Source organism: Anaeromusa acidaminophila DSM 3853 (assembly GCF_000374545.1).
GTDB classification, from domain to species: domain Bacteria; phylum Bacillota; class Negativicutes; order Anaeromusales; family Anaeromusaceae; genus Anaeromusa; species Anaeromusa acidaminophila.
The window spans coordinates 1-57671 of sequence record NZ_KB894602.1; the positions used below are offsets into that span (position 1 = coordinate 1).

A 57671-nucleotide genomic window follows, 5' to 3' on the forward strand; every position below is an offset into this window, starting at 1 on the left:
ATCTTCTTTCTGTGTGGAGTTTTGAGGGAGCATGCAAATGCAAACTCAGTAAGACAATCCGGTGACGATAGCTGTGGGGTTCCACCTGTTCCCATCCCGAACACAGCAGTTAAGCCCACATACGCCGAAAGTACTTGGCTGGAAGCGGCCTGGGAGGATAGGTAGTTGCCGGTTAAGAAAAAGCACTCGCGAAGGCGAGTGCTTTTTTCTTTTACCGGCAACTACCCCAAGCTTTCTAAGGCCGCGTAGCGGCGTGCGACGGAACAGGAAGTTCCTAGTGTCCTGAGCGCCATGGATGGCAAAGCGAAGGACGGGAGGGATAGGTAGGTTGCCGGAGCATCTAAGCGGACCAAATGAGATGGCTTCTAGCGTCCTTACCCGTCATCTGTGTCAAAACAAGAGCTCGCTCAGCTCCTGCGCAGCCAGCTGAAAGGGAAATACGGGAACTCGCTGTGCTCAGACATCCGTATTTCTAATCCTTCCAGCTGGCCTCGCAGGCCCTGCGGAGCGCTTCGCTCGCAAAAGTTTTGTCGCAGACGCCGGGTGCGGACGTTCGGCTATAGCATCCGGTCTCCTCTGAAAACAGCCATGGATGGCAAAGCGAAGGACGGGAGGGATAGGTATGTTGCCGGGGAGGTTAAGCTGACTAAATGAGATAGCTGGTAGCGTTCTTATTTGTTTTGATATTAGCGTTCTCGTTAGCCGCTTTAGCGCGGTGTGCTTGTCGAAACAAGAAGAGTCTCAACTCAAAAAACGATGGCTTACAGGGAAATACGGAAACTCACTGCGTTCAGACAACCGGATTTCTTATCCTGAAAGTCGTCTTTTTTTGTCCTGCGGACCATCTCGCCTCTAAAGGTTTCTCAAAGCATACCGCGTTGCCGGTTTTCAAGTCAGCTTGGCTTTCTTGTGAAAAACACAACGCGTCATAATCCTTAGTCGTATCCTCGCTTGACTTCGTTTCTCTTGTTCAATCCATCCTTGTCGATCCCTCATTCTACTCTCTTGCCCCGTGTTTAATGTATCGTACTTCGTTTTTTCTCACTGAGCATTACGCGCACTATGAACAAAATGAGCAAAAACTATGGCAGCCCCATCTGGCGTGTTTTAATAATATTGAAAAAACAATCAGGAGGGGTTTGCTTGAGCAAAACGGTATCATCTATTCTTACTGTGGGCATTGTTGTTGCCCTGTGGCTTATACCGACGCCGGATGGCTTGTCCTTGCAAGCATGGCATCTATTTGCCATCTTTATGGGCACGGTAACAGGCTTTATTTTGCAGCCCATTGCAGCGGGGTCCGTAGCGCTGATTGCTATGGTCTTGGCGGCGCTGACAGGAACGCTTAAATTCTCCCAGGTGTTGGGGGCCTTCAGCGGCGGTACGGTTTGGTTAATCGTGTCGGCTTTCATTTTAGCGCGGGCCTTCATTATTACCGGTTTGGGTAAGCGTATTGCGTATTTGGTAATGCGCTCCTTCGGCAACAGCAGTTTGAAGCTGGTGTACTCCTTGGCCATCAGTGATATTATCATTGGTCCGGCGATTCCGTCCAACTCGGCGCGCGCCGGCGGTCTGGTATTTCCGATTGTGGCCAGTTTGTGCGAAGCTTTTGAATCGCATCCTGGCGAAACAGCGCGGCGAATCGGCGCGTTTTTGGTAACCTCGGTCTTTCATATTGATTTGGTCGTTTCTGCAATGTTTATGACAGCCATGGTGGGCAACCCAGTGGCGGCGGCGATGGCGAAGAAGATTTTGGATGTAGATATTACTTGGATGGATTGGTTTGTGGCCGCCTCAGTGCCTGGCATAGTGGCGCTCGTTGCCATTCCGTATGTGCTGTTCAAGGTGTATCCGCCGGAAATCAAGAAAACTCCTGAAGCTCGTGACATGGCGGATAACGTGCTGAAAGAAATGGGACCGATGTCTCGGGCGGAAAAAATCATGCTGGTCGTCTTTGTGATGCTCATTGGCTTGTGGGCTACAGCGCAGTACACGAAGCTGGATGGCACGCTGATTGCGTTTATGGGCTTGTGCATTTTGTTGGCTACCAATGTATTGACTTGGAACCATGTTATCAAGGAAACTAGAGCATGGGATACCTTGGTTTGGGTAGGCAGCGTTATTGCCTTATCGGATTATCTGAACAAGCTAGGCTTTATTTCGTGGTTTGCTAAAATTCTAGAAAATCAGATGGTCGGCGTAGGGATGCTGACGGCGGTGGTGCTGTCTTTTGTGATTTACTTGTACAGTCATTATTTCTTTGCCAGCATGTCGGCGCATGTTACCGCCATGTATGGCGCGCTGATTACGCTGGGCGTGGCTGCTGGAGCGCCGCCGTTTATTTCGGCTTTTGTCGTGGCCTTGGCTTCTAATATCTGCGGCTGCCTGACTCATTTTGGCACAGGACCGGCTCCAGTATATTTTGGTGCGGGCTATGTAGATCAAAAGACATGGTGGCAGCTGGGCTTTTTAGTTTCGCTTATGCATATAGTTATTTGGCTGGGCGTTGGCGGCGCTTGGTGGAAAGTACTTGGTTACTGGTAAAAAAGCAGGCAAGCTTGCTTTTAAATTAGTAGAGAAGGGAAGGGTCCAAAATGGTTTTGCAAACAACAGCGCAGGCGGGGACGTTGGAATCTAGCGATGTGATGATTACGGTGTCGCCATTGCCTGCAGGCAGCGGCGTGGAAATGGAATTGACCAGCGTGGTTATGAAGCAATATGGCGAGCAAATTCGCTCCTTAATGCTGGAAATGCTTCAAGAAGCGCAGTTGACCGATGTGAAGCTGCTGGTGAATGACCGAGGAGCTCTGGAATGTACCTTACGGGCTCGGCTGACTACGGCGTTGCGGCGCAGCTGCGGCGAAGCGTAAGGCGGAGAGAAAAAGGAGGGACCACTTGATGGAACGTTTGCGTCGGGCCATGATGTTTGTGCCCGGAAATAATCCTGGGATGCTGCAAAATGCAGGTATTTACCAGGCGGATACGGTTATTTTGGATCTGGAGGACTCGGTGGCTATCAGCGAGAAGGATGCCGCGAGAGACTTAGTATATCAAGCCATTAAAACGATTTCGTATCCCTGCGAAGTTGGGGTGCGCATCAATCATATCAGCACTCCTTACGGTCGCAAGGATTTAGAACGGGTGCTGCCGGCGAAGCCGGAGCTGATTCGTCTGCCCAAGGCGGAATCGGCAGAGGAAATTCAAGAAATCGACGCAATTATTACCGCAGCGGAAGAAGCCAACGGCTTTGAACCGGGTTCGATTCGCATGATGGCTGCTATTGAAACAGCAAAGGGTTTGCGCCAGGCTTATGAAATTGCCACTGCTAGCCCGCGTATGGAAGCGTTGGCTATCGGCGGCGAGGATTTCCTGGCGGACTTAAAAACATCCCGCACCCGCCATGGCGGGGAATTGGCGGTGGCCAGAGGCCAGCTGGTGCTGGCGGCTCGGGCGGCAGGGGTTCAAGTTATCGATAGCGTCTTTTCGGATATTCGCGATGAAGAAGGCTTTATTGCGGAAACGACACGAATTAAAGAAATGGGCTTTGACGGCAAGTCGGTAGTCAATCCTCGGCAGATTAAGCTGATTTATCAAATCTTTGCGCCTGCGGAAAAAGAAATTGATTTGGCGGAGCGTATTTTGGAAGCCTATCAGGAAGCGCTGGCGAAGAACTCCGGCGTTATTTCGCTGAATGGCAAAATGATTGATACGCCGGTAGTGCTGCGGGCGGAGCGGACGTTGGCCTATGCCAAGGCGCTGGGCTTGTGGAAGGAGGAAGAAGCACATGATTAATGCAGCAGGTCGGTTTATTCCGGAAGAAATTCCTGGCTTGGGACGGGTGCGTCCGTATGAAGGGCCGTTTGCCTATCAGCCGCAGGGGCGTCTGCGGGGACCGAAAATTCCTGTAAACATGCCTAAATCGGAGAAGCTTCTTTCCTCCATTGATCAAGCCATTGAAGCGTGCGGCCTGCGGGACGGCATGACCATTTCCTTTCATCATCATTTCCGTAACGGCGACGCCGTACTGAACATGGTGGTGGAAGCTATCGCCCGCAAGGGAATCAAGGATCTGACGATTGCCGCCAGCTCGCTGACCAATGCGCACGAGGCGATTCTGCCCTATATCCGCGAAGGCGTTATTACGGCGGTAGAGACCAGCGGCACCCGAGGCCAGCTAGGAGAGCTATTTACTTCCGGCTTTTTAAAGAAACCGGTTATTGTTCGCTCTCATGGCGGACGGGCTCGCGCTATCGAATGCGGCGAACTGTCCATTGATGTAGCTTTCATCGGCGCGCCTGCCTGCGATCGCAACGGCAACATTAACGGCGTTGAAGGAAAATCGGCCTGCGGCTCCATGGGCTATGCTATGAGCGACGCGGCGTATGCCGATAAGGTAGTGGCTATCACTGACAATCTCGTGGACCAGCCGCTGTATCCCATCAGCATTCCGCAGACGCAAGTAGATTTTATTGTGGCCGTAGACAGCATTGGCGACCCCAAGGGCATTGCTTCCGGCGCACTGCGCATCAGCAGCGACCCGCGGGAGCTGTTGATTGCTGAATACGCTTCGCAGGTGATCGAGTACTCCGGTTATTTCAAAGAAGGCTATTCTCTCCAGTTGGGCAGCGGCGGCGCGTCCTTAGCGGCAGCCCGCTTTATGCGTGAAAAAATGCTGGCCCAAAATATTACAGGCAGCTTTGGCGTTGGCGGCATTACCGCTCCCTTTGCAGCCATGCTGGAAGAAGGCTTGTTCAAAACTCTTTACGACGTGCAGGACTTTGATATTCCTTCGATTGCTTCTTTGAAAAACAATCCAAATCATATTGAAATGTCGGCTTCGTATTACGCTAATCCCCATTGTAAGGGCCCTATCGTCAATAGCTTGGATGTGGTGATTCTCAGCGCTACCGAAGTGGATGTGAACTTTAATGTCAACGTCATCACCAACTCTAACGGCGTTATGATGGGCGCTTCCGGCGGGCACTGCGATACGGCCGCCGGCGCCAATCTTTCGATCGTGGTAGCGCCGCTGTTGCGCGGACGGCTGCCGATGGTACTGGACAAGGTGCAGACCATCGTTACCCCCGGAGAAACGGTGGACGTCATTGTGACCGAGCGCGGCGTAGCCATCAATCCGCGGCGTCAGGATTTGAAAGAAAATCTGAAGCAGGCTCATATTCCGGTTATGGAGATTGAAGAGCTGCAGAAGATGGCCTATGATTTGGCGGGCGTGCCGGCGCCGATTGCGGTGACTGACGAAATTGTCGGTGTCGTGGAATACCGCGATGGCAGCATTATCGACGTGATTCGCAAACCGCTCTAAAACGAAAGGGCAATTCCATAAAAGCCACCTCTTTTTACGGCAGGAATCCGCAAGGCTTTGTGGAATGTGCTGAAAAAGAGGTGGTTTTTTGTTGTATAAAAGAAAACGGCTGTCTTTGCAGCTGAAAATTATGGCCCTTTCCATTGCCGCGGTCTGCGTGGCGTTGATGGTGGGAGGCGGTTTGGTAGTCAACGGCATTTACCAACAGGTAGTGGCTGATATGTCGGAGCGGGCTTTTACCATTGGCCGGGGTGTGGCCAATGATCCGTTGGTGAACAGCCGCCCTTTGACACCGGAGGATTCGGCGCGCGTCCAGCCGTTTGCGGAGCAGGTCCGTCATTACAGCGGCGCGGCTTTTATCGTTGTGGCGAATATGGATAAAATTCGTATTGCTCACCCGCTGCCGGATTACATCGGTCTGCCTGTGAGCGATTTGTACCGGGATCCGGTTATGGAGGGTCACGAATTTCACAGCGTAGATCACGGTTTGCTGGAGACGACCTTGCGAGGGTATGTGCCTATTTTTGCCGCCGACGGCAGCGGCCAGATCGGCTTTGTTTCGGTGGGCTTTTATCTGGACGATATCTACGCTCAGGTTTTGGCGCAAGCCCAGAATGTTTTGTACGGGCTTTTGGCGGCTTGGATCTGCAGTGTGGTTGGCGCCTGGCTGCTGGCGAAAAATATCAAGAAGGCTATTTTCGGCTTGGAGCCGCATGAAATTGCTACGTTGCTGCGGGAAAAAGAAGCCATGCTGGACGCGTTGAAAGAAGGCTTGGTAGCAGTAGATAGCCAGGGGCGCATCCGCTTCTTTAATCAATGGGCGGCCTCCTATTTAGGGGATGATTTTGTCGGTAAGCCGCTGCAAGAGTACCTCCCCCAACTGCCTCTGGAGCAAGTGCTGCAGGACGGCAAGGCGCTGTATGATTTAGAGCAGCGGCTGCAGGGAATTATTATTTTGGCTAATATTGTGCCGGTAGTCTCCGAAGGAGAAAACCGCGGCCTGGTGATTACCTTCCGTGACCGAACGGAAATGACCCGCCTCGCGGAGGAAATGACAGGCATTCATCAGCTGATTGAACTGCTGCGGGCGCAGGCTCATGAATTCAAGAACAAAATGCATGCGGTAGCCGGCTTGATTCAGCTGGGAGAGACGGACGAAGCCGTCAATCTTTTGGTGGAACAAGACCAGCGCGGCCAGGAAACTATGCTGCAGCTGCAGAAGAATATTAAAAATCCTATCATTTTTGGCTTGCTTTTGGGAAAATACAGTCGCGCCCGAGAATTGGGCGTAACCCTGGAAGTAAAAACGTCCACCCTGATTCAGCGCTTGCCGGATCAGCTGACAAATGGCGATTTAGTCATTATTCTGGGGAATCTGCTGGAAAATGCTCTGGAGGCAGCCGTAAACTCTGCTGCCAAGAGAGTTGAAGTTTTCCTGGAGAATACAGCGGAGGCGTTAGTATTGGAAGTCTACAATACAGGAGACGGCATTGCAGAAGAGATTGCGAACGCCATGTATCAAAAAGGCTTTTCCAGTAAAGGGGGCCAGCGCGGCTACGGGCTGGCGCTGACGGCGGAAAAGGTGGCGGTGAATCGGGGGACGATTTCCCATGAAAACGTTCCGGGCGGCGTACTGTTTCGCGTAGCCTTGCCTCATAAAAGTTAGGAGGATGACTATGGAGCCCATTAGAGTGCTGATTGTAGAAGATGATCCTATGGTAGCCGATATCAATACTCGCTTTACCGAAGCGGTTAAAGGGTTTACCGTAGTCGGCGCGGCGCGAGACGGCCAGGAAGCATTGCGGCTGCTTGCAGAATGCAAGCCGGATTTGGTAATTCTCGACGTCTATATGCCGCACCTGGACGGGCTGAGCGTACTGGCTACGCTTAGACAGGAAGCGGCGGAAGTAGATGTAATTCTGATTACTGCCGCCAACGACAGTGAGAGCGTGCGCCTGGCTCGGCAAGGAGGCGCTATTGATTACATTATTAAACCTTTTAAGTTTGATCGCTACCAACGCACCTTGGAAAGTTATCGGGAGTATCGAGGCAAGGTGTTTCAAAAAGAAAGCTTTACCCAGGCAGAGTTAGACCAGGTGCGCGAGATAAAAAAAGAAACGCCCCCGCAGGGGCTGCCCAAGAACTTGCATCCGCAGACGCTGGGACTGGTGGTAAATTTGCTCAGTCAGGCCCAAGGGGCGTTATCGGCTGAAGAAGTAGCTACCGAGCTGGGATTGTCGCGAGCGACGGCGCGCCGCTATTTGGAGTATTTGACAGAAACGGAAAAAGTGAGTTTGGTTTTGGAATATGCCACAGTAGGAAGGCCCGTTCATCGCTTTCGCTTGCATGGCGTGCAGGGAGGATAGTCGAAAATTGGGCTTTGGTTTTTAAGGGGCGCTTCTGTTACAATAATAAGAACCGATTTATTGTACGCAGGAGGTTTGTTATGTCGTGGCAAGGACCGTTGCATTTATCGCTGGCTGCTTCCCTATGGGGAGGCGCGTATGTGGCAAGTAAATTTATTTTGGATGTTGTGCCGCCCTTTACGCTGCTTTTTTTGCGGTATCTTTTTGCAGGAATTTTGTTGTATCTTTGGTGCCGTATGGAAGGACTGTCGCTGGAATGCCGCCGGGATTGGAAAGATATGGCGCGCATTGGCTTTTACGGTTATTTTCTTTCCATTGCTGCGCAATTTGCCGGGACGATGCTGTCCTCGGCTCATTTGGGGGCGGTGATTACCTCGCTCTCGCCGGTATTTCAGTCAGCCTTTGCAGTCTGGCTGCTGCGTGAGCCGATGAGCCGCAAGCAAAAAGCGGCGACAGGCATTGCGCTCTTGGGCGTGCTGCTTATTGTCGGCATGCCGCAGGAGGGAGAAGCCGACAATTTGTGGGCTAACTTATTTTTGTTGGCGGCGGCGCTGCTTTGGGGTTACTATTCGGTTGTTTCCCGCGGCTTGTCTGGGCGACATCCGGCGTTGCGCATTACTTTCTGGGGCGTACTGATTGCTACGGTATGCGCAGTGCCTCCGGTGGCGTTCGAATGGTCTTCCTGGAATCAAGCGGAGTTGTTGAGGCTGCCGATTTTACTCAGTGTTTTGTATTTAGCGGTGTTTGCTACGACGGTAGCGTATTTTTGCTGGAACCGGGGGCTGGCGTTGGTCGATTCCCACAAGGCAGGGCTGTTTTTCTTGATGCAGCCGGTGGTGGGAAGTCTTTTAGGCGCCATGCTGCTGGGAGAGGTGTTGACTCCGGCGTTTTTTGGCGGCGGCGCTTTGATTTTAGCGGCGGTATATCTGGCGCTGGAACAGAAGGAAACAGCTAAAGGAGAAGAAGCATGAGTCATTTTTTTGCCTATTTGTCTCGGATGCGCCTGATTTGGCGCTGGGGTTTGATGCGCAATACGCAGAAGGAAAATATTCAGGAGCATAGTCTGCAGGTAGCTACGGTTGCTCACGCACTTGCTCTGATTCGTAACGCTTATCATGGCGGGCAGGTGGATGCGGAGAGGGTTATGGCGCTGGCCATGTTTCACGAAGTGGCGGAGGTATTTACAGGAGACTTACCGACGCCGATTAAATACTTTAACAATGAAATTAAAAGTCTCTATGACGACATTGAGACACAGGCTAAAAATAAGCTTTGTTCCATGCTGCCGGAACCGTTGCGGAAGGAATACGAAAAGCTCCTCTTCGTGCAGCCGCAGGAAGAAGAGCTTTGGCAATTGGTAAAAGCAGCAGATAAAATCTGCGCCTATTTAAAATGTGTGGAAGAAGACAAAGCTGGCAACGCGGAATTTCGTAAGGCGGAAAAAACTATCCGCGCCGAGCTGGCGGCGTCGCCATTACCAGAGGTAGAAACCTTTATGGAGCTCTTTGGGGAGAGCTTTGCTCTCAGCTTAGACGAGATGGGCTAAGTGAGGGAGCGGCTCCCTTAAGGAGTTCTACAAAAGTGTATAGATACGTGCCCTCCCTGTACTCCCTCTACTCCTGTTTAAAATTACGTAATCCTCAGTCATACCCTCTCGCGACTCCGATTCTCTTGTTCGTTCTTATAGGGTGATTTCAAAGCGCTGGTTGGCATGTTCAATGACTTTAGTCTTTATGCCAAGCTCGGCGGCTTTGGCCGCAAAAAGGCGGCTGGCTTCCACGTCTTTGCCGAAGTGCATAGGCAGCAGCCAAGTAGGCTTGATTTCTTTGGCGAAGGTTTCTGCGCCTAAAGCGTAGAATTCCTCCAAGCGGCGATCCACCGGGAAAAAAGCGATATCGATTTGCTGGCCGCGTAAAGCGGCCATTTTTTCGTGGAAAAGGTTTTTGGCATAAGCCTGTTCAGCCGCTGTTTCTCCCTTCCAGTGCCACCAATTGAGATCGCCAGCGTGGAAGATTCGCAGGCCGTCCGCTTCGATTAAGAAGGAAAGGCCGAGATCGGAAGAGCCGTAGGCGGTGATAATAAGTCCGTCCTGGCTAAGTTTTTCGCCTTCCTTGAGAACGTGGCAGCGATGGCCAGCGGGGATGCGTTTGGGAAATACATCGTCGCTGAGCACATAGGTAAGCGGCTGTTCGGAAGAGTCCCAGGTGAAAATAACCGGGTCAAAATGATCGCCATGGGAATGGGAAGCGAACACCCAGGCGGGCGGTTTGTTTTGGAAGGAGCGAGATGTTAAAAATTGCAGGTCCTCGCTGGGCTGGTAATAGTCAAAAACGAAAAAGCGCTTGGCTGTTTCTACGCTGTAACCGCTGTGAAAAAGATACGTTATATTTGCTTGCGTCATCGAGAGACAACTCCTTTGCAATGGTGATTTTCTAAAAATAATAATTCGTGCTGCGGGAGGAAAAACCCTTTCTTTCTTCTACGTTCTCTGTCGTTCTTCGTGACCCTCATTCGAACCCTCTGGTGACTCCCTCTGCTTCTGTTCAATATCCGTATTTTCATGAATTGTGTTCTTTCATTTTTTCTCTCACAAATAAAAAAAAGCCCCGGAGCCTGGCGAGACTCCGGGTTCAGAAAAAGAGGAGGAGTTATGGGCGGGAAACCATCGTCGGTTGGCTTCCCTGGGATCACAATGAAGAGAGAACCTATTAATAGAATATTTGAAAAATTAACACTTGTCAAGAGGGAAAAGGAAAATTTTGCAAAAAAGTTAATTTTAATCCAATTGAATGATGTCTCCGTCGTTAGGTACGAGGGCATTGGCTCCTGCAGCTTCAAGGGCTAGACGAAGCTGTTTGCGCGAAAGCAGGCAATGGTCGAAGGCCTCCATATGAACGACAATGATCCGGGCTTGCGGTGCATGGCGGCAGACGGTGAGAATGTCTGTTTCGGTCATGGTGATAGGACCGGCGTGAGTAAAGCGTGCGCCGCCGCCATAAAGAATAATGATGTCCGGCTGATGCGTTGACAGCGTTTCGGCCACTTCGGGGCACCAAACGGTATCGCCAGCCAGATAGATGCTGGGTCTGGCAGGGCCGGTAAGAACGAACCCGGCGACAGCGCCCATCTGGCGGCCAATATCTCCCAAGCCGTGCTGCCCGCTTGTCAGGGTGAAGGTTAACTGTTTCCAGCGGGCTTGGGGGGCTGCCGTATGGACGGATTTGAATCCCTGTTCTTGTAACGCTGCCGCAGCAAAGGGCGGGCTGAAAATAAGCAGTTCTTTAGGCAAAAGCTGTGCGGCGGCAGCGTCAAAATGATCGCGATGCAGATGGGTGACAAGGCAGGCATCGCTGCTTTTTACAATTTCGTCAGGCAAAAGAGGCAAAGGTACAAGCGGATTCGCGCGGGGGCTTGGCGAGTGGGGAACGGGATCTAAGGCTCCTGGCGCAGATAGCATGGGGTCGATCAAAAGCGTTCCTTCAGGTAACGATAACTGCATCGTGGCATGGCGAAATAATTGTAAATGCATGGGCTCAGCTCCTTCGTGCTTGTTTTCTTACTTCTAGTATAGTCTTTGCGCGCTTAGGAGAAAAAAGAAAATGGCGGTGCGGGCTTTCTTAGTGAAAGAAAAAAGCCTGCTTGCCCAAATTGGCGAAGCAGGCCAGGCAAAGAAGGCTTGAAAAGGATTTTTCGATTGCGAAGAGAATGGAGTGCATATAAATATAGAAGAAGCGAGGAACGGACTTTTAATCCGTTCAGCTAGTCTTGCAGGCCATGCGGACCGTTTCGCTCGCAAAAGTTTTGCCGCAGACGCTGGGTGCGGATGCTGGTTTTGCATGGCAACCGATGTCTACTTTCTAAAGGGAGGGGGCGTCGGAGAATTTAAGATGCGAAAAGAGAAAAGCCAGAGAAATGAGAAAGGAGCAGGTTATGGACGAAATCGATAAGCAGATTGTGGAAATTCTGTCTAAGCAGGGACGGCTGCAATGGAAAGAGCTGGGCGAAGCCGTACATTTGAGCGGGCCCGCGGCGGCCGAGCGTGTGCGCCGCTTGGAAAAGCAAGGCATTATCTGCGGCTATAAAGCCGTAGTAGATGAAAGCAAAACAGGGAGAGCGACGACGGCGCTCATTACCATTATTTTGAGCAGCGGCCGTCATGGCGAAATGCAAGCATTGCTGCGTAGCCACCCTGCAGTGCGTGAATCTTATCGGGTAAGCGGCGACGGCTGTTATTGGTGCCGGGCTGCTTTCTCCGGGCAGTCCGAGTTGGCTGCTTTTTTAGATGAATTATCCAAACTGGGGAATTATCGCTTAATGCTGGCCGTAGACGCGATCCGCTAAGGGCCGTTAACGGTTGGCGGCTTGGGGCGGGGCTATAGCGTCGTGCCGCTCCGCATAGCCTTGTCCCCATTGGCAAAGCTGCTCTAAGATGGGCAGTAGACTTTGGCCCTCGTCCGTCAAGGAATATTCTACTTTGGGAGGGACCTGAGCGTACACAAGCCGGTTTACTAGACCGTGCTCCTCCAGCTCGCGCAGCTGCTGGGTAAGCATCTTTTGAGTGACCTTGGGCAACTGGCGGCGCAGCTCGCTGAAACGGAGCGTCTGATGACATCCTAAATGCCAAAGAATCAGGGCTTTCCATTTGCCGCCGATTAGGCCTAAGGAAAGCTCCATGCTGCATTGATACTCGACATTGTTAAAACAAAACATAGCATAATCTCCTTTATCCAAACAATAGTATCCTTTTAGATACTATAATACAAAAATGTTTGTACTTGCGATTAATTATAGCCAATTTTATAATGAAAATCAAAGAGAAATGATTGCTAAGGAGGCGTCGAGATGACAATACAGACGGAAAGCACAGGGAAAGTGACCCAGACGCTAGAGGCGTTAAAGAAAAATCGTTTTGGAGTGCAGCATTTTTCCAACGCATCAGCTGGGGTGGCTAAATTGTTGGAAGAGATTCCTGTAGAGGCAACCGTGGGCTTCGGCGGATCCTGGACCTTGATGCAGCTGCAGGTGGCGGAGCAATTAGAAGCTAGGGGAAATGTCGTATTCAACCACAACAAACAAGGCTTGTCCAAGGAAGAAGTGCTGGAAATGCGGCAGAAGGAGCTTTCCTGTGATGTGTTTTTGACCAGCACGAATGCCTTGACGGTAGGTGGACAGCTTGTCAATGTAGACGGCGTCGGCAACCGTGTGAGCGCTATGGTCTTTGGGCCGAAGAAGGTTATTGTTTTTGCGGGGGTTAACAAGATTGTCGATGATTTAGAGGGGGCCATAGAGCGCATTCGCGCGATCGCGGCGCCGCGAAACAACCAGCGATTAAAGTTACCTAATCCTTGCGTGCAAAGCGGTCATTGTATGAACTGTCAGGGGCCGACGCGCATTTGCAATGTAACCACCATTATTGATAAGAAGCCGCCGCTGACGGATTTGCAGGTTTGGCTTGTGGAGGAAGAGCTGGGTTATTAAGGAGGGGCTTAGATGGGGAAGCTGGATTTTATTTATCAGCGTAAAAGCGTTCGTTCTTTTCAGGCAACGTCGATACCGGCAGAAGATTTGCGTCAAATTTTAGCAGCGGCGACGCAAGCGCCGTCAGGAAAGAATTTGCAGAATTGGCATTTTGTCGTCGTGCGCAACGGCCATAAGATCGCAGAGATAACTAAAATTGTTGAAGATAAAAACGCCCAAATGGCGGCCTTTTTAACAGAAGAAAAAGCACGTTCTTTTCGCGGTTTGTTACCCTATTATACGGTGTTTCGCGGTGCGCCGGTGTTGGTGCTGGCTTATGGCGGGCCCTACCCGGCAAGCGATTTGCAAGGCTGCGCGGAGCCACGGGTAGTGGAGGCGGCTAAAACCTCGCAACTGGCTCGGCCAGGCATTCAGAATGTGGCAGCGGCTATGGAAAACTTGTTGTTGGCTGCTGCAGCACTTGGCTATGGCGGCTGCTGGATGACAGGGCCGACGTTTGCGGCGAAGGAAATTAGTGCGTGTCTAGGTTTTGCCAAGGAAGACTATCAATTGCTGGCGGTGACTCCCTTGGGAGTGCCTGCAACCGCGCTCGGCAGTCCGCCGCGCAAAGAGTTGGAAGAAGTAGTGACCTTTATAGACTAAGAGAAGCTAGGCGTTAGCCTGGCTTCTCTTAGTCTATATTAGAAATTATAAGCTTTTACGAACGGCATGAGTGTCTTCGTAACCCTCATTCGGGCCCTCCGGTTCTCATCGTGACTCTTGTTCAATCTAATCCCGTCGTACTCTCCATTTACTCTTGTTCAATCTAATCCCGTCGTACTCTCCATTTACTCCTGTTTAATCAGTTTTCAGGGAAGAGCACTAAAAGAATCATTTTAAAATCCTCTACAGCTTCTACGGCATGGGGAACATTGGCCGGCATGAGAATGCTGCTGCCAGCTGGCACGTCCTGCGTTGTTTCGCCAACCGTAATGCGGGCGCTGCCGCTGAGGACGGTAATCAGAGCGTCGCCGTGGGAAGCGTGGGTACTGATGGCCTCGCCGGCGGCAAAAGCGAACAGTGTCACATTGCCATGAGGATTTTGTGCCAGCGTCCGGCTGACAATTTCACCGTCGCGGTTGGCGACCAATGAAGGCAGCTCGACGGCTTGGGCAACAGGCAGATTTTTAAATACAGCAGTATTCATGAGACATTCCTCCTTATACAAAGCCGCTGCTTGAATCAAAGGCTTTGCTAACCTGATTCCAGTATAAAGCAGAAGGAAGCGAATTGCCTGTGATGGTGCTCACAAAATAAAATAGAATTTTCTCTTGCGTACCCTCTCGTGACTCTGATTCTCTTGTTCGTCTTTTTAGTGGTTAGCAGTCCTTGAAGATGTTGCAAGCTTGGCCAATGTCGATGTTGCCGCCGCTGATTAAAAGGCCGATGCGTTTGCCGGAAAGCGGCAGCATCCCGGCTAAAAGCGGCGCTAGAGCTAAGGAACCGGCGGGCTCCACCACGATTTTCAGACGCGACCACAAATAGAACATGGCTCGCAGAACGTCTCTTTCGGAAACCGTCATGATGTCATCTACATGCCGCTGGATGAGGGAAACCGTTAGCTCGGAAGAGGGCGGGAGCGGTGCGGCCGCCTCTACAGCTTCTTGAACGCCGATAACCTGACAGTGGGGATGCGCTTGCTTGATGTAAGCGGCGCTGCCGGCTAGAAGACCGCCGTGGCGGCAGGGAACCAATAAATAATCCAGGCTGTAGGCGTCGTCGATCAATTCTTTGGCGGCGGTGGCATGACCAGCCAGCATTGTTTTATGCTCCCAAGGAGAAACATATTGCCATTGTTCTTCCTTCGCCATGAGGCAAGCTTCCTTTTCTCGGCTGAAAAAATCATCGGCGCCGAAATGGAGAATTGCACCGTAGGCTAGCAGGGTCTGGCGAGTTTGTGGAGAAAGGGTATCTGAAAGCAATACATGTACCGGCGTGTCCAACAAACGGCCTGTGAGGGCCAACGCTAAAGCCTGGTTGTCAGGGCCGGCGGTGAGGACGCCGCGTTTTCTGGCGTCGGCGGTCAGGGTACTGACAAACTGATACGCGCCGCGGAACTTGAAAGAACCGGTGCGCTGAAAATTTTCGCATTTTAGAAACAGCAAATTACCGCCGCTTTCTTCATCCAAAGAACGCGACGTTAAAACCGGCGTGCGGTGCACAATGCCGGCCAAACGGTGGATGGCGTCAAAAATAGCTTGTTGCATAGCTTGTCTCCTTTCAGGAAACAGGATGCTGAAACATAATAATGTATTAAGTAAAATTCGACGAAACAGATGCAAACCCCTGCTGGCTGACCAAGGATGCATGAATATAGGAGATAAGGAATAATTTCCGGTTGACTTCTGCGAGGAATTTGGAGAAAATGGACAATGGAGCGTCTATAAGTTGAGGCTCTCTGCCCTGCGGCGTTGGCCGGAGGGTTGGGAAGGAGTGTTTGTTGTTGAAGACCCCCTTAGATACGATTGAGGCGAAAGTCCGGGCCGGGGAGCGGCTGACCAAGGAAGACGGGCTGACGCTTTTTGCTTCGCCGGATATTGCGCGTATTGGTTATTTGGCGGACTTGGTTCGCCAGCGCATAAGCGGCAACAATGTCTACTTTAATGTGAACCGCCATGTGAATCTGACTAATATTTGCGTTTCGCGTTGCCGGTTCTGCGCCTTTGGACGGGATGAAGGAGATAAGAAGGCGTACGCAATGAACCAGGAGGAAGTATTGCGGATTGCGAAGCTGGCCGCGCAGGACCCGGACTTGCGGGAACTGCATATTGTCAGCGGTTTGCACCCGGATTGGCCCTTTGAATACTATCTGGATGTTTTACGCATGTTGAAACGGGAATTGCCGCAATTGCATTTGAAGGCATTTACCGCTGTGGAAATTCATTATTTTTCTAAGTTATCCGGTTTGTCGGTGGCGGAAGTGCTCAAAGCCTTGCAGGAAGCTGGCTTGCAGTCTATTCCCGGCGGCGGCGCGGAAATTCTTTCCGACCGGGTGCGGCAGGAGCTGTGTCCCAACAAAGCAACCGCTTCCGAATGGCTGGAAGTGCAGCGTACAGCGCATAAGATGGGCATTCGCAGCAATGCGAGCATGCTTTACGGGCATATTGAAACACTGGAAGAACGAGTTGATCATCTGTTGTCGCTGCGGGCTTTGCAGGACGAAACAGGCGGCTTCCAGACCTTTATTTGTTTTCCGTTCCATCCCGGCAATACGGAACTAGAGTCGACGCATCAGCGGACCTCTTTGTGGGATGAGTTAAAAACAATGGCTATTTCACGCTTAATGCTGGATAATTTCTCCAATATCAAGGCTTACTGGGTGATGCTGACGCTGCCGATTGCACAGTTGGCACTCGGTTTTGGCGCTAATGATATTGACGGGACGGTCAGTGAAGAAAAAATTATGCATGCCGCTGGCGCTAAATCGGCTACCTTTTTGACGCAGGAAACGATTATTGAAACCATTCGTCAAATTGGCCGAGTTCCGGTGGAACGAGATTCTATGTATAAAATAATCCGTACCTTGTAGGTCGGGAACTAAGAAAAAACCGGAGACGGAAAGCGGACAAGGAGGGTTCAGAGATGCGTAAGCGGAGAATCCAAGGACTTTGTATACTGCTGATCTTAGTGGGAGTTTATGTATTCGTGCGGATGCCGGTGTTGGCGCTGGGCTTTACGGATTGGTCATTTCTTGCTTTTTGGGGCGGCGTAGCCTTGCTGGCGTGGCCCTTATCCGCATTGACGGAGCGGTTTCCTCATTTAATTACCCGCAATGCCTGGGAAGAGTTGCTGCGGCGTCTTTTGCCTTGGGCTTTTAAGCAGCGTCCGAGGGTGGTGGAGATCACCAATCATCGCCGTTTGGCTATGCTGATGATGCGTTATAAGGCCATGACTTTTATCGGGGCGGCCTTGTTGATTCTTGCGTTTTGCAATTTCTTTGTGTTTCCCATTTTGCTGAGCACGCCGGTTCTTTTCAGTCAACAGTATCGCAACTTGCTGGGACCGGTTACGGAAAGTTCCTTTTCATCGGATGTGGCGCCTATCAATCTAGGACAAATCCGCATTGTCGACGAGGAAATCGCCGCTAGGCTGGCAGATAAGAAGATCGGAGAAATTCCAGCCTTGGGCAGCGAGGTGCAGTTAGGGCAGATGTCTCTGCAGAAGGTGCGAGATCAGCTGTTTTATGTGGCGCCTTTAGAGTATCGCGGCTTTTTTCAATGGTGGAGCAACCGCCAAAAAGGCAGCCAAGGATATGTGATGGTTTCGGCGACTAATCCGCAGGATGTGCATTTGGTACAGCAGGTGAATGGTGAAGATATACGTCTGAAATACCAGACGAAAGGATTTTTTCTCGAAGACTTGCATCGGCATTTGTATCTTTCGGGACTTGTTGATGTGGGTATTGGCGATCTTAGTTTCGAAGTGGATGACGATTTGCATCCCTACTGGGTGGCAACGTTATATCGGAATAAAATTGGCTATGGCGGCAGCGATGTAGTTGGCGTGGCGGTGGTTGACGCCCAAAGCGGCGAGATTCAGCGTTATGGGCCGGAAGAAGTGCCGCGCTGGGTGGATCGGGTGCAGCCGGAGGATTTTCTTTTCCATCAAATTCGTGACTGGGGCGCCTATGTCAATGGCTTCTGGAATACGCTGCTGGCGAAAACCGGCACGCTGCGTCCCGCCGGAGACGGCTTGCATTTGATTTACGGCGATGACGACAATGTGTATTGGTATACAGGCATTTCTTCTTCCGGTAAGGATGAAAGTACCGTAGGCTTTGTGCTGGTTAACTCCCGAACGAAGGAAGTGCGGTGGTACAAGGTAGCGGGCGCCAATGAACTGAGCGCTAAGAAATCGGCGGAAGGTCAGGTACAGGAAAAAGCGTACCGCGCCGGCAGTCCGGTATTGTATAATATCGGCGGCGTGCCGACGTATATCATGCCTATGAAGGATAAGGAAGGCTTGTTGAAAGCCGTAGCCTTTGTCTCCGTGGAAAATTATAATATTGTCGGTGTTGGAGCTGACATGGAAAGCGCATACCGTTTGTATCGGCAGAACTTGGCGCAGACCGGCTTGGCGGATATTGGCTCCAGCGAGATGAAACAGAGTATTCTGCGCGGTCCGGTATCTCGCATCTCGCAGGTAGTACAGCATGGCGAATCGTACTATTTCCTGATGCTCGAAGGACAGAGCCCGGTGTTTATGGGGGCGGCGTCGCTTTCGCCCAAGCTGCCCTTAGTGCGTCCCGGCGATGTGGTGGATATTTCATTCACCGCTGGACATGGCGCAGCTCCGGCGGTGATGCATCAGTTTAAGACCGACTCCTATTAGGAAATCTTGGAACCATGAAGCAAAGACGTAGCAGGAGGTGCTGCGTCTTTCTTTTACGGAGCTGCTGCATTGCTCACATCTTGCGCCAAAGCAGACCTTTTTCCGCCAAACTTTGTCAGAAAGCCTCGGCATAGCTCCACTTAGCCAGGGCCCTGCCAATTTATTCGTATCACACGTCAGAGGCAATTCTTTTTTCACCTGGCTGTGTCAGAAAACCTTGAAAGAGCGCCGCTATTCCTGCGGCATTCTTCCTTGCCAGGAGAAAAAATCTCTTGTCCTGGCGGTGCACTCATTAAATCAGCAGGACCCTATAAACTTAAATCAGCGGGGCTTTTCGTACCCTCCATTTACTCCCTCTACTCCTGTTAAAATCCTCTGTCCCGCATCCTGTTTTTTGGGGCAGGAAACCAAGAGAGCATGCCGAATATAATGAAGAATATTTGTTTTTGGAAAAAATTATGAGGTGAAATGATCTATATGCTACGACGTTTACGTGGATGGAGCGTTCTCTGTTTGTTGATGGCTGCCGTGTCGCTAGTGAGCGGCTGCGGTTTCTTTGATTTTGGCAGCAGTGATTTGCAGAAAAACAGCGCCGCTTCGACGCAGCTGTATGATGCGGCGGGGAACTTGCTGGCGACGCTGCATGCCGAAGAAAATCGGGTGCCGGTGCCGTTGAAGGAAATTCCGGACAATTTAAAGAAAGCCTTTATTGCGACGGAAGATTCCCGATTTTATGATCATCCAGGCATTGATGTACGCGGTATTGCTAGAGCTGTCTGGGTAAACGTTACCTCCGGCGGCGTAGCGGAGGGCGCTAGCACGATTACGCAGCAGTTGGCCCGTAATGCCCTTTTGACGCATGAGCGTACGTTCACGCGCAAGGTGCGGGAGATTTTTCTAGCCTTTGAGTTGGAAGCAAAGTACTCTAAAAACGAAATTCTGGAAATGTATCTGAACCAGATTTATTTCGGCGAAGGCGCTTATGGCGTCCAGGCGGCGGCGCAGGTTTACTTTGGCAAGGATGTGCGCGAGCTGTCTTTGGCCGAATGCGCCATGCTGGCTGGCTTGCCGCAGCGTCCTAGCGAGCTGTCGCCGCTGCGCAATCCCAAAGGGGCCAAAGAGCGCCAGCAGGTTGTGCTGGATCAGATGGTTAAATATAACTACTTGGATTCCCTGAGCGCTGCCAAGGCTGCCAAGGTTGAATTGCATTATGGCGGCAGCGGGGCTCGTAAGAAGGAAACAACCGCCTCGTATTTCGTGGATTATGTGACACAGCGCCTCATTGAAAAATACGGAGCTCGCATGGTATATTCCGGCGGCTTAAAGGTATACACTACCTTGGATTCCGATATGCAGCAGGCGGCGGAGCAGGCTCTTTGGAGCCAACTGCCGAAAAGCCATACTTCGGAAGGCGGCGTACAACAGCCGCAAGGAGCATTGGTGGCTATTGAGCCTTCGACCGGGGCCATTCGCGCGATGGTGGGAGGCCGGGGAACGGACCAGTTTAACCGTGCTGTGCTGGCGGAACGGCAGCCAGGCTCGGCATTTAAGCCGTTTGTTTACTTGTCGGTACTCCAGCAGGGCGTTTCGCCGGAGGCGCGCATTGATGACCGAGCGGTTACTTTCGGCAGTTATGCGCCGCAGAACTATGATGGGCGTTTTCGCGGTGTCGTAACGCTGCGGCAAGCGTTAGAGCAGTCCCTCAACGTGGTGGCGGTTCGTTTAGCGCGGCAGGTAGGACCGGAAAAAATTGTAGAAAATGCTGAAAAAATGGGCATTACTACATTGGTGAAAAGCGGCAGTGTGAACGACATGACGTTGGGCATGTCGCTGGGGGGTCTGACGCGGGGGGTTACGCCTTTGGAATTGGCGGAGGCTTATGGCGTTATGGCCAATCAGGGGGCGCGTGCGCCTTCGATGGCGATTTTGAAGGTTGTGGATCGGAATGGTAAAGTGCTGGAAGACAATCGTCCTCAAAGTACTCAGGTCGTTGACAGCCGGGCCGTATCGGTGCTGGTGGATATGATGCGCGGCGTCATTAGCCAGGGTACCGGTACTGGAGCAAGCATTGGCCGTCCTGCGGCGGGCAAGACGGGAACTACCAACGATTATAAAGACGCTTGGTTTGCCGGCTTTACGCCGAATTTGGCGGCGGTAGTTTGGCTGGGGGCTGACGACAACCGCAGTCTGGGCGGTATTACCGGCGGGGAAACGCCAGCATCCATTTGGCGGCAGTTTATGAAAGCGGCTACAGCTAAATTGCCGGTGAAGGACTTCCCTGGTCCGGCAGGCGGCTTCTATAAAGGGCTGGGAGAGCTGGGTGCGTCCCAGGCAAGCCAACTTCCGCCGGAAGAGCTTAAGGATGCTATTATACTCGACGGAGAGATGAAACCAGATAAGACGAAGGAAACTGAAAAAGGGACGTCCGGGGCAGGCGCTAAAGACGCCAAAGGGCAGTCGCCGACGTTGCGTCTAGAAGACCGGCCGTTAGAAGAGCCGGGGGGCAAAGGGAAAGCGGCAACACAGCCGCCTACAGCGCCACCCCCTAAAGAGGCGCCTTGATGAAGTCCAACTGCGATGGAATAAAGGGGGAATGATCGTGCTCGGAAACTGGAAAAAAGCCGGTGCAGTCGTAGTGTTGGCGTGCTGCTTATGCCTGCCGCAGGCGTTTGGGGCGGCAAAACCCGTAGCGAAGGCGCCGGTGGTATCTGCGACCTTGCTGCAGCAAGGGGATAGCGCTTATGCGGCGCAAGATTACGCTCAAGCAGAAACGGTTTACGGGGCGGTGCTTCAGCAAGATAAGTCGGCAGCTGTTTATGTTAAACGCGGAAATTCCCGCTATGCCCAAAAGAGATATCAAGAGGCCTTGGAAGATTATAATCAGGCCTTGGAATTATCACCTGCTTCGTGGTCATGGTATGAACAGCGAGGCCATGCGTACTTAGCATTAGAGCAATGGCAGCAGGCGGCGGACGATTACGCCAAAGCCGCTCTCAATAGCGCGCTGTCGCCAGACGGCTTTATCTATAAAGGACGTGCGCTGGCTGCTTTGGGGCAGCATCAAAAAGCGGCGGAGGCGTATGGGCAGGCCATGGGGTTGTTGGCTGGCCGGGCGGATCTATTGGCTGCTCGGGCGGGAGAGCTGATGTATCTGGGCGAGTGGGAAGCCGCCTTGATTGATTATGACGAAGCGCTGAAACGGCAGCCCGGACAGGCATACTGGCTTTACAACCGCGGCAATGTGCAGCGGAAATTAGGACGCAACGAAGGCGCTATGGCAGACTATAACGCCGCTGTGCAAGCAGAACCGAAGCTGGCTATGGCGTACTATCAATTGGCGAACATGCAAGCGGCGGGAGAAAACGTGAGCGGTGCCATTGAAAATTATACGAAGGCCATTGACGCTCAACCGGAACAGGCTATGTTTTGGCATAATCGAGGCGCGTTGTTCTTGCGGCAGCAAAAGGAAAGTGAAGCTTTGGCGGATTTCCGCAAGGCCTTGTCCATACAACCGGAATATGGCTTAGCTTACTATAGCAAGGCGCTGGCGCTGGAAAGCCTCAGCCGCAAGCAGGGCGGCTGGGGACAGGATTTGTTGCAGGAAACCATTGGCGCTTACGAACAGTATCTCAAGTATGCCGGTGATGACGCGACGCGTCGAGATTGGGTGGAACGAAGACTGAAAGAGCTGCGTAATTCATAAAAATTAGTGGTTCCCTAAGGGAGGCGGCGAAATGAGAATTATCATTATCGGTGCAGGTCGGTTAGGGCGTGCGCTAGGAATATTGTGGAAGAACCAGCATGAGATTGTCTTTTTTGACCGAGATGAAAAGGTAGCGCAGGAAGCGGCGGCGGAATTGGGAGTGGCAGCGGTTGCAGCCAAAGAGCAGTTGCCGGAGGAGGCGATCGTTGTCTTGGCGGTGCCGGGACCTGTGGCGGCGCAGGCTTTAAATACGCTAGCCAAGCTGGAGCGCCCTTATGCCGTGCTTTCCGTGGCAACGGCATTAAGCCGCAAACAGCTGGATGTAGCTACCGAAGAGCCGCTGCGTTCGTTGGGGGTAAAAATTGTCGGACAGGCGGATCATATGGCTCAAGGGGAGCACCCGGTGATTGTGATCGATCAAGGTCCGGAGAAACTGGTTGCTTTGGCGAAGGAGCTTTTTTCTTCGGTAGGCAAAACTTGCGTGGGCGTGGCGGATGTAGTGACGGAAATCAACCGTATTGCTACGCAGGCGGCGCTGGAGGCGGCAGTGCATATTGAGAGCACGCTGCGCCATAAGCTGGACGTTTGTGATCCCGCTGTGATTCAAAGCGCAATAAGCCAAGTGGCGGCAGGCACGCTCAAGGCCTATGCGGCAGGAGATTTGGGGCCGTTTGCGCGGGATATTGTACGGCAATTGAAAAAAAGTTCCGAAGGAACTGCATAAAAGGCATCAGCAAATTGGTTAGGGCTGTGGCTAAACTTTTGAAAAAGTTGGCTGCAGCCTTATTTCTTTTAAAACTGTACTTGCTTAAAATGATATTTCTGTATATTTCAACAGGATCAGATTTGATTTATACTACAGTTGTGTTTTGCAAAACGCTTGGTTTTTAAAGAGACCTGAGACGAAAATGTTAAATTTTTGGCACGGGAAGTAATAGGAGGAAGTACGATGCAAGAAGGAACTTTTCGAGTGAAAGCCGGTTTAGCGGAGATGCTCAAAGGCGGCGTAATTATGGATGTAACTACACCAGAGCAGGCGAAAATTGCAGAAGAAGCTGGTGCTTGCGCCGTTATGGCTCTGGAGCGGGTTCCTGCAGATATCCGGGCTGCTGGCGGCGTCGCCCGCATGGCGGATCCTGAGGTGGTGCAGCGGATTATGGAAGTGGCCACCATTCCGGTCATGGCTAAGGCGCGGATTGGGCATTTTGTAGAGGCGCAGATTTTAGAAGCTCTGGGGGCGGATTATATTGACGAGAGCGAAGTTCTTACGCCTGCAGACGACAAGTTCCACATCAATAAACATAATTTTAAGGTGCCTTTTGTTTGCGGAGCTAAAAACTTAGGCGAAGCGCTGCGGCGTATTGGCGAGGGCGCGGCCATGATTCGCACTAAAGGAGAGCCCGGAACGGGCAATGTAGTAGAAGCGGTCAAGCATATGCGTATGGTTTCCAGTGAAATTCGAGTGCTGCAAAATTTGCCGGAAGAAGAAGTGGCATCGTTTGCTAAAAATATAGCAGCTCCCTTGGAGCTAGTCTGGGAAGTCCGCAAATTAGGACGGTTGCCGGTAGTTAACTTTGCCGCCGGCGGTATCGCCACCCCGGCTGACGCCGCGCTGATGATGCAGCTTGGCTGTGACGGCGTGTTTGTGGGCTCCGGTATATTCAAGTCCGGTGATCCGGTAAAACGCGCCAAAGCCATAGTAGCGGCGACTACGTATTATAATGATCCTAAAATGCTGGCGGAAATCTCCCGGGACTTAGGCGAACCGATGGTGGGTATTGAAATTGATGTGATTCCGGCGCATGAGCGCATGCAGGAACGCGGCTGGTAAGAGCTGATGAAAATTGGCGTGTTGGCGCTGCAAGGCGCTTTTCGAGAACATATACTTATTCTGGAGCGCTGCGGCGCGGACGTGCGCGAAGTGCGCAAAGCGGCGCAGCTAGAGGGACTGGCTGGTCTCGTTATGCCGGGAGGAGAAAGTACGACCATCGGCAAGCTCATGGTGGAGTTTGGCTTGGTGGAGAAAATTAAGGAACGTTATGCCGAGGGCATGGCCATTTATGGAACCTGCGCCGGAATGATTCTTCTTTGCCGGGAGATTGTAGGCAGCGACCAGCCAAGATTAGGGCTCTTTGACGCCAGCGTACAGCGCAATGCGTTTGGGCGGCAGAGGGAAAGTTTTGAAGCGGATCTGCTTGTGCCGGAGATAAACGCCGGCGAGAAACCCATTCGCGCCGTGTTTATTCGCGCTCCGTATCTAGAGCAAGTAGGGCGGGATGTGCAAGTTTTGGCGGAGGTGAATGGGAAAGCGGTCATCGCTCGTCAAGGAAAGATCTTAGTGACTTCCTTTCATCCGGAATTGACTACGGATGACCGCATTCATCAGTATTTTTTGCAAATGATAACCAAATAACGTGGGCGTGTTTTTTGTAGCAAGCTGTTTGCCTGGCAAATAGCTTGCTATTTTTGAGACGTAGAGCCTGCAGAAGCAGGACTTTTAGGTGCGAACGGGAATAATAAAATGAGAACCCCCAAAGCCATTTCCGTAGAAACTATAATTGTGGGATGTAGGATGAATAACCTAAAAAAAACTTGCGCGAGCAAGTAGGAGTTGTGCGATGCAATTGGATGTGAGGACGCTTGTAATTTCCCTAATGCTGGTGGCTGGCGTTAACAGCCTGGTGATGCTGCTGGCTTGGCGTTATACTTCATTGATGCGCAATATTACTGGCTTTTGGAGCCTAAGCCAGCTGCTTTTTTTATTGGGCACGGCCTTGTTGGCGTTGCGTTACGCTATACCTGGCTTTTTTTCTATTGTCGTAGCAAATTTGGCGTTGCTTGGCGGTCATGCGGCGATGCAGGAAGGGCTGGGGTATTATATTGGCCAGCCTGGTCTTTACCGCGGCTGGACGTTAAGCATCGTGACTGTGCAATTGGGTTTGGCGGCTTTCTTTACTTATGGTATTCCTTCTTTGGAATGGCGCATTATTTGCTATAGTGTGATGGTTGCCGGCATGTGTGTTCTTGGCGTACTGACGCTGCGCGAAAACGGGGAGCAAGAAGAAGCTCCTAAACGATTTCTGCGCGGAGTCTTTTTTATGACCATGGGAATTATGGCAATTCGCGTTGTGGCTGCGTTTATGGAACCCTTGTCATATGAAGCGCAGGCCCAGAATCGTTTGTGGCATACGTTGCCTTTAGCGGGATTGCTTTGCTTGTATGTCGCCTTATCATTAGGTTTGTTTTGGATGATTATGCACAAGATGAGCTTGCAGTCTCAGCAGCAAGCGGAAACCGATTCGCTGACCGCCGTGGCGAACAGGCGAGCGATGGACGCTTATTTTGCGCAGCTGTATTTAAAGCAGCCAGGAGCAATCGCAGTGATGATGATTGATATTGACAAGTTTAAGGACATTAACGATTCTTTCGGACATCGAGCCGGAGATTGTTATTTGGTTGCGATCGCCCAGGAGATCAAAAAAAACTTGCGGCCGGAAGCGGCGTTGTTCCGTTATGCTGGTGATGAATTTTTGGTAGTGATGCAGCAAGCGGATCGGCAAGCCGTAACGGTTTTCGCGCAGACGGTGCAACAAAAGGTGGAAAAATTGCTCGTTCCCTGGGGGGCGGGCGAGATCATTCAGACTACTGTAAGCTTGGGATTGGCCTTGTCGGAGAAACGAGCCAACAGTTGGGATGAGCTGGTACAACTGGCTGACTTGGCGATGTATCGCGTAAAGAGTCAGGGCGGAAATGGCGTTGCGTGGTATGAAGAGGAAATAAAATTTACGCAAAGTATTTAAGAATGAAAACTAATTAAGAATTTATTTGGAACTGTTCAGGAGATATATGGTATAATCAAGTCAGTTTAAAATGGGCTTTGGATGTGTGGCGGAAAGGGTGTTAGTAAATGTTGCAATGGAAAGAAGAATATGAAGTAGGAGTAGCGGAAATTGATGAACAACATCAGAAATTAATTGACATTGCCAATCGGGTATACGAATTAATGCGTAATGAACTAGCGCTTGATAAATATGACCAGATTGTAGAAATTTTACAGGAACTGAAAGAGTATACGGTGTATCATTTTCACTTTGAAGAAGGGCTTATGCAAAAAGCAAAGTATAAAAAACGCTTTTCGCATAAATTATTGCACCAGGAATTTTTGGCGCAGGTGGAAGCGGTGGATTTGTCCGCTGTAGACGAAGAACAAGATGCATATCTTGTTCGTATTATGGATTTCATTGCCAATTGGCTGATTGAGCATATTGTTGGTGAAGACAAAAAAGTGGGCCAAAGTGTTCGGGCTCAGTGAGAAAAACGAAAAGAGCGCTATACCGTTACGGTATAGCGCTCTTTTTAAATAGGCCAAGTCATTACTTTTTTTCAGGGGGCATTTCAGGAATCTCGGCGACATCTCGCAAAGGCGCCTGCCAGCCGCGTTCCTTCTGGTCACGGATGTTCAAACTAACTTTGCGCAGCAGCGTCAGCAGCGTTTGATTTTCTTCGGGTGTCAGGCCGAGCACGGAGACTTCGTTCCAGCGATGTAGTACATCGTAAATAGGCTTGCGCACTTCGCGAGCTTTATCCGTCAAATGTACTCGCAAGACACGACGGTCTTTTTCGTCGCGGATGCGGACAATGTAGCCGGAGGCTTCCAGTTTAGCCAGCGCCCTAGCGGTGGTTCCCTTGTCCATGTCAATGGCTTTGGCCAGATCATCTTGCTTCCGTCCGTCTTCGCGGTAGAGCAGCAAAAGAAACGCGAACTGGCCGCTGCTGAGATTGTACCGTTTGAAGTATTGATCCACATAGGATTGGGACATGCGATAAATGAAGGATATCCAGCGTCCCATACTGTGGCTCAAATCATAATAACCCATGGCATTCGTCCTTTGCATTAAAATCAGCTGACTTTATTATAATACAAAACCAATTTTTTTCCCAGCCGGAGAGGGGGTTGCCGCAAGGACGCCGAAATAAAAGGAAAAAATAGAAGAACTGGGGGCGGGAGAAATGGGCAGATGCGGGGCGATGTTAGCTTTCTTGCTTTTTTGGTGCAGTATTTCTTATGCAGCTCCACCACTAGCATATGTGACTGGAAATGTAGCTGGTTGGAAGGTAATACATCAAGGCAGTGCCGTTGCGGCGCAGGAGGATATGCCATTAGTGGCTGGGGATATTCTCTTGGGAGGCGCATTGTCTAAACTGCCTATGGTGTTGCATCCATTGGCGCAAGCGCAGCCTCGGGAAGGGGGAGGCGTGGTGTTACTGCCCCATGAGGTTCCCTTTGATTCCTTGTGGACGGTAGTACCCCAATATGTGGAGTATTTGCGGAAGGAACCTCTGCATGGACTTGCTTATAGCCGTGAGGATACGGTATTGCGTCCGGGAACAGCAGCCTCTTTATTGCCTGGGTATGGCGTAGATCTGGTCTGGGTGGGCGAGCCCAAAAGCCTTGTAACGGTGCGGGATGAGCAAGGCGGCATCGTGCTGCAAAAGCAAGGAGAAGGAGGTTGGGTGCGCCTACAGCCGCAAGAGGTATCGCTGTTGTCTGAGGGACGTCGTTATTTTTGGCAGACTGAGAATCAGAGCGTTCCGTTTCAACTGCAAGTACTGCCTCGGTCTTCGGTAACGGTAATTTTAGAAGGCTTGAAGCAGTTGGACGCCGACCGCAGCGTGCAAGAAGAAGTGCGCTTGGTGCGCAAGGCCGCCTATTTGCGTTTAGTCAGCGATTTGAGGCCGGGGATCGATTTGTACTGGCTGAGCGTGCAATTGGCATCCGGTGTTCGTGGTGAAAGCATGATGACCGAACGCTACTTAAAAGTGGTGGATCGTCTGAAGGAAGCCTATTTGCGGCACTTGCTGTCTTAAAAGCTAGAAATAAAGAAAAGGCTGTAGAAAACTTGTCTTTAAGTTTTCTACAGCCTTTTTAATATACTAGAGTTTATATTTCGTGCTTTTCGTGGTTGGATAATAATTTTGCAGGACGTAGATAACGAACCGCGAAACACACGAAAGACGCGAACGGGTTTTTATTGTTGGACTTTCAATTATTATTATTCGTAACCCTCATGCGAGCCCTACGGTTCTCGTCGCGACTCTTGTTCAATCCAACCCCGTCGAGCCCTCCTTTTACTCCCTCTACTCATGTTCTATTCTTCACTTCGTACCCGCAGGACGATCTTGCCGCGCGTATGTCCGGTTTCGATTTGCTCATGCGCTTTTTGCGCTTGCTCTAAGGGGAGGATCTCGCTGACTTGAGGGCGGATGAGGCCTTGTTCCACCAGACGTCCAAGGGAGGCCAATTGTTCGCCGTTAGGCTGCATGAATACATAATGAGCTTGGACTTCAAATTTTTCCATCAGCTGTTCATCCGGCTTGCTGATGAGGGAGACTAAAATGCCTCCTGGACGCAGCATTTGATAACTATTGCGTCCGGCTTCGCCGCCGCGGGTGTCCAAGACTAAGTCAAAAGAGCCATGCTGAGAGGATTCTTCGGCGGAAGCGTAATCCAGAGCTTCATCAGCTCCGAGGGAGCGGACGAAGTCTAAATTGGCGCGGCTAGCGTTTGTGCTGACCCAAGCTCCGTAGGCCTTGGCAAGCTGAATAGCCAGGGAGCCGACACCTCCGCTGCCGCCATGAATGAATACTTTCCAGCCTTCTTGCAGCCCACCGGCCTCCAAAAGGGCTTGCCAGGCTGTGAGTCCGACCAGGGGAAGGGAAGCGGCTTCAACAAAAGAGAGGTTGCTGGGCATGGGGGCTACGAGATTTTCTTCTACTACGAGATATTCTGCATAGGCGCCGTTGCGCCGGATGTCAGGGCGTACAAAGACAGCGTCTCCTACCGAGAATTGGCTGGTATATGGGCCCGCATCGTCAATAATACCGGCGGCATCCCAGCCGAGGATGAGAGGCATAGTGTGCTTTACTTGCCCCTGGGGGCGATTGTAAAGGGCTCCTTGACGAACTTTGGCATCCACTGGATTGACGCCGGCCGCGTACACGGCAATGCGAACCTCGCCAGGTCCTGGCTGTGGCAAGGGCATATCGCGCAGTTGCAGGACGTCCGGTCCTCCGAAGTGATCCAGAACAATGGCTTTCATAAAGCTTGCTCCTTTCCTTAACTTTGGCAGACGCGGCAGCGGCCTTGGGTTTTGGCTTCGTACATGGCTTCATCCGCGCGTTTGACAAACTCGTCGAAGGTATCGGGGGGCTGATAACGCATCTGGGTAACGCCCAGACTGGCGGTAATAAAAAGCGGCTGCGGAGCGTCCGCAACAACGATAGGCAGCTTTTGGAGTTTGGCAAGGAGTCGGGAAGCTAGTAAAAAAGCGGCATGTACTACTGTATCAGGCAAGACAATAATGAATTCTTCACCGCCGTAGCGCCCGACAAAGCCTTCAGCGCCCACTTCTTTTTGCAACAGCGAGGATAAAGTTCGCAGAACTTGGTCGCCGCTGGTGTGTCCGTAGGTGTCGTTTATTTTCTTGAAGTGATCAATGTCCAGAAGAATTAAACTTAAAGGCTTTTTAGAGTCGCGAGAGCTGCGCATGGCTTGGGTTAGCTTTTGCGTAAGCATACGGCGATTCAAAAGGCCGGTGAGGCCGTCGATCATAGCCATTTGCTCAATAACCTTGCGATGCCGCTCCGCTTCTAAAAGGCGCTTGACCCGATGGCGCAGAACCAACATATTGCAAGGCTTAGTGATGTAATCATCAGCGCCGGCGGCAAAAGCGATGTTGATGGTTTGATCATCATCGCGGCCAGTGATCATCAGAATGGGTACTGTGTGTCCCTCCGGGAGTGCGCGCAGGGCGGCACAGGCATTGGGACCGTCGATGCCCGGCATGATAACGTCTAAGAGGACGATATCCGGTTTGTGCTGGCGAAAAAGATCAATAGCCTGATGGCCGGTGCTGGCTTCAATAAATTCATAGCCTTCTGAAGCTAAAGCATCGCGCAGCATTTGGCGCAGCATGGGTTGGTCATCTGCGATGAGAATCAGCGGGTGGTTGCGCACAATAATCTCTCCTGTTCAAAATACAAGTTAAAAAGGCGAGTGCCTTACAACAGATTTTTTGAAGCAGCGCAGGCGGCGAGCGCCGCTCCCAGAGCGCTGCCTCCCTTAAGGAGGCGGACGGGAATGCGGTAGCCGTGCTCTTCCAAGGTGACGCGCACCATGGCGGCGTAGCCTGGCAAGTGCTCATAAAGAGAACCGTCGATGGCGATGGGGCCGCTGGAACCCAGATGGCGAAAGAGCGCTACATAGGTTAAGGCGGCCAGGCGGGCGGAACGCAAGGTGGCCCATTGCGCAAGCTGACGCGCGCTTCCTACCACATCCGGCGGCAAGGGGAAGGGGCAGCGTTCGCCAGGATGCAGCCAAGCGGCCAAATGAAACGGAGTTACGCAGTAAGGTTGAGTTAAGCCGCAATGGGGATGCTCTTTGAGCAGCGCTAAACGAACCAGCTCTCCTAAATAACGTCCCGAGACTCGCTTTTCTAAAGGCTGTTCGCCTGGATGCAAACTGGCGGCGTCTAAGGCGGCGTCAAATTCGTTTTCCGGTATGGCGCGAAAGGCGCCGGATTCCAGATTGAGCAGCATATTTCGAGAGGGTTCGAAGTAGGCGGTATTATGACCAGTGCCAAGGATGGAGCCTATCTGCGTGCCTGGCAATAGATAGGTTCCCGCTAAGAGCGTGGCAATAGTATCGTTGATAATGGCGACAGGCTGGATTTGCAGGCCTGCCCGAGCAAACGCCTCGCATAATAACTGGTTGACATCCTGACCAATAACGCCGGGCGTGGCAATTTCTTTACTCCAGCGCAGCAACTGCGCTTGTTGCAGATTGGTTTGCTCACAGGGGAAAGAAAAGGTGTGCCCCAATGGCAGGCGTTCTTCCGGATCAATGATATCAGCAGCCAGAGAAGCGAGAAAATCAAAGAGTCCTTCAGCATGTCCCGCTGCTGTTAAATGGACGCCAAGAGGCCGACTGACCTGTTTTAGCACTTTGTGGCGACCCTGGCCGTCGAGGCGGATACGAGCCATTCTGGCGTTGGTGCCGCCAAAATCGAGAGCGAGAAACTCTCCTTCTTCTTGCCCTGTAGCAGGAAGTAAAAAAGAAGGGAGCAAAGATAGGGAAGAAGCGGAGCCGGCCAGTTTTGCGGCCAGGTCTTCTTGAAAAGCGGCAATGATTTCTTCTTGGGCAGGGGGGAGCAGTTGCCAAAGTTGTAGTTTTTGTTTCAAAGAAGGTCACCCTCCCAGTGCTTGAAAGTTGAAATAATATCATCCATACATTCGTTTATTTATGTGCAGAATCCTCTTTTTTACAGGGATAAGACCGATTTATTTGTCAGTTGCTGCGCCGACGCAATGAGAGGTCCTTGCGTTGGGAGTAGGTGTATTTTACAATGGACATAGCTAAGGGGTGTGAGGAGGAAGGTCTGTGAGGATGGCTGGGCTTGCGGGCGGATTTTTGGTAGCTTGGTTGTGCGCAGCCTCCTGTCAGGCTGCGGGACTTGCGGTTATAGCAATGCTGGAAGAAGGGACGCCTCAAGAAGCGGCGGTTGAGGTAGAGTACGCGGTACAAGCGATAAATCGGACCATGCAACAGGTGTATGCTTGGGAGGCGGAACGAACTGTCACGTTGTGCTTGACCCCTAACCGCCAGAGTTATCAGAATGCTTTACAGCGGCGTTTTTCCATGTCGGAAAGCGAGGCGTTATCCTTAAGTCAAAGAACAACTGGCTGGACGACGGGGAGCATTGTCTTGACGAATGTGGAGGGGACGCCGACTTCGTCGGCGCGCCAGCGCCATTTTATTCACGAACTGACTCACCAGTACGTATATTCGCTGGTGGACGAGGCGCAGGCAACAGAGCTACTGTGGCTTTCCGAGGGCCTGGCGGAAGTGGTCGCCTTTCAAGCCAGCGGCATAGACGGTCCAGCGGTCTGGAAGCAAACGCTGCGGGTGGCGCCGGCTTTGCCCTATTTAAGTCAATTGCGGCGGCCGGGCTTGTGGCGGCGTACGGCGGATGTGTACGGAACGCCGGTATGCTATGCTATGAGCGCTTTGGCGGTTTGGCGGTTGGAAGAGGCCGCCGGTGCGGGAGCGGTGCGGAAGTATTATCAGCAATTGCGCGGCAATCCGGATAAAGTAGCTGGCTTTGCCAACGCCATGGGACAAGACTTGCTGGAATTTGAAGAGGATTTTGAACGTTGGTTGGCAACGGAGTCGCTACGGCGAAGTAAGTAAGCATTGACTTTGCCAAAGGCTGTGCAAGGAGGTTGCGGTATGCGTCGTTATCAAAAAAAGTATTCCCAACAGCAGGCTGCCTATGAAGAGGCTGCCTTGTTTTTACGTTCTTTGGAAATGCTTCTTTGGACGATGGCCGCCGTGCTGGCAGTATGGTTGTCTTATCGCGTGGGGCTGCAGCATGTGGACTGGTTGTGGCTGCTTTTTGCAGCGCCCTTTGGCGTGGTGATGCTGGTTATTAGAGGTTTGCAGTATTTGCATAAGCGGATGTTTCAAACGCAGGAAGCGGAGGAAGCATACCCGCTTTCTCCTTCTGGGTATTTGCGGCCGGATGAACAGGGGACGGTGTATGATGAGGCTGGGCGAAGACTCTTGCTTTTGACGGGGCATAGCCTGGCAGGAACTGGGGATGAGCGAATCTTGCGGGTGGATGTAGGCAACCAGTCGGGAAGAATGCTAGAGGGCGTTTTATTGCGCGCTTTGCTGTATGACCGGCAGGAACAATTGCTGGGAGTGGTTACGGCAGTTGGCCCCAAGCTGGAGATAGGCGATGTTTGGCAGGCGGAGGCCCCCGTGAAGGCGCAACAGGCGGTGCGGGCGGTACTTTGTTTTCATGTGCAGCAGTACATGTGAAGGGGGCTTTTTTGTGAGTTCCTTTTTTGTTCTAACTCTGAATTATTCAAAGTCAGCCATCATTGCAGGAAAAAAGAAGAGCATTGTGGAAATTTATAAAAATATATTAAATTAATAATTTTTGCACGTCGCCCGAAGAAAAGCATTTGGAGGGAGTTCATTGCGGAAATTATGGCGGATTTTTAGCTGTGTAGCGCTTGTCGTAATTATGGTTGTAATCTGGCAGGCGGATCCAGTCGGACGAGCGGAAAATTCCGCTCTGAAGCGGGTATTGATTTTAAATTCTTATGGGCAAAGCTATAAATGGACGCGCAGCATAGTGGATGGAGCCTCTTCGGTATTGTTGGGACAAGGCGATCGCATGGAATTGACCGTAGAGGACATGGATAGCAAAAATATCAAAGAACCGGCTTATTTTCCTTTAATCAAAGAGGTCTATGCGTATAAATGGAGGCAAAAGCCTTTTGATTTGATTATTGCTTCTGATGATACGGCGTTGCAATTTTTGCTGCAGTATCGACAGCAGTTGTTTCCGCAAACGCCGGTTGTTTTTTGCGGCGTCAATGACTACGTGCCGGAATTGCTGCAGGGCCAAGAGGAATGGTATACAGGCGTAGCGGAAGTAAGCGATTTGAAAAGTACGCTAGAAACTGCACTGCAGGTGCAGCCGCAGGTACGGCATGTATATGTCATTAATGATCAAACCAATACAGGCAAGGCGATTGAGAAAGAGCGAGAAGTTTTGCAACGCCAATTTCCGCAGCTGCAGTTTCACCCTTTGGAAGGTAAAACCATGGCGGAGTTGGAAGATGCGGTTTCATCGTTAGGCGAAGACAGCATTGTTTTATTGCTGGTTTTTTTTGAGGACGCTCAAGGTCAAGCTTTTTCCTACCAAGAAGCTGCCACGCGTTTGTCAGCCCGGAGCAGCGTGCCCATCTACGGGGCTTGGGATTTTTATTTGGGTCATGGAATATTGGGCGGTAAGCTTGTTAGCGGCTTTGATCAAGGCCGTGTGGCGGCGCAAATGGCGGTGCGCGTTTTAGAAGGTGAATCTCCTTCTAAGATTCCTGTTGTGCGAGAAAGTATGAATCGCTTTCAATTTGACGACCTCCAGCTGCGGCGCTTTGGAATCGCGAAAGAGCAACTGCCGTCAGGCAGTTTGATTATCAATCGCTCGTATAGTGATCAGAAGCAGGTGCTGGTGTTGTATTCGTATGATCCGGATATGCTTTGGGAGCAGCATGTAGATGAAGGCTTGCGCAAGGAACTGGCGGGAGACGATTCGGTTAAATTAATCCATGACTATATGGATGTACGCCGCAATATCATGCCGGAATACCCGCAGCATTTGTATGAACTGTATCGGACTAAATATAGTCAAAAACATTTTGACGCCGTTGTTGCAGTAGACGATGCGGCGTATCAGTTTGTGCAAAATTATCGGCAAGAGCTGTTCCCGGGAGCGCCGCTTATTTTTGCCGGAGTCAATGATGTTGAATCAGTGCGCGCCTTGCGTCCGGGAGATTCGGTAACAGGCGTAGTGGAGAATATTGACTTGCGAGGCACTCTGGAAACGATTACGACGGTCCAGCCGGAAACCAAGCGCATTGTGGTTATCCAGGATACTAGCGCCGTAAGCATGCTTCATAGGCAGCAATTGGAAGAGGAGTGGCCGGCTTTTGCGGGGCGTTTGGAAAAGGTATATTTAGACGATCTGAATATGTGGGAGCTGCAGGAACGGGTAGCGGCTTTAAAGCCGGACGATGTGGTGCTGTTGCTGACCTTTACCCAAGATCGTTCGAATAATGTATTTGCCATTGAGGAAAGCTGCCGTTTGCTGGCGCAAAAGTCGAGCGTGCCTATTTATACGCCCTGGGATTTTTATTTAGGATACGGGGCTCTTGGCGGCAGAATCAGTCGCGGCAGCGAACATGGAGAATTGACGGCGCAACAGTTAAAGCGCGTCTTAAAAGGCGAAGAGGCTCGCAACATACCTGTGCTTTGGGAAGCTCCCAGCCGTCATGTCTTTGACTATCAGGTAATGAAAAAATTTGGTCTTGAGGAGGATCGTTTGCCTCAAGGAAGCGTATTGCTTAATCGGCCTGAGTCCTTTTATGAACAGCATCGCCAACTGGTATGGGGTACGAGCGCGATTTTGACGTGCTTGTTAGCAGTTATTTTTTCTTTATATAGCAATATTCGCACTCGGAAGAAAGTGCAACAAAGGTTGGCGGTCCAAGCGGATACAGACCAGCTTACAGGCGTTTTCAATCGGCGCAGAGGGTTAGCCGAGCTGGAGAGGCTGCATGCTCGTTCATTGGAATGCGAAGCGGCGATGACCATTATCTTTGCGGATGCCAATAATTTAAAGAAGATCAATGATCAATACGGGCATACGAACGGTGATGCGGCTATTATCGCCATTGCGGAAGTGCTGAAAAGCTGTCTGCGTCAAAATGATGTTCTTTGCCGTTTGGGCGGAGATGAGTTTTTGATCATTTTAGAAGGGTGTACGTTGGAGCAGGCGGAAGTTTTTTGGGAACGTGTAGAAAAAACGTTGCGAAAAAGGAATCGTGAACGATTTTCGAACATGATTTTGAGCGTCAGCCGGGGCATGGCGGAGTTGAATCCTCAGGAGCCGGTTTCGGTGGAAGCGCTAATTCATTTGGCGGATCAACGGATGTATGAAAACAAACGAGAGTATAAGCAAATCAAGGAAATGATCTAAGTAGGAAGTTGAAAAAGAATTTTGGGAAACGGCGTCAAAGCATGTCCTTGGCGCCGTTTTCTTTTTTATGTTCCATAATTCTAAGCAGGATAAATGCCAACCGGTGCGAATAATAGTAGGTAATTGTTTGTTAAAAATAAAGGTTATAGGTAAGAAAGTCATAGTGGAACGATGAGGAGTGATGGTCGTGTTGCAGCAGCTTTGGGATTTGCGGGAAAAAGTGCGCCAAGAACGCCCGCTGGTGTATAATCTGACAAATAATGTTGTAACCAATGTGACGGCGAATATTTTGCTGGCGACCGGCGCCAGGCCGATCATGTCGGAAGGGGCTGCAGAAGCCGAAGCGTTGGCTCGGGCGGCGGATGCGCTGGTGCTGAACATTGGCACGCTGCATACCCGGCAGATTACATATTTTCTGAAAGCGGGTTCCTACGCCAACGAGTACGGCAAGCCGGTCGTGCTGGATCCGGTGGGCGTGGGAGCTACGCCGTATCGGGATATTACGGTCAAGCAACTGCTGGGAGAACTCAAAATGACCCTGATTCGGGGCAATTACGGCGAAATTTCTTATTTGGCCGGTAGCGGCGGCATCGTGAACGGCGTGGATACGGCTAGTACGGAACTTCCGTTAGAGTCGTTCAAGAAGTTTTCCGTTGCTACGGGCGCCATTGTAGCGGCAACCGGCAAAACGGATTATGTAACCGATGGGCAGATGTTACTGGCTTCGCAAACAGGGCATGAGTGGCTGCAATACGTTACCGGAACCGGTTGTGCGCTGACTTCTCTAATGGCTGCTTTTACGGCGGTGGCCCAAGAAGAAACCTTGCTGGCGGCAACGGCTGCCGTTGCATTTTATGGCGCGGCGGCGGAAAAAGCGGCCGCGAAAAGCAAGGGACCAGGCTCCTTTGGCGTGAAGTTTATTGATGCCCTTTATAATTTGGATTTCAAGGATTTTCGACATTATTGTGCGGGCAAAGTACAGCCTGCCTATGAAGATAGTGCTAAAACGGCTGTAGAAGACGAGCCGCAAGCGGACGAGAGCGAAGCGGCAGTTGACGAAAAATGGATGGAGGATTGAAGATGGAATTGATCCTGATGCGTCATGGGAAAGCGGAGCCGGCGATTCCGCCGATGAAAGATGAAGAACGGGATTTGACGGAGCCAGGCAGAGAAAAAGTGATTGCAGCGGCTCAAGGGTTGGCCGGAGGCTTGGCGGATGCCAGTCGCCTGCAAATTTGGACTAGCTCATTGGCCCGCGCTTTATCAACGGCCAGTATTGTAGCGGAAGTGTTAGGGGTGGAGGAACTGCGCCTATTACCCTGCCTGGAAGAGGGGAAGCTGCCGGAGCTATTGCAGGAACTAGCAACGGTAGAAGAAGACGCTCAAGTGCTAGTGGTAGGTCATGAACCCTACTTAAGCTTGTGGACGGAGCATTTAGCAGGTTCGTCTCTGCCCTTTAAACCGGCGACAGCAGCGTGCTTGACTCCCTGCGCCGGACGCAGCGAGCGGTGGCGCTTGCGTTGGTATGCTCAGGCGGGAATCTTAGGCTGTTTGGGTAAGAAATAAAGAACCGGAGGAACGCTCATGGAAACCGAACTGAAGCTGCAGGTGGCGGAACCAAAGTGCTGGCAGGCGATTTTGGATTTTTTGCCGACTCTGGACGGTGGCGGTGAAATACAGAGCGGCCGTTTCCGGGCCATTTATTACGATACGCCGGAAGGCTCTTTGCGTAAGGCTCGCATGGCGTTGCGCATTCGCCAGGAGAACGGACGCTGGATGGCGACGCTGAAAGGCGGCGGTACCAGCTTGGGCGGCTTGCATCAGCGGCAGGAATGGAATGTGCCTCTGCCGCGCAAGCAGGCGCCTTCATTAGCCTTATTTGAAGACGCGGAAGCGGCGGCTTTGTTGAAGGAAGCAGTGCAGGCGGAAGAGCAGGAATTGTCATGGAAGGCGCTGCTAGAAACGGATTTTGAAAGAACTTTTTTGCGTGTGTCTTTAGCGGACGGCAGTTGTGTAGAGATTGCCGCCGACAAAGGGAAAATTCTTGCTGCAGGACGTCGGGCTGCGATACTGGAACTGGAGCTGGAATTGGTGTCCGGCCAGGAAACAGCGCTCTTTTCTTTGGGGGAAGAGCTGGCCCGACGCTTTCCGCTGCTCCCGGCCAGCAGCAGCAAGTTTCATCGAGGCTTATTGCTGGCGGGATTGACGGAAGCAAGCGAGGAAATTTCACCGAGCTGTGCGGCGGGGACCCGCTTGGCGATGCTGCATTGGCTGCGTACGGCGATATATTGGCAAGAACAGTTTTTGCAGCGTCCTGAGGAAGTGCGGCCGGTCCATCAACTGCGCGTGGCGTTGCGGCGGATGCGCTCGGTGCTTTCTTTTTGTCGTCCTTTTTTGGAGGTCGAGGCGTGCCGGCATTATCAGGAAGAATTGCGTCATTGGGGCGAGCAACTGGCTGGCGTGAGAGAAACCGATGTTCTCTTGGCAACTCTTGCTGCCAGCGGTCTAGATGCGGGAGCCGGAGTGCTGGGGGAACTGGAAACGGATTTGACTGCTCGCCGGCAGGTGCTGGCGGCGGATGTGGCTCGCGAGATGGCGAAAGGCTGGTCGACTCCCTTAGTACTTGCGTTGTGGCAGTGGCTGTTGTCGCCGGCTTGGGCGGCGGAGCCAACCGCGTCCGAGTTAACAGCGCGCCTGTCAAAGTGGTTGGTTAAACTGCGCAAAGTGGGCGACGCAGCGGACCTTACGCTACAGGATGAATTGCATGATTGGCGCATTCAAGGAAAAAAGGTGCGTTACGCGTTTGAATTTTGCTTGTTGCAGCGGCTACGTCTGGCTCCGGAAATGATTGAAACGCTGGTGGAAATTCAAGACGCCCTTGGAGAACTTCATGATATTCAAGTACAACATCAATTGTTGATGCAATGGCGGGATGTTCCGGGGACGGCATGGGAAGCCGGCTTTTTAGCCGGCTGGCAGGAACATGAGCGGCGGCGCATGCTGCCGGATTTAAAGAAGCTGCGGAAGGATTTTCGCCGCTATGTTCGGCGGTGGCTGCGAGAGCACGCCGGTTAGCAAGATGGAGTAACGAAAATGAATCTTCAACTTTCGACACAATTAAAACAGCAACTGACGCTGACTCCTGCGCTCTGCCAGTCTTTAGCGGTGCTGCAGATGGCTGCGCTAGAACTGGAACAGAACTTACAGCAGCAGGCTGAAGAAAATCCGCTGTTGGAGTGGGAAGAGGGCGCTCCGCCGGATTATGAGGCATTGGCTCGTTATTTAGATACTCCCGGAACGGCGGCGGGAACGGCGGCAACCAAGGACGATGAGGAAATGCCGCCTCCCTGGGAACGCGCTGCAGCGGAGCAAACGTTAACTTTAGGGACTTTTTTAGAAAAACAGCTTGTAGAAAGCGGCTGCCCCCAAGGGCTAAAATCGTTGGTGCGTTTTTTTATCGGCTGTCTGGATGAACGAGGGTATTTGACGGTGAGCATAGAGGAAGCGATTGCTTGCCTGGAACGTGACGCCGAAGAGGTGCAAGCGGCGTTGTTTTGGCTGCAGTCGCTGGAACCACCAGGCGTAGGGGCGTCCGGCTTGGAAGAATGCTTGCTTTTGCAGTTGCAGCGTCAAGGAGCGGGTGAATCATTAGCGGCTAAGCTGGTGGAAAAAGGGCTGCTGGATGACGTGGCTCAAGGTCGTTGGAAGAGGTTGACGCAGGCGTTGGCCTGCACGCAGGAAGAGCTGGATGAGGCATTACATTGCTTGCGGTCTTTAGACCCGCGCCCAGGCCGGGCCTTTGCTACGGCGGAAACGGTGTATGTACTGCCGGATGTGCGAATTGAACGGCAGGGGGACGAGTTTCGCGTAGAAGTGGCAATGCCTTGGAAAGGGCTTACCATTAGCCAGGAATACCGTAAAATGGTTTCTGGCGGCGGCGAAGCGGTTAAAGAATTTGTACAGGGACGGCTGAATGCGGCGCTGCAGCTTTTGAAGAGCTTGGATCAGCGTCGACAGACGCTGCAAACACTGGCGGAAATCTTGGTGCAGCGTCAGGAAGACTTTTTCTTGCATGGTCGGCGGCATATGAAGCCGTTATCTATGCGCCAAATGGCGGATGAACTGGGAGTTCATGAATCAACGGTCAGCCGGACCGTGGCCGGGAAATACGCCTTAACGCCGCATGGTTTGCTGCCGTTGCGCGATTTCTTTCCAGCCGCCGCCTTTGCTGTAGGCGGGGAGAATGTTGCAGCCGATGGCGTCAAGGAGCGCATTCGCGCCTTGATCCAGGAGGAGCCGCAGGGGGAACCGCTGAGCGATCAAAAACTCTGCGAAATGTTGAGTGAAGAAGGAATTCCTATTTCGCGGCGTACAGTAGCTAAATATCGCGAAGAAATGCATATACCGTCTTCTTCGAAAAGAAAGAGAAAATAAAAAGACCGCGCGGTTGCGCGGTCTTTTTGTATCCAAAAGAGAGTATTACTTAAAGTTCCAAGCTTCTTGAAGCTGCGAGGCGAAGCCGCGGATCTCTTCAAGCCGGTGCTGGGCGGCAGCTGCGATCTCTTCTTGCAGTGTCGGTACAATCCACTCTTTTTGCTGAGCCAGCAAATGCAAAGAAAGTAGAGAGTGAACAACAATTAAAACGTCTTCTTCTTGACGAGCCCATTTTGCTAAGAGCTGCACTACTTGCTGCAGATCCCACTCATCCCAGAAAACACGCCCATAAAACAAAGCAATTTTGGCGCGCACCGTTGGTTGGGTGATTTTAGAAAGCTCATATACTAAAAGGCGCTTGTAAGGAGAGAGAAAAAGAGGCCGCTCTTGGGTCACGCGATCGACGAGTTCTGCGGCTAATGTGCGAATATGCGCTTCTTCATGTGTTAAGCCTCGCATGATTTCATCCATAACAAGCGGATCGGCGGCCGCCACTTCGGGGAGCCTTTCAAAAAGATCATGCGCTTCAGCGGTGTTTTCGGTAAATAATTCCCATGGCACTGACAAAATAATAGCCTCCTTATAACTTGGCTGTATAATTTTTACACTAAAAAAGGATTAAGGCGATACAGTTGACGAATTTAATAAAGTTAGCATAACACGACTTGGGCGCAACTGCAAGGGAGGCCGTGAAGCATTGTAAATGCTGGCGAAGCGTTCCTTGCAGCGGTGAATTTAAAAGCGTAATTAGCAGTTGATGAAGCGCGAAGAAAGTAGCTCCTTGCTTTGATTCCGCTAGAAAACAAGGAATTAAGCGGATAAACACGAATGTATTTTTAATAGTAGGATGAGATATGGAGGGTTCGGTAATGAGCGTACGGAAAAAAATGGTTCTTTCCTTTTCAGGCTTGTTTGCATTGATACTGCTGCTTGTTTCGGCAGGCGGATATTTTTTTGTTAAAGAGCAGCTTTCAAGGCAGCTCGAGCAGCGGTTGGAAGCTTCTGTGGAGGCGCAAGAGCATCGCATAGAAGGCTGGCTGAATACGAAAAAAGCCGTTGTAGAATTAACGGGAAGCATGGTTCGGAAATTATCGGGCAATGCGGCCGTTGCTCCCGCTTGGCTTGGCGCATATCAAGGCATGGATAAAGACTTTTTGGATATGTATTTTTCGGATACTGCAGGGAAAATGGTCAGCGCCAACGGGTGGGCCCCTCCGGCTGGCTTTGATTCGCGCCAACGGGTTTGGTATCAAGCGGCGTCTAAGGCGAATAAGGCAGTGTTTAGCGATTTTTACATAGATGAAGGCTCTCGGAAACTAACAGCCACGATTTCGATGCCTGTGTTTACCGCAGCGGGTCAAGTTAAGGGCGTCTTGGGAGCGGATATTTTCCTAACGGCGTTGCCTGAGTTTGTTAAAGACCTGCACTATGAAGGCGAAGGCCAGGCTTTTTTAATGAACCGCCAAGGGCTGATCGGCGTGCATCCGTCGGAGGAAATGATTTCAAAAAATGCACTGAATGCAGAAGCATACCCTGAACTGGCGGCGGCGTTGCAGCTTGCTCTGCAACAGGAGAATGGACAAGTTGCTTATAAAGAGCAAGGCGTAGAGCGGGTATTGGTATACCGAGCCATTTCAGGAACACCATGGGTATTGTGTTTTCAAATGGAAAAAAGTTTAGTCTACCAGCCTCTGCAACAGCTTTTGCTGTTCTTTGCAGCCGTGACCTTGGGCGCTATTTGCCTGGTAGTGTTTGTGACGTACCGTCTGGCCGGGCGGATGGTTGAACCGTTGCAAGAGCTCAATGCCAAGGTGGGGGATTTGGCGCAGGGAGATTTGCGTGTTCGTGCGGCAGCCGAAGGCGACGACGAAGATGAAATAGTCCAATTAGCTGCTGGTTTTAATCAAATGGCGGATGATTTGCAAAGCATGCTAAAAGATGTTCATAAAGCGACGGATGAGCTTCATACGCAGGCGAATATTCTTGTTGATACGGCGTCTCATGTAGCGGCGAATACGCAGGAGTTAAGCGCGACAATGGGCGAAGTCAGCGCGGCAGTAGAAGAAATTACCGCCGGCTCGGAAGAAAATGCCAGCTCAGTAGTGCAGGTGGAAAACCATGTTGCTAAGGTTGATGAAAAAGCGCACCAAATGTTTCAAGCGGCTACCGAGAGCGTCGGCGTTTCCTTGGAAGTTGCCAAACAAGTGGCTCAGGTGAGCGGTTGGATGGAAGAAATGTCTCAGAGCATTCAAAGAATGAGCCTGTTGTTGCAAAAAGTTTCTGTTTCTTGTAAGCATTCTTTGCAAATTGCAGGACAGGCGCAGGCGCGTTCACAGGAAACAACCGCCATTATGACCGCGTTAAACGGCTCTTCTAAACAAATTAATAGCATTGTCGGCATCATTCGAACGATTGCGGAACAGACGAACATGTTGGCGCTGAATGCAACCATCGAAGCGGCGGGAGCTGGAGAAGCCGGCAAGGGTTTTGCCGTAGTCGCTAGGGAGGTAAAGGAGCTGTCGAGAAGAACCTCCGAAGAAGCAGGGCGCATTGCGGCGCAAATAGAGACGATGCAGGATGATATGGCCAGCGCAGTGAAAGCGGTGGAAAACATAAATGGCGTTATTGGGGAAACAAGAAAAATTACTCGTTCCATTGCAGCTTCTGTTAACGAGGAGGATGTGAGCGAGCTGGAGGCGGAAGAGCGTCAGGAAACAACGCTGCGCCAGGAAATGGCTTTGATTGTGGCTAAAAGTTCACATGTTGCGGAAAATGCGGTACTGGCCGCACAAGAAGTCAAAAATCTATCGCAAACCAATGAAGATATAGCGCAGCAAGCCGAATCGGTAGCTCAGAGTACTGGAGAAATGGCGCATATGATGCGAAATATTGCGGAAGCTACTCATGAAATCGCCAAAGGAACCCAAGCCATTTCGTGCAGCCTGCAGGAGTCGGAAAAAGCGATTGTTGATACCGCCGCCAAGGCGAGCACGGTTAGCGGCTGCGCCTATGAAACCGAAGGCATGTCCGACAAGCTGAAAGAACTGGTAGCTAGATTTAAGGTCTAATTTTTGCCGTTGTAGAGGCCGAATTGCAGGTGAATGACGATGGAAACCGATGAGGAATTGCGACAAGAATTCGTGCTGGAGGCAAAAGCTCATTTGGCGGCGATGGAAGAAGCGTTGTTGAGGCTGGAAAAGCATTCCGCCGATGAAGAGGCTGTACGAGTTATTTTGCGCGGGGCGCATAGTATAAAAGGAACGGCTGGCTTTTTTTCAATGGAAGCATTGGTGCGAGTGGCGCATAGTTTGGAATCTTTTTTGGGAAGCATCAGAGAACGGCAGGCTATTGTGACATCTCCTATGATGGATGCGCTGTTGAATGTATTGGATGCGCTTCGCAAGCTGTTGCAGAGTCCGCCTGAAGTTGCGCTGACTCCAGATGTGGAGGCGGTGTTGAAGCGGCTTCAGGAGCAGCTGGAAGAAAAGCCTTCGGTAACGTCCTGTTATCCCGGTGCGGTTGAGGAAGAAAAGGAAGAAATCGGCGAAGGGCTGTCTGTTTTAAACAGCACCGATGAATATGTGCGTGTAAACAAACGAATTTTAAATGATTTGCTAGCTCTGGCGGGAGAAATGGTTTTACGCCGCAATCAACTTCTCAGGCTTTCTCAGCAAATGCAGGGGATGCCGCAATTAGAAGCGGTTTCCAATGGCATTGACGAGTTGACGACGCAATTGCAGAAAAAGATATTGCAAACGCGCATGCAGCCTATGGGCGGGATTTTGAATAAATTTCCGCGTATTGTCAGGGATTTATCACGCAAACTGGGGAAAGAAGTGTCACTGCATCTTTCGGGGTTGGAAGTTGAATTAGATCGCTCCATGATTGAGGCGTTAATGGATCCGATGAACCACTTGATACGAAATGCCCTAGATCATGGCATTGAAGAGCCAAGTATGCGGCGACAACTGAAAAAATCCAGCCAGGCGTCTTTGGCAATTCGGGCGTATCATGAAAGCGAACGCGTTGTGATCGAGGTTAGTGACGACGGCAGGGGCATTTCTTTGAAGCGCATCAAGGAAACGGCTGTGCAAAAAGGATTCGCAACGGAAAAAGAACTGGAGCTGCTGAGCTCAGGTCAATTGCTGCGCTTTGTGTTGCATCCCGCTTTTTCTACGGCGCAAACGGTAACTGACTTATCGGGGCGCGGCGTAGGGCTGGATGTAGTAAAAGCGAATATTGAAAAGATCGGCGGAAAAATCGAAATTGAATCTTGCGAGGGGCAAGGGACGACATTTCGCCTGGTGCTGCCGTTGACTCTGGCTATTATATCCGCCTTTATCGTGTTGTCCCAAGGGCAAACATTTGCCATTCCCCAAGCCAATGTGAGGGAATTAGTGTTGATCTTGCCTGACAGCGGGCGTGATAAACGATTGGAGAAAGTCAATGGAAAGCCAGTTCTGCGTCTGCGCGGACAATGCATGCCTCTTGTATACCTTCGTGAATTATTAGGAGAGGACAATGCCAGCGAGACTCTTTCAGCCGATGAATATGTGCGGATTTTAGTGATCAAGGCCGGGGCGCAGGACTACGCATTGGCGGTAGATTCCGTCTATGATACGGAAGAAGTGCTGGTCAAGCCGGTACCGGAAGTGATGAAAAGCAGAAAGATCTATTCCGGCCTGACGGTGCTTGGAGATGGCAACGTTGCGATGATTTTGGATGCGGAGGGACTTTGCTTAGAAGCTGGACTTGCGTTAGGAGAAAAGAAGCTGGTTCCAGCCGAAGCATTTATTTCGGAGCGTGCTGAGCAAGAGGAAATGTATTTGCTTTTGTTTCAGTGCAGCGGGCCGGAGCAACTGGCGGCGGATTTGTCTTTCGTTGCCAGGATTGAAGAAATTTCACGCGATCAATTGCAAGAAGTCGGGGGCAAGCAGTATGCGCTGCTTCAAGGAGAGACGTTGCGTGTTTTTCAGCCTGAAGAATATTTGCCGTTTGCCAGCAATGCGCTTGCGCAGGAGAAGCTGTATGTAATTGTTACTAAGAAGCTTCACGCGAAAGTAGGTTTTTTAGCAAGCGTTATTCACGATGCGATTCGTTTACACTTGGTGTTGGATGAACACGGCGTACAAGGAAACGGCATAATCGGTTCCGCGCAAGTCGACGGGCGTATTGTAACGGTATTGGATTTGCATAGCCTTGTTATGTATGCGGCACCGGAATACAATAAAAGAATAGGGTTGCCAGAGGGAGTTTTTGATAAACCGCTGGACCGGAAAACAAGGGTTTTACTGGCGGAAGATTCGCCGGTATTTGCCCGGCTAGTTCAAAGCTGTTTGACGAGTGCCGGCTATATAGTGAAGATCGCCGAAAACGGAAAAATAGCATGGGATTATTTGCAAGAAAAGTCTTTTGACGTGCTTATTAGCGACATGGAAATGCCGGAGCTGGACGGACTGGAATTGATTGCGTTATTGCGAAGCCAGGAAAGACTTAAAGCTATGCCTGCCGTCGCGCTGACTTCTTTGGCGGATGAAGAACATCGCAAGCAAGCGTTGCAGTCAGGATTTGACCGCTACTTAGTGAAGCTGGATCGCAGAGAATTGTTGGAGACCCTTCAAGAGTTACGATTAGAGTCGGCGAGGGAGGTGCAAGATGGAGGAGAGGCCTAAAATACTTGTAGTTGACGATAGTCTGGTAGAGCTTAAAATTATTCGCAAACGGCTAGGAGAGCAATATCACGTATTGCTGGCTGCGAGTGGCGCGGAAGCTTTGGAATTGCTGAAAAAAGAAACGGTAGACCTAATCTTGCTGGATATATTGATGCCGGAGATGGATGGTATTTCGGTTTGTAAAATTCTCAAGTCGGCGGAAGCGACGCTGGAAATTCCCGTGTTGTTTCTAACGGCGTTGGCTGACTCTCAGAGCATTGTCGAGGGGTTTACGGCTGGAGGGCAGGATTATATTACGAAACCGTTTCAAGAGGACGAGTTTCGAGCGCGCGTGAAAGTTCACCTGGAATTGAGGCAGGCCAAAAAGCAGTTAGAACGGTATGCGACGGAACTTGAGGAAAAAAATATGCTGTTGCAGACGCTGCTGGATAAGATGGAAAAAACAGTCCGCACCGATTATCTTACAGGTCTGGAAAATCGGCGCAGCGCCACGAAACGCTTGCGTGAGGAACTGGCCAGAATGCGTCGCCGAGGCGAGTCGGGAAGCTTGCTTTTGGCGGATATCGATTCGTTTAAAGTGATTAATGATACCTATGGTCATGAAGCCGGCGACGTAGTGCTGCAACTGGTATCGCATCGAATGGAGACGGCTGTGCGTGAAGAAGATATTGTCGCCCGCTGGGGAGGGGAAGAGTTCTTAATCCTTTTGCCGGAACTTTCTTTGCCGGAAGCGCTGCATGTTGCCGAGCGCATCCGCAAAACCATCTCGCAAGAACCGGTTATCTATCAAGGAGAAAAGCTGGAGATAACGGTTACTCTAGGCGTGGCGGCAATAGATGTGAACGTAGGCATGGAGGAAAGTATCAAACGAGCGGATCAAGCCTTATATGAAGGGAAGCATCAGAGCAAGAATTGTGTTGCCTACTGCGGGGCGGAAGGTCAGTGCTTAGTATGCCGTGAAAATTAATATTCTTTTTGGTTATTTGTTGCATAAAAAATATTCATTTCCATTATAGAAAAAATTGTCTTACAATACAGATGGAATGACGGACAAGAAGTATCCTAACGAGGGAAAAAGCGAAAGACGCTTATTTTACGAGGAGGGTTAGTATGAAAACGGTATTTTTGAATGCAACCAAATTGGATTTCGATCAAAAGCTGGATTTTTCATCGGTACAGGCGCTGACAGAGTTGACAAACTACGACGACACGAGCAATGAACAAATTTTGGAGCGGGTACAAGGACAGACGGTTGTAATTACCAAGGAAATGCCAGTAGGCAAGGATGTAATTTCCAAATTTCCGGATTCGGTTAAGCTGATCTGTGAAGCAGGTACCGGCTATAATAACATTGATATTGCGGCTGCCCGCGAAAAAGGAATTTCCGTTTGCAATATCCCCAGCTACAGTACGGTGGCGGTAGCGCAATTGGCGATGACCTTTGTGCTTAATCTCAGCGCATCACTGCCGCAGCAGCAAAGTATGCTGGGACGCAAGGATTTTTCCAACTTTACGAAGTTCTTGCAAGTGCCGCACTTTGAAGTGGCCGGCAAAACGCTGGGGGTTATCGGTGCTGGCGCTATTGGCCGTGAGTCGATCAAAATCGGCGTGGCTTTGGGCATGAACGTGCTGGTGTATGATCCCTTCCCGAAAGAGTGGACTGAAGGCAATGTGAAAAACGCTTCTCTGGAAGACGTATTGCGCCAAAGCGACTTCATTACGCTCCATTGCCCGCTTATGGACAGCACGCGGCAGATCATCAATAAAGAGCGCATTGCCCTGATGAAGCCTACGGCGTATATCGTCAATACTTCGCGCGGCGCGCTGATCAAAGAAGACGATTTGATCGAGGCGCTGCAGCAAGGACGCCTTGCGGGCGCCGCCTTGGATGTACAGGACCCAGAACCGCCTGCGCTCGACAATCCTCTCTTTGCGATGGATAATGTGATTATGACGCCGCATATCGGCTGGCGCCGCTACGAATCGCGCCAACGTCTGGTGGATTTAGTTGCGGAGAACATTAAAGCGTTTATTGACGGCAAAACCGTTAATGTAGTAAACAAATAAAGATTGAAGTACCGAAATTCATCAAGCAAGCCTGTGTCATGAGAATGATGTAGGCTTGTTTTTCTTTTCAAGGACGGCAGGGGGAAGAATCAATGACGCCGAAAAGTAGCAGAAGGTAGTTCGCGGCGGGAAGGGAGCCTGGAGGCGTTCCTGTTTTTTTGCAGCTTGAAAGAAAGGGGATTGAACATGAACATTTGTTGGCAAGATAATCGTTCTAGTAAATTTTACCAACATCCAGCGAGCTCTCCGGAGAAATTTTCTTTAGAGGAGACTGCAAAAGTTCGCGCTTTTCACAGCAGCTTTCCGCAGTACCAGCCCACGCCTTTGCGTTCGTTGCCTCGATTGGCGGAACTCTTGGGAGTCGGGGGAATTTATGTAAAAGATGAGTCCTTCCGATTTGGTCTCAATGCGTTTAAAGGCCTTGGCGGTTCGTATGCTATGGGGAAGTATTTAGCAGAGCGCCTGGGGATGGATATTAGCGAGCTTCCTTTTTCAAGATTAACGGGGGCTGAGGTAAAAGCCCGCTTGGGAGATATTACCTTTGCGACGACGACCGATGGCAATCACGGACGAGGCGTAGCTTGGACGGCGAAGATGTTGCAGCAAAAAGCGGTGGTGTATATGCCGAAAGGCTCGACGGAATATCGTTTGGAAGCGATTCGGCAAGAAGGCGCTGAGGCGGAAATTATGGACTGGAATTATGACGATACGGTTCGTTATACAGCCCGTCGAGCGGCGGAAGAAGGCTGGGTTATTGTTCAAGATACGGCATGGGAAGGATATGAAGAAATTCCACTTTGGATTATGCAAGGATATGCGACCATGGCGGATGAGGCGTTGGAACAGTTAAAACAAGACCATGGCTTAACGGCGCCTAGTCATGTAATGATTCAAGCGGGTGTCGGTTCTTTGGCAGGCATGCTGCAAGGCGTACTGGCGGCGCGCTATGGAGAGGAGCGGCCTCGTTTAGCCGTGGTGGAAGCACGCCCAGCTGATTGTTTGTATCGTTCTGCCGTAGCGAATGACGGCAGTCCTCATGCGGTTGGAGGCGATTTGACTACCATTATGGCGGGGTTGGCCTGCGGCGAAGCAAATTATATGGGTTGGGAATTGTTGCGGGATTACGGGGAATTCTTTTTCTCCTGCTCCGATGAAGTAGCGGCGCGCGGTATGCGCGTGCTTGGCAATCCGCTTCGCGGCGATGCACAGGTGATTTCCGGAGAATCCGGAGCGGTGCCGCTTGGGCTGCTATCCTTGTTGCTGGAGCGCAGCGAATGGCGAGAAGCTAAGGAAATGATGGGCCTTACATCGCAATCTCAAATCTTGCTGTTTAGTACGGAAGGGGATACGGATCCTCAGCGTTACCGTGATGTTGTCTGGGACGGCAGCTATTCCAGCGGTCGATAAATTTGAGATAAAAGGGAGACTGTAATTGCCGCCTAAGCAGGGAGAAGTCTTTTATATGGCGAAAATACAAGTAAATACTGTCTAAGGAAGTGAACCGGAAATGGTGAAAATTAGCGGGCAGGCTCAGCGTTTGCGCGTGTATGTGGGAGAGTCGGATCGGTATCAAGGACAGCCTGTATACCATGCCATTGTCGCGAAGGCCAAGGCGCTGGATTTGGCTGGCGCTTCGGTGTTTCGCGGCTTGGAGGGCTTTGGCGCCAATAGCCGGATTCATACATCGCGTTTGGTAGAGCTATCTAGTGATTTGCCGATTGTGGTGGAACTAGTAGATAGCGAAGAATACATCGCCAAGCTGCTGCCATTTTTGGATGAAGCCGTAGGGCAGGGCATGGTAACCTTGGAGAACATCGAAGTGGTTCATTATCGCCACAACGACGGCAAGGAGAAAATACGATGAGCATGGCCTTGGATCTGGCGATTATCGCTTTTGGCGGCGGGATGGGGGCTGTGACGCGGTACTTGGTTACCATTTGGGCGGCGGAGCGTTTTGGCAGCGCTTTTCCCTATGGAACGTTGTTGGTAAATGTGGCCGGTTCCTTTATTATCGGGTTATTTATGACCCTGTTTTTAGAACGATTGGAATTGGATCCGCAATGGCGTTTATTTATATCCGTAGGCTTTCTAGGCGGTCTGACAACCTTTTCTTCCTTTAGCTATGAAACGCTGCGGTTGGTCCAGGAAGGGGCTATGAGTCAGGCCTTCGCCAATGCAGGCAGCAATGTGATCCTTTGCTTGGCATCTACTTGGGCGGGCTTTTTCTGCGCACGTCTGTGGTAGAGGACGGAGAGAATAAGAAGGAGGCGGGACAGATGAGTGAAAGAACAGTAATGGTAACAAAGCAGGCGGAAGTGTTGACCGTGACGTTGCATCGTCCGGAAGCGCTCAATGCGCTTAATGATGAAATGACGGAAGAACTGCGGCAGGTGTTGGAAGAGGCGGCGGTTGACGCGTCGGTACGGGTGGTAGTGCTGACTGGCAGCGGCCGCGCCTTTTGCGCCGGCGGTGACTTGAATTATCTAGAGTCTATTGCCGGTACGTCCCAGGCTAAGACGTTTATCGAAGAAGTTGGCAATTTGGTAAAAATTATTCGGGAGATGCCAAAGCCGGTTTTAGCCAAGGTGCATGGCGTAGCAGCCGGAGCGGGCTTTAATTTGGCCTTGGCCTGTGATTTGGTTATTGCATCCCGGTCAGCAAAATTCGCGCAGAGTTTTGCTAAAGTGGGTTTGGTGCCGGATTGCGGCGGTCTATATCTGCTGCCTCGTCTTTTAGGTATGCATCGGGCTAAGGAATTGATGTTTATCGGTGATGCGGTTTCGGCGGAAACCCTTTATGAATGGGGCTTGTTAAACCATCTGGCGGAAGCCGACGAATTGGATGAGGAAGCCGGTTTTTGGGCGACTCGCCTAGCGTTAGCGCCGCCCTTGGCGTTGGCAAAAACAAAGGCTGCTTTGCATACCAGCCAGGAAGCGGATTTTGAGCAGATGGCGCAGTTGGAGGCGCAACTGCAGGCGCAGTGCTTGGAAACCGAGGATCATCAGGAAGGCGTAGCGGCGTTTCGGGAAAAAAGAAAACCTGCCTTTAGCGGACGCTAAGGCAGGAACAAAGAAAAAGGAGGCGCCAAGATGACGGATTGGGGTAAAACGTCGGTGGGATTAAGCGCGAATACGGCGGCAGGCTTGTGCTATTTGCTGGGCTGGCTGTCGGGGATCGTATTTTTACTGCTGGAAAAGGAAAACAAATTTGTTCGCTTTCACGCCATGCAGTCGTTGGTGACCTTTGGCTCTTTGATGGTTATTTCGCTAATGGCGCATTTGCTGCCGTTTATTGGAATGCTCATTTCCATCGTGATTGGACCAGCTACGCTGTTTGTTTGGCTGCTAATGATGTACAAGGGTTTTCAAGGGGAGCGGTATAGCTTACCGTTTTTTGGGGAGCTGGCGGAACGGCAATTGCGGTAAGCAGCTCTCGGCAGTCTTTACCTTTCTACATTGTTGTAAGGATCCCAGCTTTTGAGGAGCGCCAACTTGTCTTGAGCCGCCAGGCTTTCGGACAAAAGGCGCTCTTTGTCTTTAGGCAGCGTGCCGGCGAAATTGATGTAGTTGGAAATATGGTTGCTGCGAAAAAGGCAATGATGCTCCGGCGGCAGTTCAATGCCTTGCAGCAGCAAATGTAGCTCCCCCATGATGCCGGCAGGAGAAAGAATGGGGAAACGGCCGCTTTCAAACTCTTCCAGCAGCTCGCTGCCGCGGTACATCATCAGCGTCAGGGCGCTGAGCATATGCGGACGGATAGCGCTGACCGCCAAGGCGGTGTTGTGGGCGTGACGCTCTGATGCTTCTTGGCCGCCCAAGCCGAGAATAACCATCATCGAAAGCTTGATGCCTGCGGCTGTGATGCGCTGGCCGGCTTCGATGGATTCCGTAGCGGTGACTCCTTTATTGACATGAGCCAGCACGACGTCGTCGCCCGACTCCATACCGTAGTAGACTAGCTTAAGCCCGGCTTGGCGCAGAGCGACCAGCTCGGCTGGCGTTTTGCGCAGCATGTCCTTGGGGCCGGCATAGCAGGAGACGCGGCGCACTTTTGGCAATACAGCTTGAATTTGTGCTAAAATAGCCAAGAGACGCTCTGTTGGCAGTACGAGAGCGTTGCCGTCGCCCAGGAAGACCCGGTGAATATGAGCGGCATAGCGCTGCGCCTGCTGTAGCTGCGCGTCAATTTCTTCTTGGGGGCGCATGCGAAACGCAACGCTGCGATACATATTACAATAGGTGCAGGCATTGTGGGAGCAGCCGATAGTGACGCGGAGGATCAAACTGTCGGCTTCGCTGGGGGGGCGGAAAACAGGACCTTCGGCATTATCAAAATACATGAATATTCCTCCCGAAAAATAGTATTGTTAGTTTAGGAGATGCAGTAGATGAGAAAAATAGTTTTTACTTACTTGAAAACAAGCGTAATGGCGGTTACGGCCAGCCTGCTGCTGTTTTTGCCGGTTAGCGTGCAAGCGCAGGCCGCCTTTAAGGGGATTCCTGTGCTGCTGTATCATTATGTGGGAGAAGAAGCTCCGGATTATCCGTATTTGAATGTGGAGACGTCGGAGTTTTCCCGGCAAATGAAGGAGTTGCATGAGCGGGGGTATCAGAGCGTTTCTTTGGCTGATCTGACCTCCTACATGAAGGGAGCTTCGGTCAAGTTGCCGGCTAAGCCGGTCTTAATCACCTTTGACGATGGCTATGAGGATAACTATACGCAGGCGTTCCCTGTGCTCAAACAGGAAGGGTTTCGAGCGGCTATTTTTATGGTGCAACGCAATTTTGACCGCAAGAATCGCCTTTCGGTGCAACAGATTCAAGAGATGGAGCAGGCGGGTATCGAAATTGGCTCTCATACGCGTAGCCATCCCGATCTGACAAAATTAGCAGCGGTCGAGCTGGAGAAGGAAGTGGGGCAAAGCCGTCGCGGCGTAGAGCGCTTGGCGGGACGGCCGATCGATTATTTTGCCTATCCTGGCGGTTTTTACAATCTGGAGGTGCTGGAGAAAACGGCGCAAAGCGGTTATGCCGGAGCCTTTACCGTGCTGCCGGGCATCAACTGTCCAGACAAAGACAACCCTTATTTGCTGCGGCGTATTCCTGTTTTCAGCTATACAGATTTCGACGCGATACTGGACCGGCTGGAAACAACGGAAGACGCTTCCTTGCTGGATTATTTAGATTAGCGTTCTAAATCCAAAGTCATATCGTACCATTCGGCGCCTCCGTGGGTGGATTGCGAAAGACCGTTATTTACATAGCCGAAGGTTTCGTAATAGCGAAGCAGATGTTTTTTGCAGGTAAGGATGACATGGCGTTGCCCTTGGCGCTGCGCTTCGCTGATGAAGTGACGCATTAATTGCGCGGCTATGCCTTGACGACGGCGGTTAGGAACAACATCCAGGCCGAAAATGGCTGCATGAGTTCCTCCTGGAATATGGCGGCTTGGGTCTTGGAAAAGCTCATCTTCAATGATCGGGCTGTTGGTAACGCAGCCATTGACGAAGCCGATGAGGGCGCCATTTTGTTCCGCTACAAAAAAATAGGATGGAAAAGCGGCAATCCGTGCGGCAATTGTTTGAGCGGAAGCCGCTTCGGCGGCGGGAAAACATAACGCTTCAATTGCGGCGACGGCTTCGGCGTCTTGGGCGCGGGCGTTGCGAATTGCAATGGTCATAAAAAAGCCTTCTTTCTTGCCAATACTATCTAAGAGGAAGCTATACATCAATTCGTTTGATTATAGCATCAATCCTCCTTAAAAATAATTTTTGAGAATCTTACAAAATGTTATTGAAGCCTAAAGAAAACTGACAGGACTTTCAAAAGCAGTGGCGAACTAGATTAAAATTATAAAGATACGCAGGCTGACAGGACTGACACGCCAAGTGAGGCCGTGGTCGCTTGAGGTTGCGATGGCGCACTTGGACAGCATGGAGGAATCTGTGCTGGTTGAGTGCGTTTTTGCAACTCCAAGGCGCAAGCTAACGCTGCTGATCGAAAAAAGTTAGGAAGTGTAGAAAATGAAAGAGATTGCCAAGGAGTATATGTTTTCCATTATCTTATTGCTCGCCGTGTTGGCGGGCGGAGTTCTGGGAGTTGTCATGGGGCCGGAGGCGGTGGTGTTGAAGCCGCTGGGAGATTTGTTTTTAAACCTGCTCTTTATGATTATCGTACCCATGGTGTTTTTTAGCATTGCTTCGGCTATCGCTTCGATGGGCGGAGAAATGCGTCGCTTAGGCAAGATTATGAGCAGTGTAGTGGTCGTATTTGTAGTTACCGCCTTATTGTCCGCTGTACTGGGATTAGGCGTGACTGTTGCTATGAATCCGACCGAAGGCATTAACTTCGCTACGTTGCAAAGCGTCGTGGCTGCGGAAGGCGGGACGCCGGAAAAAGCGAAGCAACTGAATACGGCGGAGCAATTGGTCAAAACCTTTACGGTGAGCGATTTTTCGCAGGTTCTTTCTAAGTCGCATATTTTACCGCTGATTGTGCTGGCTGCCTTGACCGGTTTGGCAACGGCCCTAGTGGGCGAGGCGGCGAAGCCGGTTGCATCCTTTTTGGCGGCAGCCACGCAGGTTATGATGAAAATAGTACAATTAGTGATGTATTATGCGCCGATTGGCTTAGGCGCGTATTTTGCCAATGTGGTAGGTGAATTAGGTACGCAAATTTTGCAAGGCTACTTGAATACGTTTATTGTGTATCTGGTATTGACGGTTATTTACTATTTCGGCTTCTTTACACTCTATGCGTATCTGGCGGCAGGGAAGCAAGGCGTAGGCGTTTTCTGGCGTAATGCATTGCCGCCGTCTTTAACGGCCATTGCCACCTGCTCCAGCGCTGCATCCATTCCCGTTAATCTTATGGCCGCCAAAAAAATGGGCGTGCCGGCGGATATGGTGGAGACGGTCATTCCATTGGGCGCTAATTTGCATAAGGATGGTTCCGTGTTCGGCGGGGTGCTGAAAATTACTTTTCTCTTCGGCTTGTTCGGTATGGATATGACAAGCTGGAGTACCTGGCTGGGGCTTATCGGCGTTTCTTTCCTGGTCGGCGCTGTAATGGGGGCCATTCCGGGAGGCGGCATGATCGGCGAGATGTTGATTATCAGCGTGTACGGTTTTTCACCGGAAGTGCTGCCGATTATTGCGGTTATCAGCACCATTATAGACGCGCCGGCAACTCTTCTTAACTCCACCGGGAATGTGGCTTGCTCTATGTTGGTGGCGCGCTTGGTGGAAGGAAAGAACTGGCTAGCGAATAGCCTTGGCGAGCAGGAAGAAGATTGTCAAGAAGCGGCGAGTTAAAGACAAAAAGAATTGCTAAAGAGAACCGGCAAGCGTTTTCATAAACGCTTGCCGGTTCTCTTTGCGCCTAGGTAGTGGCCTTTTTTGTATTGGTCTCAAGCGGCGGCTGTATGTCCTGCGGAATGGGGCATTGATAGGTGCGGCCATCCAAAGTCTGAAGCAGCTCTGCTTTGGCGAGCTGAATCTGCTCCGGCTGAGAGAAAAGCTCCAAAGCGGTGCGGGCTAGGACTTTAGCGGCGGTCAGCATGCCCTGGTGCGCTAACGAGGAAGTTCCTTGGGCGACCATTTGCCAGGAATGGCCTGGCGTGCCGAATACGTAGCAAGCCGTACTGCACTGCGCAGTCGGTACTAGCCAGCTGACATCTCCGACGTCGCTGGAGCCAGGCAGCAGAGAAGCCGCGTGAACATGGGGCAGAATTCTGTCAGCGACAAGCTGCTTGCGGATGCCTGGCAGCAGCTCGCGGTGCTGTCCTCCTAAAAGCAATTCCGCCATATGCAGATCGTTTTGCAAATCCTCTTGCGTCATGGTTTGGTGAAGCTGCTGCGCCAGTTTCTGTTCGTTTTCCGGTAACGCAGGGAGGGTAACTTGCTGCAAGTGGCGATACATGATAGTTTCTAAGGCGTTGTTTGGAATGTAATTGGAGCAGGCTTTTTGAAAAAGGACTTCGTGGGTGGTTCCGGTCATTAAAGCAGCTCCATGGGCGATGGCGCAGACGCGCTCATAAATGTCTTGAACCTGGGCTAGCTCCGGCGCTCGCAGCAGGTACAGCACTTCGGCTTCGCTTTGGACGACGTTGGGGGAGGCGCCGCCGCTGTTGGTAATGGCATAGTGCATGCGTGCGTCCGGGACGACATGTTCCCGGAGGTAGTTCACGCCGATATTCATGAGCTCTAAGGCGTCTAAGGCGCTGCGTCCTACATGAGGCGCGGAAGCGGCATGAGAACTCTTGCCGTGAAAACGGAACGCGACTTGGTAGTTGGCTAAAAAGCGGGTGGACCAGATGGCGTTATGCGTCAGGGGGTGCCAGGTTAAAGCGGCGTCGACATCCTCGAAGACGCCGGCGCGGGCCATAAAGGCTTTACCGGAGCCGCCTTCTTCGCCAGGGCAGCCATAGTAGCGCACCGTGCCGGGGAGCTTATTTTTTTCGAGAATCTCTTTGACAGCTACCGCTGCCGCCAGGGAGCCGACGCCGAGCAGGTGGTGGCCGCAGCCATGGCCGTTGCCGCCTTCTTCAAGAGGCTTTTTTTCAGCGAGGCGTTCTTGCTGGCTCAAACCGGAAAGGGCGTCATATTCGCCGAGAAAGGCAATGACCGGCGCGCCGCTGCCAAAGGAGGCGGCAAAGGCGGTGGGCAAACCGGCGACGCCGGTTTCGACATCAAAGCCTTCTTGCTCCAAAAGCGAACAAAGCAGTTCGCTGGAGCGCGTTTCTTGGAATTTTGTTTCGGCATAGCTCCAAATTTCATCGCTGGCATGGGTCCAACGTTGCTTTTTTTCTTCAATTAGCCGTTCTAAATCGTTGTAAACCATATCGTTCATCCCTTCCGTTACCAAGGCTTTTTTGTGATTTGTTCTTGTTCTACCGTCCTGTTGCTTGGCGTATCCTTAAAAGAAGTTTAGTGAAAAATTTATCGGCGGAGTCTTCGCTCACTTCCTTTATTTTAGCACATTTCCGGAGGCTCAACGCCGTTAGGCGGGAAAAGTAAGGAAACTAGAAGCGATGAAAAGGGATTAAAGAGTGGTGCATGGAATATAACAGCAAAACTAAAATTGGCATACTTTTACAATGGTAAAGAGAGGAGCATGCCAGAAGATGGAGCAGAAACAGAAGGCGAAAACGAAGTTTGTTTCGATGGATCGAATCATCCTCTATTTAGGGATCGGGCTGTTGCTGCTGCTTTGGTTTTCCACGTGGCACCGGATTTTAGTAGAATCGGAGATTGAAAAACGGGAGGCTATAAGAGTCAGTGTAACCTATGGCCGCTCCTTTGCTGACCATGTGTATCATTCGGTGCAGAATGTCGATGATGCGCTGAAAATTGTGCGTCAACATCATCAATGGTTACGAAATGGATCCGAAGAGGCATCGGTTTCACAAAACTTCTTACAAGAACGAGTATTGTCTTTGGCGGTGGCTGATGAAACAGGGCGTGTGGTTGCTGTTTATACCGGAGAAGAAGCTCGTAAATCGGTAGCGAATGAACCTTTTTTTAAGCATCATCAGCAGCAAGCTCAAGATCAATTGCATAGCGCTTCTCTTATGACGACAGAAGATTCGATGTTGACCTGGAGTCGAGGTATTTGGGATAAGGCGGGCGTATTTCGAGGTGTTGTATTT

General features: G+C 51.2%; 53 protein-coding genes and 1 rRNA gene (1 of these 54 running past the window's edge). 41 read left to right on the forward strand and 13 right to left on the reverse strand.

The genetic code is table 11. From position 1 onward, the window contains the following. Positions 1-57: 57 nt before the first annotated feature. From rrf to yfbR, 9 genes are all read left to right on the forward strand, one after another. Positions 58-174: ribosomal RNA gene (rrf, locus tag C508_RS0113765) — 5S ribosomal RNA — on the forward strand. Between the two features lie 969 nt (positions 175-1143). Further along, on the forward strand, positions 1144-2544 hold the full coding sequence (locus C508_RS0113770; RefSeq protein ID WP_018704153.1) for an anion permease: 1401 nt from the start codon (positions 1144-1146) through the stop codon (positions 2542-2544). Between the two features lie 50 nt (positions 2545-2594). Then, on the forward strand, positions 2595-2870 hold the full coding sequence (citD, locus tag C508_RS0113775; RefSeq protein WP_018704154.1) for a citrate lyase acyl carrier protein: 276 nt from the start codon (positions 2595-2597) through the stop codon (positions 2868-2870). Positions 2871-2898: 28 nt separating this feature from the next. Further along, a complete protein-coding gene (locus C508_RS0113780) occupies positions 2899-3792 on the forward strand; it encodes an aldolase/citrate lyase family protein (RefSeq protein WP_018704155.1) in 894 nt (297 codons plus the stop codon). After that, a complete protein-coding gene (gene citF, locus C508_RS0113785) occupies positions 3785-5323 on the forward strand; it encodes a citrate lyase subunit alpha (RefSeq protein WP_018704156.1) in 1539 nt (512 codons plus the stop codon). The genes C508_RS0113780 and citF overlap by 8 nt, the downstream gene beginning before the upstream one ends. A gap of 91 nt (positions 5324-5414) precedes the next feature. Continuing rightward, positions 5415-6989 (forward strand): ATP-binding protein, encoded by a 1575-nt coding sequence (locus tag C508_RS0113790; RefSeq protein WP_245553740.1) that lies wholly within the window; start codon positions 5415-5417, stop codon positions 6987-6989. Between the two features lie 10 nt (positions 6990-6999). After that, positions 7000-7689 carry a response regulator gene (locus tag C508_RS0113795; protein WP_018704158.1) on the forward strand — a complete coding sequence of 230 codons (690 nt, stop codon included), beginning with the start codon at positions 7000-7002 and terminating at the stop codon, positions 7687-7689. Positions 7690-7769: 80 nt separating this feature from the next. Next, positions 7770-8660, forward strand: a complete 891-nt coding sequence (locus C508_RS0113800) for a DMT family transporter (protein ID WP_018704159.1) — start codon at positions 7770-7772, stop codon at positions 8658-8660. Continuing rightward, positions 8657-9235, forward strand: coding sequence for a 5'-deoxynucleotidase (yfbR, locus tag C508_RS0113805; protein WP_018704160.1), 579 nt, complete (start codon positions 8657-8659; stop codon positions 9233-9235). The genes C508_RS0113800 and yfbR overlap by 4 nt, the downstream gene beginning before the upstream one ends. A gap of 135 nt (positions 9236-9370) precedes the next feature. Here yfbR and C508_RS0113810 read toward each other — a convergent pair whose 3' ends face one another. After that, positions 9371-10090: an MBL fold metallo-hydrolase gene (locus tag C508_RS0113810; protein ID WP_018704161.1), complete on the reverse strand. Its 720-nt coding sequence runs from the start codon at positions 10088-10090 to the stop codon at positions 9371-9373. 375 nt (positions 10091-10465) lie between these two features. After that, complete coding sequence (locus C508_RS0113815) at positions 10466-11218, reverse strand: MBL fold metallo-hydrolase (protein WP_018704162.1); 753 nt, start codon at positions 11216-11218, stop codon at positions 10466-10468. 401 nt (positions 11219-11619) lie between these two features. Between C508_RS0113815 and C508_RS0113825 the strand changes: the two genes are divergently transcribed. Then, on the forward strand, positions 11620-12030 hold the full coding sequence (locus C508_RS0113825) for an Lrp/AsnC family transcriptional regulator (RefSeq protein ID WP_018704164.1): 411 nt from the start codon (positions 11620-11622) through the stop codon (positions 12028-12030). A gap of 6 nt (positions 12031-12036) precedes the next feature. Here C508_RS0113825 and C508_RS0113830 read toward each other — a convergent pair whose 3' ends face one another. Further along, on the reverse strand, positions 12037-12399 hold the full coding sequence (locus C508_RS0113830) for a winged helix-turn-helix transcriptional regulator (protein ID WP_018704165.1): 363 nt from the start codon (positions 12397-12399) through the stop codon (positions 12037-12039). Positions 12400-12531: 132 nt separating this feature from the next. Between C508_RS0113830 and C508_RS0113835 the strand changes: the two genes are divergently transcribed. Continuing rightward, positions 12532-13167, forward strand: coding sequence for a lactate utilization protein (locus C508_RS0113835; RefSeq protein WP_018704166.1), 636 nt, complete (start codon positions 12532-12534; stop codon positions 13165-13167). Positions 13168-13179: 12 nt separating this feature from the next. Beyond that, on the forward strand, positions 13180-13809 hold the full coding sequence (locus C508_RS0113840) for a nitroreductase family protein (protein ID WP_018704167.1): 630 nt from the start codon (positions 13180-13182) through the stop codon (positions 13807-13809). Between the two features lie 199 nt (positions 13810-14008). Here C508_RS0113840 and C508_RS0113845 read toward each other — a convergent pair whose 3' ends face one another. Then, entirely contained in the window at positions 14009-14353 is a 345-nt protein-coding gene (locus tag C508_RS0113845; RefSeq protein ID WP_018704168.1) for a cupin domain-containing protein, read from the reverse strand. A gap of 172 nt (positions 14354-14525) precedes the next feature. Then, on the reverse strand, positions 14526-15413 hold the full coding sequence (locus C508_RS0113850) for a pyridoxal-phosphate dependent enzyme (RefSeq protein WP_018704169.1): 888 nt from the start codon (positions 15411-15413) through the stop codon (positions 14526-14528). A 236-nt stretch (positions 15414-15649) separates the two neighbouring features. On the opposite strand from C508_RS0113850, the gene mqnE reads away from it, so the two are divergent. The 9 genes from mqnE to C508_RS0113900 all read left to right on the forward strand — a co-directional run bounded on the left by mqnE (position 15650) and on the right by C508_RS0113900 (position 26552). Beyond that, entirely contained in the window at positions 15650-16735 is a 1086-nt protein-coding gene (gene mqnE, locus C508_RS0113855; RefSeq protein WP_018704170.1) for an aminofutalosine synthase MqnE, read from the forward strand. Between the two features lie 53 nt (positions 16736-16788). Further along, positions 16789-18537: a hypothetical protein gene (locus C508_RS18690; RefSeq protein ID WP_018704171.1), complete on the forward strand. Its 1749-nt coding sequence runs from the start codon at positions 16789-16791 to the stop codon at positions 18535-18537. A 477-nt stretch (positions 18538-19014) separates the two neighbouring features. Continuing rightward, entirely contained in the window at positions 19015-21099 is a 2085-nt protein-coding gene (locus tag C508_RS18700; RefSeq protein WP_245553741.1) for a transglycosylase domain-containing protein, read from the forward strand. Between the two features lie 37 nt (positions 21100-21136). Beyond that, complete coding sequence (locus C508_RS0113870) at positions 21137-22240, forward strand: tetratricopeptide repeat protein (protein WP_018704173.1); 1104 nt, start codon at positions 21137-21139, stop codon at positions 22238-22240. Between the two features lie 31 nt (positions 22241-22271). Beyond that, positions 22272-22964 carry an NAD(P)-binding domain-containing protein gene (locus C508_RS0113875; protein WP_018704174.1) on the forward strand — a complete coding sequence of 231 codons (693 nt, stop codon included), beginning with the start codon at positions 22272-22274 and terminating at the stop codon, positions 22962-22964. A gap of 225 nt (positions 22965-23189) precedes the next feature. After that, positions 23190-24071, forward strand: coding sequence for a pyridoxal 5'-phosphate synthase lyase subunit PdxS (gene pdxS, locus C508_RS0113885; RefSeq protein ID WP_018704176.1), 882 nt, complete (start codon positions 23190-23192; stop codon positions 24069-24071). 6 nt (positions 24072-24077) lie between these two features. Next, positions 24078-24653 carry a pyridoxal 5'-phosphate synthase glutaminase subunit PdxT gene (gene pdxT / locus C508_RS0113890; RefSeq protein WP_018704177.1) on the forward strand — a complete coding sequence of 192 codons (576 nt, stop codon included), beginning with the start codon at positions 24078-24080 and terminating at the stop codon, positions 24651-24653. Positions 24654-24858: 205 nt separating this feature from the next. Continuing rightward, positions 24859-26040 (forward strand): GGDEF domain-containing protein, encoded by a 1182-nt coding sequence (locus C508_RS0113895; RefSeq protein WP_018704178.1) that lies wholly within the window; start codon positions 24859-24861, stop codon positions 26038-26040. Positions 26041-26147: 107 nt separating this feature from the next. Then, on the forward strand, positions 26148-26552 hold the full coding sequence (locus C508_RS0113900; protein ID WP_018704179.1) for a bacteriohemerythrin: 405 nt from the start codon (positions 26148-26150) through the stop codon (positions 26550-26552). A 61-nt stretch (positions 26553-26613) separates the two neighbouring features. Here the strand turns inward: C508_RS0113900 and C508_RS0113905 are convergent, their stop codons facing one another. Next, positions 26614-27117 (reverse strand): MarR family winged helix-turn-helix transcriptional regulator, encoded by a 504-nt coding sequence (locus C508_RS0113905; RefSeq protein WP_018704180.1) that lies wholly within the window; start codon positions 27115-27117, stop codon positions 26614-26616. 133 nt (positions 27118-27250) lie between these two features. Here C508_RS0113905 and C508_RS0113910 point away from each other — a divergent pair, with 133 nt between their 5' ends. Continuing rightward, positions 27251-28108, forward strand: coding sequence for a hypothetical protein (locus tag C508_RS0113910; protein WP_018704181.1), 858 nt, complete (start codon positions 27251-27253; stop codon positions 28106-28108). Between the two features lie 281 nt (positions 28109-28389). On the opposite strand, the gene C508_RS0113915 is transcribed toward C508_RS0113910, so the two are convergent. Genes C508_RS0113915 through C508_RS18705 form a run of 3 tightly spaced genes read right to left on the reverse strand, consistent with a single transcriptional unit; the run spans position 28390 to position 31480 of the window. Continuing rightward, positions 28390-29340: an NADP-dependent oxidoreductase gene (locus C508_RS0113915; RefSeq protein ID WP_018704182.1), complete on the reverse strand. Its 951-nt coding sequence runs from the start codon at positions 29338-29340 to the stop codon at positions 28390-28392. A gap of 17 nt (positions 29341-29357) precedes the next feature. Next, a complete protein-coding gene (locus C508_RS0113920) occupies positions 29358-30257 on the reverse strand; it encodes a diguanylate cyclase (RefSeq protein ID WP_018704183.1) in 900 nt (299 codons plus the stop codon). Positions 30258-30301: 44 nt separating this feature from the next. Then, positions 30302-31480, reverse strand: coding sequence for a hexokinase family protein (locus C508_RS18705; protein ID WP_018704184.1), 1179 nt, complete (start codon positions 31478-31480; stop codon positions 30302-30304). Positions 31481-31685: 205 nt separating this feature from the next. On the opposite strand from C508_RS18705, the gene C508_RS0113930 reads away from it, so the two are divergent. The 7 genes from C508_RS0113930 (at position 31686) to rpoN (ending at position 40284) form a co-directional block, all read left to right on the forward strand. Then, positions 31686-32489, forward strand: coding sequence for a gluzincin family metallopeptidase (locus C508_RS0113930; protein WP_018704185.1), 804 nt, complete (start codon positions 31686-31688; stop codon positions 32487-32489). A 39-nt stretch (positions 32490-32528) separates the two neighbouring features. Continuing rightward, positions 32529-33122, forward strand: coding sequence for an FxLYD domain-containing protein (locus C508_RS0113935; protein ID WP_018704186.1), 594 nt, complete (start codon positions 32529-32531; stop codon positions 33120-33122). A 160-nt stretch (positions 33123-33282) separates the two neighbouring features. After that, positions 33283-35850, forward strand: a complete 2568-nt coding sequence (locus tag C508_RS0113945; protein ID WP_018704188.1) for an ABC transporter substrate binding protein — start codon at positions 33283-33285, stop codon at positions 35848-35850. Between the two features lie 181 nt (positions 35851-36031). Continuing rightward, positions 36032-36928, forward strand: coding sequence for a hydroxyethylthiazole kinase (thiM, locus tag C508_RS18710; RefSeq protein WP_155836720.1), 897 nt, complete (start codon positions 36032-36034; stop codon positions 36926-36928). 2 nt (positions 36929-36930) lie between these two features. After that, positions 36931-37416: a SixA phosphatase family protein gene (locus C508_RS18715; RefSeq protein ID WP_018704190.1), complete on the forward strand. Its 486-nt coding sequence runs from the start codon at positions 36931-36933 to the stop codon at positions 37414-37416. 18 nt (positions 37417-37434) lie between these two features. Then, on the forward strand, positions 37435-38925 hold the full coding sequence (locus tag C508_RS19600; RefSeq protein ID WP_018704191.1) for a CYTH and CHAD domain-containing protein: 1491 nt from the start codon (positions 37435-37437) through the stop codon (positions 38923-38925). 18 nt (positions 38926-38943) lie between these two features. Further along, positions 38944-40284: an RNA polymerase factor sigma-54 gene (gene rpoN, locus C508_RS0113965; protein ID WP_018704192.1), complete on the forward strand. Its 1341-nt coding sequence runs from the start codon at positions 38944-38946 to the stop codon at positions 40282-40284. Between the two features lie 45 nt (positions 40285-40329). Here the strand turns inward: rpoN and C508_RS0113970 are convergent, their stop codons facing one another. After that, on the reverse strand, positions 40330-40845 hold the full coding sequence (locus C508_RS0113970; protein WP_422664649.1) for a hypothetical protein: 516 nt from the start codon (positions 40843-40845) through the stop codon (positions 40330-40332). Positions 40846-41153: 308 nt separating this feature from the next. Here C508_RS0113970 and C508_RS0113975 point away from each other — a divergent pair, with 308 nt between their 5' ends. The 9 genes from C508_RS0113975 to C508_RS0114015 all read left to right on the forward strand — a co-directional run bounded on the left by C508_RS0113975 (position 41154) and on the right by C508_RS0114015 (position 51448). Then, positions 41154-43352: a methyl-accepting chemotaxis protein gene (locus C508_RS0113975; RefSeq protein ID WP_018704194.1), complete on the forward strand. Its 2199-nt coding sequence runs from the start codon at positions 41154-41156 to the stop codon at positions 43350-43352. Between the two features lie 39 nt (positions 43353-43391). After that, positions 43392-45956 carry a hybrid sensor histidine kinase/response regulator gene (locus tag C508_RS19605; RefSeq protein ID WP_018704195.1) on the forward strand — a complete coding sequence of 855 codons (2565 nt, stop codon included), beginning with the start codon at positions 43392-43394 and terminating at the stop codon, positions 45954-45956. Beyond that, on the forward strand, positions 45940-46923 hold the full coding sequence (locus tag C508_RS18730) for a diguanylate cyclase (protein ID WP_018704196.1): 984 nt from the start codon (positions 45940-45942) through the stop codon (positions 46921-46923). The genes C508_RS19605 and C508_RS18730 overlap by 17 nt, the downstream gene beginning before the upstream one ends. Before the next feature lie 143 nt (positions 46924-47066). After that, entirely contained in the window at positions 47067-48023 is a 957-nt protein-coding gene (locus C508_RS0113990; RefSeq protein WP_018704197.1) for an NAD(P)-dependent oxidoreductase, read from the forward strand. A 186-nt stretch (positions 48024-48209) separates the two neighbouring features. Then, complete coding sequence (gene dpaL / locus C508_RS0113995; RefSeq protein ID WP_018704198.1) at positions 48210-49430, forward strand: diaminopropionate ammonia-lyase; 1221 nt, start codon at positions 48210-48212, stop codon at positions 49428-49430. A 100-nt stretch (positions 49431-49530) separates the two neighbouring features. Continuing rightward, entirely contained in the window at positions 49531-49887 is a 357-nt protein-coding gene (locus C508_RS0114000; RefSeq protein ID WP_018704199.1) for a DUF190 domain-containing protein, read from the forward strand. Beyond that, positions 49884-50267, forward strand: a complete 384-nt coding sequence (crcB, locus tag C508_RS0114005) for a fluoride efflux transporter CrcB (RefSeq protein WP_018704200.1) — start codon at positions 49884-49886, stop codon at positions 50265-50267. The genes C508_RS0114000 and crcB overlap by 4 nt, the downstream gene beginning before the upstream one ends. A gap of 32 nt (positions 50268-50299) precedes the next feature. After that, positions 50300-51082 carry an enoyl-CoA hydratase/isomerase family protein gene (locus C508_RS0114010; protein ID WP_018704201.1) on the forward strand — a complete coding sequence of 261 codons (783 nt, stop codon included), beginning with the start codon at positions 50300-50302 and terminating at the stop codon, positions 51080-51082. 30 nt (positions 51083-51112) lie between these two features. Beyond that, positions 51113-51448: a DUF4870 domain-containing protein gene (locus C508_RS0114015; RefSeq protein ID WP_018704202.1), complete on the forward strand. Its 336-nt coding sequence runs from the start codon at positions 51113-51115 to the stop codon at positions 51446-51448. A gap of 17 nt (positions 51449-51465) precedes the next feature. Here C508_RS0114015 and C508_RS0114020 read toward each other — a convergent pair whose 3' ends face one another. Continuing rightward, positions 51466-52362, reverse strand: coding sequence for a radical SAM protein (locus C508_RS0114020; protein WP_018704203.1), 897 nt, complete (start codon positions 52360-52362; stop codon positions 51466-51468). 48 nt (positions 52363-52410) lie between these two features. Between C508_RS0114020 and C508_RS18735 the strand changes: the two genes are divergently transcribed. Continuing rightward, a complete protein-coding gene (locus C508_RS18735) occupies positions 52411-53211 on the forward strand; it encodes a polysaccharide deacetylase family protein (protein ID WP_018704204.1) in 801 nt (266 codons plus the stop codon). On the opposite strand, the gene C508_RS0114030 is transcribed toward C508_RS18735, so the two are convergent. Next, positions 53208-53702, reverse strand: coding sequence for a GNAT family N-acetyltransferase (locus C508_RS0114030; RefSeq protein WP_026319544.1), 495 nt, complete (start codon positions 53700-53702; stop codon positions 53208-53210). The two genes, C508_RS18735 and C508_RS0114030, sit on opposite strands and share 4 nt — an antisense overlap. Positions 53703-54045: 343 nt before the next feature. Here C508_RS0114030 and C508_RS0114035 point away from each other — a divergent pair, with 343 nt between their 5' ends. Further along, positions 54046-55335, forward strand: coding sequence for a dicarboxylate/amino acid:cation symporter (locus C508_RS0114035; RefSeq protein WP_018704206.1), 1290 nt, complete (start codon positions 54046-54048; stop codon positions 55333-55335). Between the two features lie 67 nt (positions 55336-55402). Here the strand turns inward: C508_RS0114035 and C508_RS0114040 are convergent, their stop codons facing one another. Beyond that, entirely contained in the window at positions 55403-56863 is a 1461-nt protein-coding gene (locus C508_RS0114040) for a M20 family metallopeptidase (RefSeq protein ID WP_018704207.1), read from the reverse strand. Positions 56864-57146: 283 nt separating this feature from the next. Here C508_RS0114040 and C508_RS19610 point away from each other — a divergent pair, with 283 nt between their 5' ends. Further along, on the forward strand, positions 57147-57671 hold the beginning of the coding sequence (locus tag C508_RS19610; RefSeq protein WP_018704208.1) for a diguanylate cyclase. It continues 1515 nt past the right edge of the window; the window shows 525 of its 2040 coding nt (coding positions 1-525); the start codon lies at positions 57147-57149; the stop codon falls past the right edge of the window.

What these genes read in the sequence shown, in the direction of transcription:
- pdxS (WP_018704176.1), top strand. Translation starts at nt 23,190, where the DNA reads ATGCAAGAAGGAACTTTTCGAGTGAAAGCCGGTTTAGCGGAGATGCTC.
- pdxT (WP_018704177.1), top strand. Translation starts at nt 24,078, where the DNA reads ATGAAAATTGGCGTGTTGGCGCTGCAAGGCGCTTTTCGAGAACATATA.
- C508_RS0114020 (WP_018704203.1), bottom strand. Translation starts at nt 52,362, where the DNA reads ATGTATTTTGATAATGCCGAAGGTCCTGTTTTCCGCCCCCCCAGCGAA.
- C508_RS0113825 (WP_018704164.1), top strand. Translation starts at nt 11,620, where the DNA reads ATGGACGAAATCGATAAGCAGATTGTGGAAATTCTGTCTAAGCAGGGA.
- C508_RS0113780 (WP_018704155.1), top strand. Translation starts at nt 2,899, where the DNA reads ATGGAACGTTTGCGTCGGGCCATGATGTTTGTGCCCGGAAATAATCCT.
- yfbR (WP_018704160.1), top strand. Translation starts at nt 8,657, where the DNA reads ATGAGTCATTTTTTTGCCTATTTGTCTCGGATGCGCCTGATTTGGCGC.
- C508_RS0113915 (WP_018704182.1), bottom strand. Translation starts at nt 29,340, where the DNA reads ATGAAAGCCATTGTTCTGGATCACTTCGGAGGACCGGACGTCCTGCAA.
- thiM (WP_155836720.1), top strand. Translation starts at nt 36,032, where the DNA reads ATGGTCGTGTTGCAGCAGCTTTGGGATTTGCGGGAAAAAGTGCGCCAA.
- C508_RS18700 (WP_245553741.1), top strand. Translation starts at nt 19,015, where the DNA reads ATGCTACGACGTTTACGTGGATGGAGCGTTCTCTGTTTGTTGATGGCT.
- C508_RS0113935 (WP_018704186.1), top strand. Translation starts at nt 32,529, where the DNA reads ATGCGTCGTTATCAAAAAAAGTATTCCCAACAGCAGGCTGCCTATGAA.
- C508_RS0113975 (WP_018704194.1), top strand. Translation starts at nt 41,154, where the DNA reads ATGAGCGTACGGAAAAAAATGGTTCTTTCCTTTTCAGGCTTGTTTGCA.
- dpaL (WP_018704198.1), top strand. Translation starts at nt 48,210, where the DNA reads ATGAACATTTGTTGGCAAGATAATCGTTCTAGTAAATTTTACCAACAT.
- C508_RS0114000 (WP_018704199.1), top strand. Translation starts at nt 49,531, where the DNA reads ATGGTGAAAATTAGCGGGCAGGCTCAGCGTTTGCGCGTGTATGTGGGA.
- citF (WP_018704156.1), top strand. Translation starts at nt 3,785, where the DNA reads ATGATTAATGCAGCAGGTCGGTTTATTCCGGAAGAAATTCCTGGCTTG.
- C508_RS18735 (WP_018704204.1), top strand. Translation starts at nt 52,411, where the DNA reads ATGAGAAAAATAGTTTTTACTTACTTGAAAACAAGCGTAATGGCGGTT.
- C508_RS0113875 (WP_018704174.1), top strand. Translation starts at nt 22,272, where the DNA reads ATGAGAATTATCATTATCGGTGCAGGTCGGTTAGGGCGTGCGCTAGGA.
- C508_RS0113845 (WP_018704168.1), bottom strand. Translation starts at nt 14,353, where the DNA reads ATGAATACTGCTGTATTTAAAAATCTGCCTGTTGCCCAAGCCGTCGAG.
- C508_RS0113895 (WP_018704178.1), top strand. Translation starts at nt 24,859, where the DNA reads ATGCAATTGGATGTGAGGACGCTTGTAATTTCCCTAATGCTGGTGGCT.
- C508_RS0113905 (WP_018704180.1), bottom strand. Translation starts at nt 27,117, where the DNA reads ATGGGTTATTATGATTTGAGCCACAGTATGGGACGCTGGATATCCTTC.
- C508_RS18715 (WP_018704190.1), top strand. Translation starts at nt 36,931, where the DNA reads ATGGAATTGATCCTGATGCGTCATGGGAAAGCGGAGCCGGCGATTCCG.
- C508_RS0113840 (WP_018704167.1), top strand. Translation starts at nt 13,180, where the DNA reads ATGGGGAAGCTGGATTTTATTTATCAGCGTAAAAGCGTTCGTTCTTTT.
- C508_RS0114035 (WP_018704206.1), top strand. Translation starts at nt 54,046, where the DNA reads ATGAAAGAGATTGCCAAGGAGTATATGTTTTCCATTATCTTATTGCTC.
- rpoN (WP_018704192.1), top strand. Translation starts at nt 38,944, where the DNA reads ATGAATCTTCAACTTTCGACACAATTAAAACAGCAACTGACGCTGACT.
- C508_RS18730 (WP_018704196.1), top strand. Translation starts at nt 45,940, where the DNA reads ATGGAGGAGAGGCCTAAAATACTTGTAGTTGACGATAGTCTGGTAGAG.
- C508_RS0113835 (WP_018704166.1), top strand. Translation starts at nt 12,532, where the DNA reads ATGACAATACAGACGGAAAGCACAGGGAAAGTGACCCAGACGCTAGAG.
- C508_RS0113795 (WP_018704158.1), top strand. Translation starts at nt 7,000, where the DNA reads ATGGAGCCCATTAGAGTGCTGATTGTAGAAGATGATCCTATGGTAGCC.
- crcB (WP_018704200.1), top strand. Translation starts at nt 49,884, where the DNA reads ATGAGCATGGCCTTGGATCTGGCGATTATCGCTTTTGGCGGCGGGATG.
- C508_RS0114030 (WP_026319544.1), bottom strand. Translation starts at nt 53,702, where the DNA reads ATGACCATTGCAATTCGCAACGCCCGCGCCCAAGACGCCGAAGCCGTC.
- C508_RS0114040 (WP_018704207.1), bottom strand. Translation starts at nt 56,863, where the DNA reads ATGGTTTACAACGATTTAGAACGGCTAATTGAAGAAAAAAAGCAACGT.
- C508_RS0113810 (WP_018704161.1), bottom strand. Translation starts at nt 10,090, where the DNA reads ATGACGCAAGCAAATATAACGTATCTTTTTCACAGCGGTTACAGCGTA.
- C508_RS0114010 (WP_018704201.1), top strand. Translation starts at nt 50,300, where the DNA reads ATGAGTGAAAGAACAGTAATGGTAACAAAGCAGGCGGAAGTGTTGACC.
- C508_RS0113850 (WP_018704169.1), bottom strand. Translation starts at nt 15,413, where the DNA reads ATGCAACAAGCTATTTTTGACGCCATCCACCGTTTGGCCGGCATTGTG.
- C508_RS0114015 (WP_018704202.1), top strand. Translation starts at nt 51,113, where the DNA reads ATGACGGATTGGGGTAAAACGTCGGTGGGATTAAGCGCGAATACGGCG.
- C508_RS18690 (WP_018704171.1), top strand. Translation starts at nt 16,789, where the DNA reads ATGCGTAAGCGGAGAATCCAAGGACTTTGTATACTGCTGATCTTAGTG.
- C508_RS0113815 (WP_018704162.1), bottom strand. Translation starts at nt 11,218, where the DNA reads ATGCATTTACAATTATTTCGCCATGCCACGATGCAGTTATCGTTACCT.
- C508_RS0113800 (WP_018704159.1), top strand. Translation starts at nt 7,770, where the DNA reads ATGTCGTGGCAAGGACCGTTGCATTTATCGCTGGCTGCTTCCCTATGG.
- citD (WP_018704154.1), top strand. Translation starts at nt 2,595, where the DNA reads ATGGTTTTGCAAACAACAGCGCAGGCGGGGACGTTGGAATCTAGCGAT.
- C508_RS0113990 (WP_018704197.1), top strand. Translation starts at nt 47,067, where the DNA reads ATGAAAACGGTATTTTTGAATGCAACCAAATTGGATTTCGATCAAAAG.
- C508_RS0113900 (WP_018704179.1), top strand. Translation starts at nt 26,148, where the DNA reads ATGTTGCAATGGAAAGAAGAATATGAAGTAGGAGTAGCGGAAATTGAT.
- C508_RS19600 (WP_018704191.1), top strand. Translation starts at nt 37,435, where the DNA reads ATGGAAACCGAACTGAAGCTGCAGGTGGCGGAACCAAAGTGCTGGCAG.
- C508_RS0113830 (WP_018704165.1), bottom strand. Translation starts at nt 12,399, where the DNA reads ATGTTTTGTTTTAACAATGTCGAGTATCAATGCAGCATGGAGCTTTCC.
- C508_RS19605 (WP_018704195.1), top strand. Translation starts at nt 43,392, where the DNA reads ATGGAAACCGATGAGGAATTGCGACAAGAATTCGTGCTGGAGGCAAAA.
- C508_RS0113930 (WP_018704185.1), top strand. Translation starts at nt 31,686, where the DNA reads ATGGCTGGGCTTGCGGGCGGATTTTTGGTAGCTTGGTTGTGCGCAGCC.
- C508_RS0113910 (WP_018704181.1), top strand. Translation starts at nt 27,251, where the DNA reads ATGGGCAGATGCGGGGCGATGTTAGCTTTCTTGCTTTTTTGGTGCAGT.